Source organism: Primorskyibacter flagellatus (assembly GCF_900176485.1).
GTDB classification, from domain to species: domain Bacteria; phylum Pseudomonadota; class Alphaproteobacteria; order Rhodobacterales; family Rhodobacteraceae; genus Primorskyibacter; species Primorskyibacter flagellatus.
This window is the reverse complement of sequence record NZ_FWYD01000022.1, coordinates 1-57,671: the sequence shown is the minus strand read 5'-3', so window position 1 is coordinate 57,671 and position 57,671 is coordinate 1. Positions and strand designations below refer to the sequence as shown.

At 58.7% G+C, this 57,671-nt stretch carries 50 protein-coding genes, 1 tRNA gene and 1 pseudogene (1 of these 52 running past the window's edge); 24 read left to right on the top strand and 28 right to left on the bottom strand.

The genetic code is table 11. From position 1 onward, the window contains the following. From B8991_RS17835 to dapF, 4 genes are all read right to left on the bottom strand, one after another. Positions 1–207, bottom strand: partial view of a DMT family transporter gene (locus B8991_RS17835; protein ID WP_084354340.1) — the 5' end (the start) only. 675 nt of this gene lie to the left of the window's left edge; only the first 207 of its 882 coding nucleotides appear in the window; its start codon is at positions 205–207; its stop codon lies off the left edge, out of view. Positions 208–327: 120 nt separating this feature from the next. Beyond that, entirely contained in the window at positions 328–1,020 is a 693-nt protein-coding gene (locus tag B8991_RS17830; RefSeq protein WP_084354338.1) for a CDP-alcohol phosphatidyltransferase family protein, read from the bottom strand. 49 nt (positions 1,021–1,069) lie between these two features. Beyond that, positions 1,070–2,326: a tRNA (N(6)-L-threonylcarbamoyladenosine(37)-C(2))-methylthiotransferase MtaB gene (gene mtaB / locus B8991_RS17825; RefSeq protein ID WP_084354336.1), complete on the bottom strand. Its 1,257-nt coding sequence runs from the start codon at positions 2,324–2,326 to the stop codon at positions 1,070–1,072. Beyond that, positions 2,323–3,168: a diaminopimelate epimerase gene (gene dapF / locus B8991_RS17820; protein ID WP_084354334.1), complete on the bottom strand. Its 846-nt coding sequence runs from the start codon at positions 3,166–3,168 to the stop codon at positions 2,323–2,325. Before dapF ends, mtaB begins: the two co-directional genes overlap by 4 nt. 207 nt (positions 3,169–3,375) lie before the next feature. Here dapF and modA point away from each other — a divergent pair, with 207 nt between their 5' ends. Then, on the top strand, positions 3,376–4,146 hold the full coding sequence (gene modA, locus B8991_RS17815) for a molybdate ABC transporter substrate-binding protein (RefSeq protein WP_084354352.1): 771 nt from the start codon (positions 3,376–3,378) through the stop codon (positions 4,144–4,146). An 82-nt stretch (positions 4,147–4,228) separates the two neighbouring features. Here the strand turns inward: modA and betA are convergent, their stop codons facing one another. The 4 genes from betA to betI are packed head-to-tail and all read right to left on the bottom strand — an operon-like array spanning position 4,229 to position 9,447. Further along, positions 4,229–5,887: a choline dehydrogenase gene (betA, locus tag B8991_RS17810; RefSeq protein WP_084354332.1), complete on the bottom strand. Its 1,659-nt coding sequence runs from the start codon at positions 5,885–5,887 to the stop codon at positions 4,229–4,231. Continuing rightward, the gene (betB, locus tag B8991_RS17805) at positions 5,887–7,347 is read right to left on the bottom strand and encodes a betaine-aldehyde dehydrogenase (protein ID WP_084354330.1); all 1,461 of its coding nucleotides are present in this window, start codon (positions 7,345–7,347) and stop codon (positions 5,887–5,889) included. Before betB ends, betA begins: the two co-directional genes overlap by 1 nt. Before the next feature lie 22 nt (positions 7,348–7,369). Further along, positions 7,370–8,878 carry a choline-sulfatase gene (betC, locus tag B8991_RS17800; protein ID WP_084354328.1) on the bottom strand — a complete coding sequence of 503 codons (1,509 nt, stop codon included), beginning with the start codon at positions 8,876–8,878 and terminating at the stop codon, positions 7,370–7,372. Continuing rightward, positions 8,875–9,447: a transcriptional regulator BetI gene (betI, locus tag B8991_RS17795; protein ID WP_084354326.1), complete on the bottom strand. Its 573-nt coding sequence runs from the start codon at positions 9,445–9,447 to the stop codon at positions 8,875–8,877. Before betI ends, betC begins: the two co-directional genes overlap by 4 nt. Positions 9,448–9,552: 105 nt before the next feature. Between betI and choX the strand changes: the two genes are divergently transcribed. The 4 genes from choX to B8991_RS17775 all read left to right on the top strand — a co-directional run bounded on the left by choX (position 9,553) and on the right by B8991_RS17775 (position 14,576). Continuing rightward, entirely contained in the window at positions 9,553–10,473 is a 921-nt protein-coding gene (gene choX, locus B8991_RS17790) for a choline ABC transporter substrate-binding protein (RefSeq protein ID WP_084354324.1), read from the top strand. Positions 10,474–10,560: 87 nt separating this feature from the next. Next, positions 10,561–11,397, top strand: a complete 837-nt coding sequence (gene choW, locus B8991_RS17785; RefSeq protein ID WP_084354322.1) for a choline ABC transporter permease subunit — start codon at positions 10,561–10,563, stop codon at positions 11,395–11,397. Continuing rightward, positions 11,394–12,425: a choline ABC transporter ATP-binding protein gene (choV, locus tag B8991_RS17780; protein ID WP_084354320.1), complete on the top strand. Its 1,032-nt coding sequence runs from the start codon at positions 11,394–11,396 to the stop codon at positions 12,423–12,425. Before choW ends, choV begins: the two co-directional genes overlap by 4 nt. 552 nt (positions 12,426–12,977) lie before the next feature. Further along, the gene (locus B8991_RS17775) at positions 12,978–14,576 is read left to right on the top strand and encodes a hypothetical protein (RefSeq protein WP_084354319.1); all 1,599 of its coding nucleotides are present in this window, start codon (positions 12,978–12,980) and stop codon (positions 14,574–14,576) included. A gap of 211 nt (positions 14,577–14,787) precedes the next feature. Here B8991_RS17775 and B8991_RS17770 read toward each other — a convergent pair whose 3' ends face one another. Continuing rightward, on the bottom strand, positions 14,788–19,290 hold the full coding sequence (locus B8991_RS17770) for a calcium-binding protein (RefSeq protein WP_084354317.1): 4,503 nt from the start codon (positions 19,288–19,290) through the stop codon (positions 14,788–14,790). A gap of 158 nt (positions 19,291–19,448) precedes the next feature. After that, the gene (locus tag B8991_RS17765) at positions 19,449–21,446 is read right to left on the bottom strand and encodes a sensor histidine kinase (protein WP_084354315.1); all 1,998 of its coding nucleotides are present in this window, start codon (positions 21,444–21,446) and stop codon (positions 19,449–19,451) included. A 32-nt stretch (positions 21,447–21,478) separates the two neighbouring features. On the opposite strand from B8991_RS17765, the gene B8991_RS17760 reads away from it, so the two are divergent. Both B8991_RS17760 and B8991_RS17755 read left to right on the top strand, forming a co-directional pair. Beyond that, positions 21,479–22,096: a LuxR C-terminal-related transcriptional regulator gene (locus tag B8991_RS17760; RefSeq protein WP_084354313.1), complete on the top strand. Its 618-nt coding sequence runs from the start codon at positions 21,479–21,481 to the stop codon at positions 22,094–22,096. 121 nt (positions 22,097–22,217) lie between these two features. Next, complete coding sequence (locus tag B8991_RS17755) at positions 22,218–22,415, top strand: CsbD family protein (protein WP_084354311.1); 198 nt, start codon at positions 22,218–22,220, stop codon at positions 22,413–22,415. 165 nt (positions 22,416–22,580) lie between these two features. Here the strand turns inward: B8991_RS17755 and B8991_RS17750 are convergent, their stop codons facing one another. The 4 genes from B8991_RS17750 to B8991_RS17735 form a co-directional block, all read right to left on the bottom strand. Continuing rightward, positions 22,581–23,381, bottom strand: coding sequence for a DUF1194 domain-containing protein (locus tag B8991_RS17750; RefSeq protein WP_084354309.1), 801 nt, complete (start codon positions 23,379–23,381; stop codon positions 22,581–22,583). Between the two features lie 242 nt (positions 23,382–23,623). After that, positions 23,624–25,582, bottom strand: coding sequence for a DNA topoisomerase IV subunit B (parE, locus tag B8991_RS17745; protein ID WP_084354307.1), 1,959 nt, complete (start codon positions 25,580–25,582; stop codon positions 23,624–23,626). 158 nt (positions 25,583–25,740) lie between these two features. Beyond that, on the bottom strand, positions 25,741–26,001 hold the full coding sequence (locus B8991_RS17740) for a succinate dehydrogenase assembly factor 2 (protein ID WP_084354305.1): 261 nt from the start codon (positions 25,999–26,001) through the stop codon (positions 25,741–25,743). Beyond that, the gene (locus B8991_RS17735; RefSeq protein ID WP_084354351.1) at positions 25,998–26,396 is read right to left on the bottom strand and encodes a helix-turn-helix domain-containing protein; all 399 of its coding nucleotides are present in this window, start codon (positions 26,394–26,396) and stop codon (positions 25,998–26,000) included. The genes B8991_RS17740 and B8991_RS17735 overlap by 4 nt, the downstream gene beginning before the upstream one ends. 85 nt (positions 26,397–26,481) lie before the next feature. Between B8991_RS17735 and B8991_RS17730 the strand changes: the two genes are divergently transcribed. Further along, positions 26,482–27,684, top strand: coding sequence for a pyridoxal phosphate-dependent aminotransferase (locus tag B8991_RS17730; protein WP_084354303.1), 1,203 nt, complete (start codon positions 26,482–26,484; stop codon positions 27,682–27,684). A 239-nt stretch (positions 27,685–27,923) separates the two neighbouring features. On the opposite strand, the gene B8991_RS17725 is transcribed toward B8991_RS17730, so the two are convergent. Together B8991_RS17725 and B8991_RS17720 are read right to left on the bottom strand one after the other, a co-directional pair. Next, a complete protein-coding gene (locus B8991_RS17725) occupies positions 27,924–29,279 on the bottom strand; it encodes an MATE family efflux transporter (protein WP_084354301.1) in 1,356 nt (451 codons plus the stop codon). A 164-nt stretch (positions 29,280–29,443) separates the two neighbouring features. Then, entirely contained in the window at positions 29,444–30,334 is an 891-nt protein-coding gene (locus B8991_RS17720) for an NAD-dependent epimerase/dehydratase family protein (protein ID WP_084354299.1), read from the bottom strand. Between the two features lie 154 nt (positions 30,335–30,488). On the opposite strand from B8991_RS17720, the gene B8991_RS17715 reads away from it, so the two are divergent. Continuing rightward, positions 30,489–30,986 (top strand): MarR family winged helix-turn-helix transcriptional regulator, encoded by a 498-nt coding sequence (locus tag B8991_RS17715; protein WP_084354297.1) that lies wholly within the window; start codon positions 30,489–30,491, stop codon positions 30,984–30,986. A gap of 9 nt (positions 30,987–30,995) precedes the next feature. On the opposite strand, the gene B8991_RS17710 is transcribed toward B8991_RS17715, so the two are convergent. Genes B8991_RS17710 through B8991_RS17700 form a run of 3 tightly spaced genes read right to left on the bottom strand, consistent with a single transcriptional unit; the run spans position 30,996 to position 32,835 of the window. Beyond that, a complete protein-coding gene (locus tag B8991_RS17710) occupies positions 30,996–31,715 on the bottom strand; it encodes a DUF1194 domain-containing protein (RefSeq protein WP_143514659.1) in 720 nt (239 codons plus the stop codon). Next, on the bottom strand, positions 31,712–32,413 hold the full coding sequence (locus tag B8991_RS17705) for a DUF1194 domain-containing protein (protein ID WP_084354295.1): 702 nt from the start codon (positions 32,411–32,413) through the stop codon (positions 31,712–31,714). The genes B8991_RS17710 and B8991_RS17705 overlap by 4 nt, the downstream gene beginning before the upstream one ends. Next, positions 32,407–32,835, bottom strand: a complete 429-nt coding sequence (locus tag B8991_RS17700) for a VOC family protein (protein ID WP_084354294.1) — start codon at positions 32,833–32,835, stop codon at positions 32,407–32,409. The genes B8991_RS17705 and B8991_RS17700 overlap by 7 nt, the downstream gene beginning before the upstream one ends. Positions 32,836–33,047: 212 nt before the next feature. Between B8991_RS17700 and thyX the strand changes: the two genes are divergently transcribed. From thyX to B8991_RS17680, 4 genes are all read left to right on the top strand, one after another. Next, positions 33,048–33,965, top strand: coding sequence for an FAD-dependent thymidylate synthase (thyX, locus tag B8991_RS17695; protein ID WP_084354292.1), 918 nt, complete (start codon positions 33,048–33,050; stop codon positions 33,963–33,965). 348 nt (positions 33,966–34,313) lie between these two features. Then, complete coding sequence (locus tag B8991_RS17690; protein WP_084354347.1) at positions 34,314–34,931, top strand: outer membrane protein; 618 nt, start codon at positions 34,314–34,316, stop codon at positions 34,929–34,931. Between the two features lie 156 nt (positions 34,932–35,087). Then, on the top strand, positions 35,088–35,486 hold the full coding sequence (locus tag B8991_RS17685) for a DUF2177 family protein (protein ID WP_084354290.1): 399 nt from the start codon (positions 35,088–35,090) through the stop codon (positions 35,484–35,486). 425 nt (positions 35,487–35,911) lie between these two features. Then, positions 35,912–36,703, top strand: coding sequence for an inositol monophosphatase family protein (locus tag B8991_RS17680; RefSeq protein WP_084354288.1), 792 nt, complete (start codon positions 35,912–35,914; stop codon positions 36,701–36,703). Between the two features lie 19 nt (positions 36,704–36,722). On the opposite strand, the gene B8991_RS17675 is transcribed toward B8991_RS17680, so the two are convergent. The 3 genes from B8991_RS17675 to putA are packed head-to-tail and all read right to left on the bottom strand — an operon-like array spanning position 36,723 to position 41,286. Then, a complete protein-coding gene (locus tag B8991_RS17675; protein ID WP_084354286.1) occupies positions 36,723–37,088 on the bottom strand; it encodes a GFA family protein in 366 nt (121 codons plus the stop codon). Beyond that, on the bottom strand, positions 37,085–37,831 hold the full coding sequence (locus B8991_RS17670) for a rhomboid family intramembrane serine protease (protein WP_084354284.1): 747 nt from the start codon (positions 37,829–37,831) through the stop codon (positions 37,085–37,087). Before B8991_RS17670 ends, B8991_RS17675 begins: the two co-directional genes overlap by 4 nt. 32 nt (positions 37,832–37,863) lie before the next feature. Next, the gene (gene putA, locus B8991_RS17665; protein ID WP_084354282.1) at positions 37,864–41,286 is read right to left on the bottom strand and encodes a bifunctional proline dehydrogenase/L-glutamate gamma-semialdehyde dehydrogenase PutA; all 3,423 of its coding nucleotides are present in this window, start codon (positions 41,284–41,286) and stop codon (positions 37,864–37,866) included. Between the two features lie 102 nt (positions 41,287–41,388). Here putA and B8991_RS17660 point away from each other — a divergent pair, with 102 nt between their 5' ends. From B8991_RS17660 to B8991_RS17650, 3 genes are all read left to right on the top strand, one after another. After that, positions 41,389–41,868 carry an Lrp/AsnC family transcriptional regulator gene (locus tag B8991_RS17660; RefSeq protein WP_268876751.1) on the top strand — a complete coding sequence of 160 codons (480 nt, stop codon included), beginning with the start codon at positions 41,389–41,391 and terminating at the stop codon, positions 41,866–41,868. Positions 41,869–41,898: 30 nt separating this feature from the next. Beyond that, positions 41,899–42,444, top strand: a complete 546-nt coding sequence (locus B8991_RS17655; RefSeq protein ID WP_084354280.1) for a tetratricopeptide repeat protein — start codon at positions 41,899–41,901, stop codon at positions 42,442–42,444. Positions 42,445–42,518: 74 nt separating this feature from the next. Continuing rightward, positions 42,519–42,604: transfer RNA gene (locus tag B8991_RS17650), tRNA-Leu, on the top strand. Between the two features lie 499 nt (positions 42,605–43,103). On the opposite strand, the pseudogene B8991_RS17645 reads toward B8991_RS17650, so the two are convergent. The 4 genes and pseudogenes from B8991_RS17645 to B8991_RS17630 form a co-directional block, all read right to left on the bottom strand. Beyond that, a pseudogene (locus B8991_RS17645) lies at positions 43,104–44,135 on the bottom strand (recombinase family protein); the annotation flags it as partial. Beyond that, the gene (locus B8991_RS17640; RefSeq protein ID WP_084354278.1) at positions 44,132–44,452 is read right to left on the bottom strand and encodes a hypothetical protein; all 321 of its coding nucleotides are present in this window, start codon (positions 44,450–44,452) and stop codon (positions 44,132–44,134) included. The gene B8991_RS17640 and the pseudogene B8991_RS17645, both read right to left, overlap by 4 nt. Positions 44,453–44,554: 102 nt before the next feature. Then, the gene (locus B8991_RS17635; RefSeq protein WP_084354276.1) at positions 44,555–44,860 is read right to left on the bottom strand and encodes a hypothetical protein; all 306 of its coding nucleotides are present in this window, start codon (positions 44,858–44,860) and stop codon (positions 44,555–44,557) included. A gap of 165 nt (positions 44,861–45,025) precedes the next feature. Further along, entirely contained in the window at positions 45,026–45,538 is a 513-nt protein-coding gene (locus B8991_RS17630) for a hypothetical protein (RefSeq protein ID WP_084354274.1), read from the bottom strand. Between B8991_RS17630 and B8991_RS17625 the strand changes: the two genes are divergently transcribed. Next, positions 45,537–45,836, top strand: coding sequence for a hypothetical protein (locus B8991_RS17625; RefSeq protein ID WP_084354272.1), 300 nt, complete (start codon positions 45,537–45,539; stop codon positions 45,834–45,836). The two genes, B8991_RS17630 and B8991_RS17625, sit on opposite strands and share 2 nt — an antisense overlap. A gap of 17 nt (positions 45,837–45,853) precedes the next feature. On the opposite strand, the gene B8991_RS17620 is transcribed toward B8991_RS17625, so the two are convergent. After that, the gene (locus B8991_RS17620) at positions 45,854–46,150 is read right to left on the bottom strand and encodes a hypothetical protein (RefSeq protein ID WP_179141536.1); all 297 of its coding nucleotides are present in this window, start codon (positions 46,148–46,150) and stop codon (positions 45,854–45,856) included. 126 nt (positions 46,151–46,276) lie between these two features. Here B8991_RS17620 and B8991_RS21240 point away from each other — a divergent pair, with 126 nt between their 5' ends. From B8991_RS21240 to B8991_RS17590, 7 genes are all read left to right on the top strand, one after another. After that, on the top strand, positions 46,277–46,858 hold the full coding sequence (locus B8991_RS21240) for a hypothetical protein (protein WP_143514656.1): 582 nt from the start codon (positions 46,277–46,279) through the stop codon (positions 46,856–46,858). Next, positions 46,858–47,247 (top strand): hypothetical protein, encoded by a 390-nt coding sequence (locus B8991_RS17615; RefSeq protein WP_084354268.1) that lies wholly within the window; start codon positions 46,858–46,860, stop codon positions 47,245–47,247. The genes B8991_RS21240 and B8991_RS17615 overlap by 1 nt, the downstream gene beginning before the upstream one ends. A 637-nt stretch (positions 47,248–47,884) precedes the next feature. Further along, the gene (locus B8991_RS17610; RefSeq protein WP_235866680.1) at positions 47,885–50,302 is read left to right on the top strand and encodes a type I restriction-modification system subunit M; all 2,418 of its coding nucleotides are present in this window, start codon (positions 47,885–47,887) and stop codon (positions 50,300–50,302) included. Next, positions 50,299–51,537, top strand: a complete 1,239-nt coding sequence (locus B8991_RS17605; protein ID WP_218673251.1) for a restriction endonuclease subunit S — start codon at positions 50,299–50,301, stop codon at positions 51,535–51,537. The genes B8991_RS17610 and B8991_RS17605 overlap by 4 nt, the downstream gene beginning before the upstream one ends. 8 nt (positions 51,538–51,545) lie before the next feature. Beyond that, a complete protein-coding gene (locus B8991_RS17600) occupies positions 51,546–54,620 on the top strand; it encodes a type I restriction endonuclease subunit R (RefSeq protein WP_084354262.1) in 3,075 nt (1,024 codons plus the stop codon). Positions 54,621–54,625: 5 nt separating this feature from the next. Further along, a complete protein-coding gene (locus tag B8991_RS17595; RefSeq protein WP_179141535.1) occupies positions 54,626–55,399 on the top strand; it encodes a Hachiman antiphage defense system protein HamA in 774 nt (257 codons plus the stop codon). Beyond that, positions 55,389–57,383 (top strand): hypothetical protein, encoded by a 1,995-nt coding sequence (locus tag B8991_RS17590; RefSeq protein WP_084354259.1) that lies wholly within the window; start codon positions 55,389–55,391, stop codon positions 57,381–57,383. The genes B8991_RS17595 and B8991_RS17590 overlap by 11 nt, the downstream gene beginning before the upstream one ends. Positions 57,384–57,410: 27 nt before the next feature. On the opposite strand, the gene B8991_RS21745 is transcribed toward B8991_RS17590, so the two are convergent. After that, the coding region (locus B8991_RS21745; RefSeq protein WP_218673250.1) for a hypothetical protein at positions 57,411–57,671 on the bottom strand (261 nt) is incomplete at its 5' end.

Genomic DNA, 57,671 nt, shown 5'->3' with positions numbered 1-57,671 from the left:
TTTGCTTTGTGTTGCCAAATACGTCACCGCAATGGCGAGAAAAGCAAACGCAAACCGGCCATGGCTGATCTGCAAAGGATGCAGCGGATCGCCAAGCGCACCCGTCCCGATGGCCTTGGCCAGCAAGGTTGTGCCCGCCGCGAAGGCAGAGGCGCAGAGCGTCAGAAGGGCTGCGAGGGCGGGATTGGCGGTGGTGGGAATGAACATGCGCGCCAGCTTTGCGGGACGTCGTGGCGATGTGCAAGCCTGTTTGTCGGGGTTGGGATGGCAATGGGGCACATTAGTGCGTGTGCGGTGACACCCCGTTCTGTCACTTGCGCATGGGCGTTATTTTCGCGCGGTCACAAGCTGTTGCGTGATGCCTGCCCCCAATAGGTAGATCGACGTGGCCACCAGCCCCCAGATTGCCCAGCTTTGCGGATGAAAGTCGACCCAGGCTGCCCAGCCGGCGAAAAAGGTCCAGGCCAGAGCGATGGGCAGGGACACGGCGCGCCAGCGATCAGTGCGTACCGGATGAATGAATTTCAGCGGCAGGAACATCGCGACCGACAGCGCGGCCACCAGCGCCAGAATGATCCAGAAATCCGGACGGGTGGCAAACAGGACGATCACCAGCATGTTCCAGCAGCCCGGAAAGCCGTGAAACGAATTATCCTCGGTCTTCATTCGGTTGTCGGCGAAATAAAGCGCACTGGCGAAGGTGATCACGATGATCGCAAACCAGCCGGTCCAGCCCGGCAGCAGGTCTGATTTGAACAGCGCAAAGGCCGGGATGAACACATAGGTGATATAGTCGATGATCAGGTCCAGCAGCACCCCGTCAAAGCGCGGCGCGTTGGTCTTGACGTCGTATTTGCGTGCCAGTGGCCCGTCGACACCGTCGACCGCGAAGGCCACCACCAGCCACAGAAACATCAGATCCCAGCGTTGGTCGGCAGCCGCCAGCATCGCCAGCATGGCAAAGACCGCCCCTGTGGCCGTCAGGAAATGAACAATAAGCGCGCGCGTTTGAATGGTCATGGCACTGTCATGGCGCAAAACAGACGGGATTGTAAATCCCGCGCGGCGTTCACGCTGTCAGACGGTTGCCGTCACGCCCCACTATGGTTGCGGCGACAATCTGGCCTTCGGCGTGATCTTGCGCAAAGGACACTTCGGTAAACTGTTCGGTCCGCCCCAGTCGCGGCTTTTCCATCAGGACACGGTGATTGCGTCCGATCTGCGCCTCAAGGTGGCGCTGCACCTGAGCCTCGCCGGCGGCGCGCAACCGTGCGGCGCGCTCTTTGATGACGGCACCGTTGACCTTGTTCGGAATGCGCGCCGCTGGCGTACCGGGCCGTGCCGAATAGGGAAAGACGTGCAGCCATGTCAGACCGCAATCCTCGACCAGCTTCAACGAGTTGGCGAAATGCTCTTCGGTTTCGGTCGGAAAGCCCGCGATGATGTCGGCGCCAAAGGTCATTTCGGGCCGCAGACGGCGGGCCTCTTCGGCAAAGCGGATGGCATCGTCGCGCAGGTGACGGCGTTTCATCCGTTTCAGGATCAGGTCATCGCCATGTTGCAGCGACAGATGAAGATGCGGCATCAGGCGCGGTTCGGTCGCGATAGCGGCCAGCAGATTTTCGTCCACCTCGATTGAGTCGATCGACGAAATTCGTAGGCGCGGCAGGTCCGGCACCAGTTTCAGGATGCGCATTACCAGATCGCCCAGACGCGGCGCTGCGGGCAGATCGGCACCCCAGCTTGTCAGGTCCACGCCGGTCAGCACGACCTCGTTAAAGCCCTTGTCCACCAGCCGCTTGATCTGGTCCACCACGACGCCCGCAGGCACGGATCGTGAATTGCCGCGACCATAGGGGATGATGCAAAACGTGCAGCGGTGGTCGCACCCGTTCTGGACCTGCACATAGGCACGGTGGCGGCCAAACCCGTCGATCAGGTGGCCCGCCGTTTCAGTCACGGACATGATGTCATTGACCATCACACGCTCTGTTTGCCCGATGAAATCAGCGGCGAGCGCGGTCCATGTGTCGGGGCGCATCTTTTCGGTATTGCCGATGACGTGATCAACCTCGTCCATCGCGGCAAAGGTTTCAGGCTCGATCTGGGCGGCGCAGCCGGTGACGATCAGACGCGCGTCGGGGTTTTCACGGCGCAGGCGGCGGATTTCCTGACGCGCCTTGCGCACGGCCTCGGCGGTGACGGCGCAGGTGTTGACGATCACGGCATCGTCCAGACCGGCGGCCTCGGACAGCTCTCGCATCGCTTCGGATTCGTAGGCGTTCAGGCGACACCCGAGCGTCGTGAATTTGGGTGGATTGGTCATCGGACGCTGTCCAGAAAGGCGGGGGTCAACACGCCGTCAAAGACATGCGTGGTGGCGCCGGTCATCCAGACGCCATCGTCGCGCCAGTCGATTTCCAGCGATCCGCCATCCAGATCAACCCGCACCTTGCGCCCGGTCAGCCCGCGCCGCGCGGCGGCAACGGCCGTGGCACAGGAGGACGAACCAGAGGCCAGAGTCGGCCCGACGCCCCGTTCCCAGACCCGCATCCGCAGATGATCGGGGCCGATGATACTGGCGACCTGCACATTGGTGCGTTGGGGATAGAGAGGGTGATGTTCATAGCGGGGGCCGAATTGGTCCAGCGGCACGGCCTCTGCATCCGGCACGAAAAAGGTGCAATGCGGGTTGCCCATGCCAGTGGCCGTCGGGCCGCCCTCGATCGGCAGTTCCAGCGTGTCCATTTCCTCGGCCAGCGGGATTTCATCCCAATTGAGCTGCGGGGCACCCATATTGACCGAGGTGATCCCATCGCCCATGTCGCGCCCCGAAAGCGTGCCGCGATCCGTGGTCAGGGTCAGGCTGTCGCGTCCGGTTTCGTCCATCAGGTAGCGCGCGATGCAGCGGGTCGCGTTGCCGCACGCCCCGGCGGTAGAGCCGTCGGAATTGTAGAAGGTCAGATGCGCATCGCCGGTGCCGCGCGACTCGATCAGGGCAAGCTGGTCAAACCCCACGCCCCGGTGCCGGTCGGCTATGGCGCGTGCCAGTGCAGGCGTCACCTTTGTCTGTCGCACGCGGGCATCCAGCACGACAAAGTCGTTGCCCAGCCCGTGCATTTTCATGAAGGGCAATCCGGTATCATCACGCGTATCCATGGCGGGCATATACGCCTGTCCGGCCACGCTTTCCAGAGGCGCGCACCGTCACCGGGCGGAAAGACGACCGCTGATGGCGTTATTGACGCAGTGGCGTGCGTGCGACGGAGGGCGACGCGCCCGAAAAGGGCGTTTCACTGGCAATTCCGGCGCAGGGGCGCGCCTTCTACTTTCGGGCCGCTTGCGCTTGGGCCGGGGCGCATTCATGCTGCGATGATGATCCGATCCTTGCATATTATTCGATTGCTTTGCGCGCTGGTGTTCTGTGTGGTTGCGCAATTGGTTGTGGCCGCAGAGGTGACGGTATTTGCTGCCGCCAGTACGAAGACCGCGCTGGATGATGTGGCCGAAGCCTGGCAGGCGGAGACCGGCAACCGGGCAGTCATCGCCTATGCCGGAAGCTCTGCACTGGCGCGGCAGATAGAGCAGGGCGCGCCAGCGGATGTGTTCATCTCCGCCAATGTGGCCTGGATGGATGCTTTGGACGCGTCCGACCTGATCGCGACAGGCACGCGCCGCGACCTTCTGGGCAACCATCTGGTCCTGGTTGCGCATGGGCACGCGGATCCGGTCGAGATAGTGCCGGGTATGGATCTGGCAGCAATGCTGGGTGACGGGTGGCTGGCGATGGCGCTGGTCGAGGCCGTCCCGGCGGGCATCTACGGCAAGGCGGCGCTGGACTCGCTGGGCCTGTGGCCACTGGTCGAAGGCAGGGTGGCGCAGACCGATAATGTGCGCACGGCACTGGCCCTGGTTGCTACGGGAGAAGCGCCGCTTGGCGTCGTTTACGCGACCGACGCCGTGGCAGAGCCACATGTCAGCGTGATCGGCACCTTTCCGGAGGGCAGTCACCCGCCCATCGTCTATCCGGTGGCGGCGGTGACCGAACGCGATACCCCTTTGACAGTCGCGTTTCTGGATTTCCTGCGCTCGGATGCGGCACGCACGATCTTTGAGCGTGAGGGATTCGCTGTGCTACCGGACTGAACACGCTCAGTGTCAGTGATTCGGTCAGGGCGGCGCGAGGCCCCGGCTCGGGGGCCGGGGCGGGTTTCGCTGTGGCGCGGGGTCATCGCTGCGCCTTCTCCCAATCCGGGTGTATCCAGGGCTGTGCGTTGGAAGGGGCCAGCATCGCGCCACCCAGGATATGGTCTGCGGCCTTTTCGCCGACCATGATCGACGGCGCGTTGAGATTGCCGTTGGTGATCTGCGGGAAAACAGAGCTGTCGGCAACGCGCAATCCATCCACGCCGATGACGCGGGTTTCGGGGTCCACAACGGCCAAAGGATCGTCGCCGCTCCCCATCCGGCAGGTGCCGCAGGGATGGTAGGCGCTTTCGACATGTTCACGGATGAAGCCGTCCAGGTCAGCATCGCTTTGCACATCTGCGCCGGGCTGGATCTCCTTGCCGCGATAGGGAGCAAAGACGTCCTGTGCAAAGATCTCGCGCGTCAGACGGATGCAGGTGCGGAACTCCTCCCAGTCATCGGGGTGGGACATGTAGTTGAACAGGATATTCGGGGCGTCCGCGGGGTCAGCGGATCGCAGCGTGACCGCGCCGCGCGATTTGGATCGCATCGGCCCGACATGGGCCTGAAAGCCATGGCCTTCGGCGGCGACCTTGCCATCATAGCGCACGGCGATGGGCAGGAAATGGAACTGGATGTCGGGATAGTCGATGCCTGCGCGGCTGCGGATGAAGCCGGCGCTTTCGAACTGGTTGGACGCGCCAAGCCCGGTGCGGGTGAACAGCCATTGCGCGCCGATCATCGCCTTGCCCATCAGGTTCCAGTGCTTGAACAGGCTGACGGGCTGGGTTGCGGCCTGCTGGATGTAAAGCTCCAGATGGTCTTGCAGGTTCTGACCGACGCCCGCACGGTCGGCGATGACCTTGATCCCGTGTTCTGCCAGATGCGCGGCTGGCCCGATCCCTGACAGCATCAGCAGTTTCGGCGAATTGAGGGATGACGCGGCGAGGATCACTTCGGCCCGCGCCTCGATCACTTCGGTTGCACCGCCACGCATGACCTCGACACCTGTGGCGCGGCGTTCTGTGATCACCACGCGGCGGGCGAGCGCACGGATCAAGGTGCAATTCTCGCGCTTCAACGCCGGGCGCAGATAGGCATTGGCGGCAGACCAGCGCTGGCCCTTCCAGATCGTTGCATCATAGGGGCCGAACCCTTCTTGCTGCCAGCCGTTGTAGTCATCCGTGATCGGGTATCCGGCCTGATGCCCGGCCTCGACAAAGGCGCGGGTCAACGGGTTGGTGCGCGGCCCCCGGCTGACATGCAAGGGGCCGTCCGTACCGCGCCAGTCAGGATCGCCGCCATGGCCGCCATCGTGCCAATGTTCCAGCCGTTTGTAATAGGGCAACACATCGGCATAGGACCAACCGCGCGCCCCCATTTCGGCCCAGGTGTCAAAATCTCGGGCATGGCCGCGCACATAGATCATGCCGTTGATCGAGGACGATCCGCCGATCACCTTGCCGCGCGGAACAACCAATTGCCGACCGCCCAGATGCGGTTCCGGCGCGGTGCGATAGCCCCAATCATAGCGCGCCATGTTCATCGGATAGCTGAGCGCAGCGGGCATCTGAATGAATGGGCCCGCATCGGAGCCACCATGTTCGATGACGATCACGGAATACCCGGCCTCTGACAGCCGGTAGGCCAGCGCACAGCCTGCGCTGCCGGCCCCGACAATGACGTAATCGGCTTGCATCAGAAGGCCGCCTCACAGGGCGTCATGGCGACGTAGACGGATTTGATCTCAGACCAATGAGCGATGGCGGCACTGCCGTTTTCACGCCCGACGCCGGACATTTTGGAGCCGCCGAAGGGTGCCTCCACGGGCGTCAGGTTGTAGGTGTTGATATAGCAACTGCCTGCCTCGAACCCGGCAACCATGCGGTGGGCGCGGGTGATGTCGCGGGTGAAGACGCCCGCAGCAAGGCCAAATTCGGTGGCATTGGCGCGGGTCAGCGCCTCTTCTTCGGTCTCGAAATCCAGCACCGACATGACTGGCCCGAATATTTCCTCGCGGGCGATGGTCATGTCGTCGGTGACATCGGCAAAAACCGCGGGTTCAATGTAGAATCCGTCACGATTGAGGCGTTTGCCGCCTGCGACCAGCCGCGCGCCCTCGGCCTTGCCCTTTTCGATATAGCCCAACACGATTTCCAGCTGCCTCTCGCTGACCATCGAACCGATGGTGGTTTCCATTTGCATGGGATCGCCGATCACGGCACCTTGCAGCCGTTCGGCGAGGCGTTTCACGAAGACGTCCTTGATGCCTTTCTGTACGAAGACCCGCGTTCCGTTGGAGCAGACCTGTCCGGTGGAGTAGAAATTGGCGTTGATCGCGCCAGACACGGCGCTTTCCAGATCGGCATCGTCGAAGATCACCAAGGGCGACTTGCCGCCAAGCTCCATCGTGGCGTGTTTCAACCCGGCGGCGGCTGCGGCGTAGACGCGTGCCCCCGTCGGCACCGATCCGGTGAGCGAGACCTTGGCGACGCGGGCATCGCCCACAAGCTGCGCACCGACCGCACCCTTGCCCTGCACAACGTTGAACACACCCGCAGGAGCACCTGCTTCGGTCAGGATCTCTGCCAGTTTCAGCGCGCAGAGCGGTGTGGTTTCAGAGGGTTTGAACACCATCGTATTGCCGCAGGCCAGCGCGGGCGCGGCTTTCCAGGCGGCGATCTGGGTGGGATAGTTCCACGCCCCGATACCGACGCAGACGCCAAGCGCCTCGCGGCGTGTATAGACAAAGTCGCCCTCTGGCAGTTGGATATGCTCGCCCGCGATGCTGGCCGCGATGCCGCCGAAATATTCCAGAGCATCGGCGGCAGAGGTGGCATCGGCCACCAGCGTTTCGGACAGCGGTTTGCCGGTGTCGCAAGTCTCCAGCACCGACAGGTCGTGGTTGCGCTCGCGGATGATGTCGGCGGCGCGGCGCAGGATGCGGCCCCGCTCTGTCCCCGACATGGCGGCCCATGCGGGCTGCGCGCGGTGGGCGGCGGCAAGCGCGCTATCCACCAGATCGGGCGTCGCTTCGTGAAGCTGCGCGATCTCGGCCCCGGTGGCGGGGTAGATCACCGAAAGCGGCGTGCCCGAGGCATCTTCGACATAAGCGCCATTGATGTAATGGCTGGCGGTGGGCTGGGTCGGGTAGGTCATTGGGGTGCCTTTCAGATAGGCGTCATTCGCCGCGCGGGAAGCGCTGGTTTTCTTCGACGTCGTTGAGATCCATGTGGTTGCGCATGAACCGTTCGGAGGCTTTCTGAAGCGGTTGGTAATCCCACGGGTAGTAGCTGCCGTTGCGCAATGCCTCGTAGACGATCCAGCGGCGGGCCTGACTTTGGCGTACATCGGCATCGAAACGGTCCAGATCCCAGCGGGCCTCTGCCTTTGCGCGAAGCGTCGCCAGCGTGCCCGCCTGGGCAGGCACATCCGCGAGGTTGGTCATCTCGTGCGGGTCGTTTTCCAGATCAAAGAGCTGATCGGGGTCCAGCGCGCAGCGGTTGTATTTCCACTTGCCGTAGCGCAGCGATACCATCGGCGCGCAAGACGCCTCTGCCGCGTATTCCATCGCAACGGGCGTGTCGCGGGCCGCACCTTTTCCAAGGGGAACAAGGCTTTCGCCCTGTGTCCAGGAGGCCACCTCTTCCATCGACACGCCTGCCAGATCGCAAAGCGTCGGACAGATGTCGATATTGGACACGGGATCGGTGACCAGCCCCGGTTCCATGCCGGGGGCAGAGATCATCATCGGCACGCGGGATGAGCCCTCGAAGAAGCTCATCTTGAACCACAGGCCACGCTCGCCCAGCATGTCGCCGTGATCCGACACGAAAACGATGATCGCCTCTTGCCGGGTGCGTTCCAGCACGTCGAGGATCTCTCCGATCTTTTGATCCAAATAAGAGCAGTTGGCGAAATAGGCACGGCGTGAACGACGGATGTCTTCGCGGGTAATGTCGAAGCTGCGCCAGTCATTGGCGTCGAAGATGCGTTGCGAATGGGGGTCGTGATCCTCGTAGGGGATGGCACCGACCTGCGGTTCCAGATGCTCGCAATCCTCGTAAAGGTCCCAGAATTCACGCCGCGCCACATAAGGGTCATGCGGGTGGGTGAAGCTGACGGTCAGGCACCACGGGCGGTCATCCTTGCCGCGCGCAAGATCATAAAGCTTGCGGGTCGCGTTATAGGCGACCTCGTCGTCATATTCCATCTGGTTGGAAATCTCGGCCACGCCCGCGCCGGTCACGGACCCCATGTTGTGATACCACCAGTCGATGCGTTCGCCCGGCTTGCGGTAATCGGGCGTCCAGCCGAAATCAGCCGGATAAATGTCGGTTGTCAGCCGCTCCTCGAAGCCGTGCATCTGGTCGGGGCCGACGAAATGCATCTTGCCCGAAAGGCAGGTGTGATAGCCCGCGCGGCGCAGGTGATGCGCATAGGTGGGCAGGTCCGAGGGGAACTCAGCCGCATTGTCGTAGACGCCCGTGACCGAGGGCAACTGCCCGGACATGAAGCTTGCCCGTCCGGGTGCGCAAAGCGGGCTGGCGGTGTAGGCGTATTTGAACCGGGTGGACCGTGCAGCCAGCTTGGTCAGATTGGGCAGATGCAGGAAATCGGCGGGACCATCGGGAAACAGCGTGCCGTTCAACTGGTCCACCATGAGGATCAGGATATTCGGTTGGCTCATGTCACGGCCTCGATCTCGTGGTCCAGCGCGTCCAGCACCAATGCTGTGGCGCTTTCGCCGTTCAGACCCGCCGGGTTGAGCGCAAAGCGCAGGTAAAGCCCGTCGATCAACCCGCCGATCCGCTCTGCGATCGCTTGGGCGTTGGTGCCGGTGAGGGGTTTGAGGTCATGCACCAGATTCGAATGCAGGCGGCGTTGATAGACCCAGAGCAGCCGCTTTGCTTCGTCGGACCGCTGCGCCAGAACGTAGAAGTTCAGCCAGGCCGCAATCGCGGTGTTGCAGAAATTCGACGGGGTGAAACTGGCATGGATCAGCGCCCGAAGCCTTGCATGATGCCCGTCCGCGGTGGCAAGTGACTTGCGCACCTCTGTCGCATAAACTGTCAGCACGAAACGCATCGCAGAGAGGAACAGCCGATCCTTGTCACCGAAATAATGGAACGCCAGAGCCGAGGAAACCCCGGCGCGCTTTGCGATTTTGCTGACCGTCACATCCAGCGACCCTTGCACGCCGATTTCTTCGATCGCGGCAATCACAAGCTCCTTTCTGCGTCTGACCTCAATGCTCATCTGGGTCTCCGGCTGCCAGAAAAATGTTGTATTCATGACCCTAATCAGTGATTGATTAACTGGTCAATCAGGAAACGGGCCAAAGCGCCCGATAGGGAGATCCCAATGAAGCTATTTACCGCCACCTCCATTCTTGCGCTTGGCGCGGGTGCCGCCTTTGCCAATTGCGACGAGGTTGTCATGTCCGATGTGGGCTGGACCGACATCACCGCCACCACGGCCGCGACCAGCGTTGTGCTGGAGGCGCTTGGCTATGAGACGGACATCAAGGTGCTGTCCGTGCCGGTGACCTACACCGCGCTTGAGGGCGGCGATGTGGATGTGTTCCTTGGCAACTGGATGCCCACGATGGAGGCGGACATCGCGCCCTACCGCGAGGCGGGCACTGTCGATACCGTGCGCGCCAATCTCGAAGGCGCGAAATACACGCTGGCCACGAACGCGGCTGGCGCGGCACTGGGCATCACCGATTTCGCCAGCATTGCCGCGCATCGTGACGCGCTGGACGGCGAAATCTACGGTATCGAGCCGGGCAATGACGGCAACCGTCTGATCCTGGACATGATCGAAGCCGATGCCTTTGGGCTGGACGGGTTCGAGGTTGTCGAAAGCTCTGAACAGGGGATGCTGTCGCAGGTCGCGCGGGCGGATGGGCGCGACAAGCCGGTCGTGTTCCTGGGGTGGGAGCCGCATCCGATGAACGCCAATTTCGACATGACCTATCTGGAAGGCGGCGATGACTGGTTCGGCCCCGATCTGGGCGGCGCGACGGTTCACACCAACACGCGCGCCGGCTATGTCGAGGCCTGCCCGAACGTGGGCAAGCTGTTGCAGAACCTCGAATTCACACTGGCCATGGAAAATGAGATCATGGCGGCGATCCTTGATGACGGCGAAGACCCCGAGGATGCCGCCCGCACTTGGCTGGCCGCCCATCCGGACGCCTATGCAGGCTGGTTGGACGGTGTGACCACCAAGGACGGTGGTGATGCCGCAGCGGCGATCGACGCGGCGCTCAGCGAGTAAGTTCAATGGCGGGCGGTTCCCTCAAAGGGCCGCCCGCCGCGCCGTTCCGGGTGTAACACCCGCGCGGTCACGTAGAAGGACGCCTGCATGGATTGGCTGACCGAAAACAAGATTCCCGTGGGCAAGGTCGCCGGGAATGCCTTTGACTGGCTTGAAAGCCGGGGCGCGATATTTTTCGATTCCCTGTCCGACATTCTGGAAGGCATGATCGACGGTATTCTGTGGGTGTTGCAAACGCCGAACCCGTTGATCGTCATCGCTGCATTCGTTGTGCTGACATGGGTCTTGCAGCGCAATTGGAAGGTCTGCCTGTTCGTGGGGCTGGGCTTTCTGTTCGTGCTCAATCAGGATTATTGGGAAGAAACCACCGAAAGCCTGACGCTGGTGCTGTCTGCCTGCGTGGTGTGCATGGGGGTGGGCGTGCCCGTCGGCATCGCCGCGGCGCATCGCCCAAGGCTTTATGCCGCGATGCGGCCCGTGCTGGACCTGATGCAGACCCTGCCGACCTTCGTCTACCTGATCCCGGCCATCGTCTTTTTCGGCATCGGCATGGTGCCGGGCCTGATCGCCACGGTAATCTTCGTGCTGCCCGCGCCGATCCGTCTGACATGGCTTGGCGTGTCCTCGACCCCGCAAGCCTTGCAGGAGGCCGCGCGCGCCTTTGGGGCAACCCCGCGCCAGACGCTTGTGAAGGTGGAATTGCCCTATGCGTTCCCGCAAATCATGGCCGGGTTGAATCAGACCATCATGTTGTCGCTGTCGATGGTGGTGATTGCCGCACTTGTGGGCGCAGACGGACTGGGTGTGCCGGTGGTCCGCGCGCTCAATCAGGTGAACACGTCACTGGGGTTCGAGAGCGGCTTTGTCATTGTTGTCGTCGCCATCATCCTTGACCGTATGCTCAATGTAGGGGCGCGCAAATGACCACGGCTGTTGAGATCGACAATGTGTCCATCGTGTTTGGCAAGTCGCCTGCCAAGGCCCTGCCGCTGATGGATGAAGGCCTTGACCGGTCCGAGATCCAGAACAGGACGGATCAGGTGTTGGGTGTGCATGACTGTTCCCTGACCGTGGAAGAAGGCGAGATCCTCGTGCTGATGGGGCTGTCAGGGTCCGGAAAATCGACATTGCTACGCGCGGTAAACGGGTTGAACCCCGTCGCGCGCGGCGAGGTGCGGGTCAGTGACGGCGGACAGATGGTCAGCGTCACGGATGCCACGCCGCAAGGGCTTCGCAAGATCCGGCTAAGTCGCGTTGCGATGGTGTTTCAGCAATTCGGTCTGTTGCCATGGCGCACGGTGCGCGAAAATGTCGGGCTGGGTCTGGAACTGGGCGGCATGGCCAAGCCCGAGCGCGCCAAGAAGGTTGACGAGCAGCTTGATCTGGTTGGTCTTGCCGATTGGGGCGACCGCAAGGTGGGCGAATTGTCGGGCGGTATGCAGCAACGCGTGGGGCTGGCACGGGCGTTCGTCACCGACGCGCCGATCCTGCTGATGGACGAGCCGTTCTCGGCCCTCGACCCGCTGATCCGCACCCGGTTGCAAGATGAGCTTTTGGACCTTCAGCAAAAACTGCAACGCACGATCATTTTCGTCAGTCACGATCTGGACGAGGCGTTCAAGCTGGGCAATCACATCGCCATCATGGAAGGCGGCCGTATCGTTCAGAAGGGAACGCCCAAGGACATCTTCACCAACCCGGCCAATGACTACGTCGCGGATTTTGTCGCCAATATGAACCCGCTGGGCGTGTTAACCGCCGCCGATGTGATGGAGCCCTTGGACTGCCAGCCCGCGCAACATATCGACGCTGGCGCAAGCGTGGAGGAAGCCATGCGCAGTATTGTCGACCTGGAAATGCCGCTGGCAGTGATTTCGGGAGGGCAGCCAATCGGGCAGATTTCCAAGGCGGGCCTGATCAAGAAACTGCTCGACGCCAGACCTGATCAATAAACAGACCAATCCTGTGAAACGCCCTAGCCGTTCGGAAACGGAGCGTGCCAATTTGCGGGAACCACTGCGCAGGCATTGCCCGGAAAACAGTGCGCCACTTCGTCAAAAGCCGCCTACGCGGCATGAAGATGGGATCGGCGTGTTCCCTGACGCATGACGACTTGCCTTTGGGCGTGACCGGTGTCGATGGGCATCGTGAAATCGTGCCGATTCGGCATGGTTCCACGACGACGACTTGAATCCCACTTGCTGTCTTGAAGCAATTTGGCCGGAAGCCCCCTAAATCGCCCATGGGGCAAGCTATTGTAGAAGCTTTGCGCGTAATCCAACGGCTGAGTCCGCTGAAAGAGCAGATACGACTGCGGAATCTTGCGCGGTTCACAGTCGTTTCACGGTATACTCACTTTGCAGTCACGGAAGGGAGGCAGACTGGCATCAACATATTCGAAACCACGCTGCCTGGACGGCCTGCTATTCACGACGTCTCGTATCAATCGTGACCAACAAGGCTGACGGGCAAGGCGGCGTGCCGCTACACCGGGGGATGCCGAGATGACCGATCAAGCAAAGCTTAATCAAACGCGGTTTCGCGTCATTGAGGGGGCGCGTGACGAAAACGATTTCCGACTTGCGCGCCGTGCCAAAGCGATGCGGCCCCTGAACGCAACAGTCGGTGTGTCAGAGCTGGCGGCGGAAATGGCGGTGATCTACGCGCTGTCGCTGCTGCGCGATGTGGCGCTGACCGATCTGGAAAACCCGCATCACGGTGTTCGGATTGATGCGCAGACCTCATTCACGCTGCATGAATTGCTGTGCGAGTTGCGCAGCCTGCCATGGCTGGACCGCCATGCCATTCCGTGCTTTGCAGAACAGCCCGATGAGCCCGCCCGGCACGCAGCGCAAGACGACGAACACATGCGCCGTGCAAGTCGCTGGAACAAGGACGGCCAACTGACCCTGCGCATGTTGGTGCGGGGGGCAACGCGGACGGACATCTGCGGGCCGCTGTTGTCACAGTTGATGCCAAGCCTTGAGCCATCGCAGGCCGGCCCGGACGGGGCTGACCTGGACCGTGTATTCGAAACTCTGCCAGCGCCTGATGCGCCTGCGGTGATCTGGAAGATGTGGCTGAACGCAAAATGTTGCGAGGCAGAAACGCCTGCCGAACGGATGCCGAGGACGCTGCGCGAACTGGCGGTCGTCGGTCATCCGGCGTCGCCGGGACGCGCCGTCCTGGCGCTGGGGCTGGCGATGTCATCGATCGTGTTGCCACCTGTTACGGCCCTGGCAGGGCGCGGGTGGGGTGGCGCAGAACTATTGTCGGTGATGGCAGAGGCAGTCTTGCTTGCCAAACAGGCGTCGCGTGCGCAAGCCGCACTGGCGGGTCCAATGCCGCGACCGGCGCTGCTGGCAGCGCGCCTCTCGCTAATGGTCGATCACGCTTCGGTTGTGCCTGCCAATCCGGCGGATGTCTCTTCTCGTCAGATTCTGGAGGAGTTGCGCCGCTTTGCGCCACGTCTGTTGACATGGGTTGCGCGGCGCAACGCTGTCGACGGGTCCGCATCAATAGACAGCGCGGTGACCGTTGATGCCGGTCCGCGTCTGCCCCCTGCAACGCGCAGGGGCGACAATCTGATGTTGCCGCATCTGTCGCAGGGTGACGCGACGCTGCGTCCTTTGGATGCGCAGTCGCAGGGCACCGTCGCAGGCGCATGCCTGACCATTCTGAAAGCTGTTTACGCCGGTCCGCTGTCGACCTCTTCCCACAGGCAGCGGACCGGAAAAGGCGCGGCGCATATGGGTTCCTCCCCCCACATGCTGCCGCGCCGTCCGGGGCTTTCCGGCGATCTCGACAAACTGGCCTCGAACATGGTTCTGGGGCGGCTGGTCACGGGTGGTTATTTCCACTTAGAAAACCTGGCCGCGCTGCGCAAGGGAGAGCGTATCGCTATGGCCTTGTTGTCGGAACTTGCTGAATCCGGTCGCGCCTCGGGCGATCTGGGTTTTATCTCCTTCGATGGCAAACCTGTGCGGATCTCGGCCCGGCGTCGGGCCTGCGGCTCTGTCCGGGCGGAGATTTCGATAAACGGGTGCCCTGTGTCCGACATTGGCAACACTGGCTCGCCGCGACCGGCACTGCGCGCCGTCTGAACGACAAGGCACCTATCCGCCTTTGAGGTATCCCTACGCTTGTCATCGGATTTGGTCGCAATGGCGGGACATTCGCGCGGACAATGGTGCAAGGGAAGGACCATCGCGTTCGCCCCTTGCAATACAAAGACGCCACTATGGGGCAGCCACCATCTGAGGAATGCCCGGCGATCCGTGCGGGCAGCAACCGGAGCTTTGCGTCGTTTCGGCCTTACGCAATGTCATAGATCTGACCCTGGAGTTGCAGGTTGATCTCGTTTTGCGCGCCGCCATCGACCAGTGCCCAAATGATCTGGCCTGCGGGCTTATAGACCACGAACGCTTCACGCGCCCCGCCGCCTGCGCCCGGTGTCTGAGCATAGCTGACGCGAAAATCGTCAACGCTGGCGCGGGCACCGAAAATCAGCACATCACCTTGCTGCGCGTCATAGTCGCGGACCCAGTCCGTCGCGTGCAGACGAATGCCACCATGATAGAACTGGTCGGCACCGTTGCCGCCGGCAAGCCTGTCAAAGCCGAAGCCGCCATTGAGGAAATCGTTCCCGTCGCCGCCGACAAGCATATCTCCGAAGTCAGACCCGGACAGCACGTCATTGCCATTGTTGCCGACCACCGTATCAGCGCCATACCCGCCAAAGATCGTGTCATTGCCGTTTTGGCCGACGAGCCTGTCATTGCCGTACCCGCCATAGATCAGGTCATCGCCATCGCCGCCGAAGATCATGTCGCTCAGGTCGGCCCTGCTGGTGCCGCCGATCAATTCGTCGTCCCCGTCGCCGCCGCTGATCGTGTCCTTGCCATCCTCGCCGCGCAGAATATCCCGGCCCGCGTTACCGGTCATGCGGTCCGCCGCGCTGCCGCCATCGATCACGTCATTGGCCGCGCTGCCATGCACGACAGTCGCGCTGGTTCCGCCGATCACACGCTCGATGTCGTGGAATTCTCCCGTGTAGCTGCGATCGACCTGCACATAGCGGATGGAAAAAGCCTCGGCCTCGGGATTGTCAGCGCCGGGAAGAACGCGGTTCGCATCGTCGGCAGAGTTGGCAAAGGTCGGGTTGGCCTCTTCGACCAGTTCCGGCGTCATGATCTGGCCGTTGAACACCCGCGCCTCGCGGGTTCCGGTATCGTCCCAGACCGGCTGATCCACACGCAGCGTGGCCGAATAGGTGCCTGCCACCAAGTCGATGGAGATGTCGCCCTCCAGATTGCCCAGGTCGATCGTGTCGATGCCCGCGCCGCCGAAAAGCGTGGCGTTGCCCTGATCCAACACAAAGGTGTCGCGCCCGGTGCCGCCATAGGCCAGATCGTCGCCCAGACCCAGCACAAGCACATCATTGCCTGCGCCGCCATCCAGCGTGTCATTGCCCGCGCCCCCTGACAGGGCATTTGCACCGGCGTTTCCGGTGATGCGGTCATTGCCTGCGCCGCCGATCACGTTCTCGATGCTGATAAACCGGTCCGACCCATGCGCACCGGATGCGGTCATCTGGTCAAGATTCACGACGACATTGCCAAAATCGGCGGCCAGCACATCGCCCGCGGTATTGCGCACGACCGCGTTGGCATAGGACACCGTATCGCGTCCGGTGCCGCCGTCCAGCGTGTCATTTCCCGCGCCGCCATGCAGCACGTCACGACCGTCGCCGCCAATTAGATGGTCATTGCCGGTGCCGCCGATCAATTCATCGTTGCCGCCATAGCCTTCGAGAATGTCATTGCCGCCCAGCCCGATGAACCTTTCGCCGACATCGCGTCCGATTATGCGGTCGGAGACGTCGACAACGCCGATGACTTCTTCGATCCCGTAAACCTTGGCGTCGATCCCGTTCAGCGTTCCGGGGGTGGTCAGGTCGCCGGTGCGCAGGTTCAGCTGCAACTGGCTGACGAAGCGGGAACTGGCGTCCAGCGCCAGCGTGTCGTATCCGCCGCCGCCATAGATCGTGCCGTCCATCCGTCCGACATAGATGTAATCGTCGCCCTTGTTGCCGTTCACCACATGATCGTCGCCGGAGGCATGCACATGCAGATGGTCATCGCCATTTCCGCCATAGATCTCGCCTTCGAGGTTCAGTTGCAGATAATCGTCGCCATCCTGACCGTACAGGATCGCTTCGGAACTGCCGTCGTTCGAATTTGCGCGGATCAGACGGTCTTCTCCGTCACCGCCAAACACCGTCACCCGGTCATTGCCGTCCAGATAGACCTCGTCGGCGAAATCGCCGAGATAGATGTATTCCATACTGTGCAGGTTGCCGCGCGAGAAGGCGGATGTGGTGGTGGTGCCCGAACTGGACGAAGATCCCAGATCGCCGGACTCGTCGGCAATGGCGGCGCTGATACGGCTGCCGATGGCCCCTGACAGACGGATCGACCAGCGGGCATTGTCGATCAGCCGCGTATCCAGCGTGTCGTCGCCGCCGCCGCCGCCGCCGTCAAACGATCCGCGGTCTCCGGTCACCAGGATCAGGTCATCGCCAGTGCCGCCGGCCGCCTCTGTCACGCCTTCGGAACGGATCGTGTCATTGCCGCCGCCGCCGTCAACGAAGAACCGGTCGCCGTAGCTGGCGAGCCGCCCCACGATGACATCCCCCATGTCCGAGCCGACAAAGGATTCGATGTTGTCGAACCTGTCGGTTGCCAGAATCTTCGTGCCCGCATCATTCAGCCGGCGCACGATGCCGTTTTCGGCAAAGACCCTGAGCGGGCCCGAGGATTCCTGCGTGTCGATTCGACTTTGGCTATGGTCACGCCCGACGCGGTAGTTGTTCCACTGGCGCGAATAAATCAGCATGTCAAAGCCCTCGTTGCCGTCATAAACCTCGCCGCGTCGCCCGACGACCGTGCCACCGGCGACAAGTATGTCGCTGTCCTCGCCACCCGAGACGGTGTCATTTCCCGCCCCCCCGATCAGCAGGTCACGTCCGCCACCGCCCGAGATCACATCGTTGCCTTCGCGCCCGTCGATGAAGTCGCGGCCGGAGTTGCCGACAAGGCGGTTCCCGGCACCGTTGCCGCGAAAATCAATGTCGCGATTGTCGTACATCTCGGCGTTTTCAATGCTGACCAGCACATCGCGGTCCGATCCGTCCCAGGCCTGACCGGTCACAAGATCGACGGTGGTGCGCGAATTTCCGGAAGCGTCGTTCTCGGCATAGATCCAGGTATCGCTGCCATTGCCGCCATTGACTGTATCAGCGCCCAGCAGGGTCACGAACGCATCGTCGCCTTCGCCGCCAGTCAGCGAATCCGCGCTGTTCGAACCGGTGAACCGATCATCGCCGCCCAGACCGAAAGCCACCAGCCCGTTGACGGCGGCATAGATGAAGTCTGCATTCCCGGTTCCGGTGAAGGGCGAAGAGGTCACACGGAACACACTGTTGAACAGTTGGGTCTGGGTCAGCTTCACATCATTGAAGACGAATTGTTCGATATCATAGGCGACTTCGATCCCCTGCCGCCCGCCGCCTTCATGCAGAAACACGATCGGCCCGTTTTCCTGCGGTCGGGAATAGCTGTAGCTGATAAAGTTTTCCTCAAAGATCAGCCGATCCGTGCCCGCGCCGCCATAGACCGTATCATCTCCGATACTGGCATAGATCACGTCATGGCCGCCATTGGCCCGCACGAGGTCATTGCCCGCGCCGGGCTCCAGCACGTCTGCGGTTTCCTGCCCGATCAGCGTGTCGTCGTCCTGGCTTCCGCCGCGTATGGCCCCGGTCGCATCGCCGTCCAGCAGGTTGAAGATGTCATCGGTCAGATCGTCGATAAAGCTGCTGATATCGGTGTTCCAGCCGAGCGACCCCAGGAATTCATCGACCTGCACAAACGCGCCGTCGATCTGCGCATCGATCCGGTCCAGCACATTTGCACCGGGAATAAGATCGGCAATCTTGTCGGCAATCCGGTCCAGAACATCGGTGATGCCCAGACTGTCGAGGATCCAGTCCACCACTGGTCCCACTGTGATATTGTAGATGAATCCAACGGCGTCCAGCACCGGTTCCAGCGGGCGCAGCGCCGAATAGGCCGCGTTAAGCGGTCCGGACAGGAACCCGAGCGAGTCGTTGATGCGCGAAAAGGCCGAGGCGACAGAGTTCATCGGAGAGAACAGCCCTGTGTTGAACTGCGCGCGGAAACCGTCGATCTCGGCCTCGATGCCGTCATAGATGCCGTTCAAACGCTCCATCGCGGAATTGATTGGGCTTACCGTGGTGTCGACCGCGCGGGAAAGCGGGTTGATCGAACTGCCCACGAAATCGAAAACAAGGATCATGTTATTGGCGCGATTGACCTCAATCTGAAGCCTTGCATTGCTGATCGCCAGCTTTGCGTCGAAATCCTCCAGCTTGTCCTCGGCGTCCTCCAGCCGGTCGGGCCAGCCCGAACGCTCGATCCGTTCGTCCAGATCGCGAGCCTTGTCGCGGATCCGGATCGTGGCGGTCTCCAGCCGGTCAAGAACGCCATCCATCACCTTGGCCACAGCCTTCATCGGTCCGACCTTTTCCAGCACCTTCAGTGAAAACTGCATCGAACGGATGGTGCGCAGGAAATCATTGGACTGATTCTCCACATAGCCGGCCGCTTCCAATGCCTCCTGCGCGATCTCCACCGCGTCGAGCATGTTTTCAACCTCGTCGCGCAGGTCGGTGACATTCGACCGCGTGTGGTTGAGGTTGGTTCTGTAGTCGAGAAGGTCTTGTCCGGCCGCCATTTGCAATTCCTCGATTAAATCAACTTTTGCGCGGCGCAGATTGCGCCGTGGTGGGAAAAAACCACCGATGCGGACAAGTTTACCATGGGGAAGGCATTGGCCCCAATCAGGTGATCACCCCAAATTGGAACGGCGCGGGCTGGATCCTGCGCAGGATGTCAGGTGGCGGGTGGCAGATTCACATATACGCTTGTGCCACCGCGACGGGGCAGCAGGCCAAATGTCAGGCCGTACTCGCGGGCGATACCTGCGACGATCGAAAGACCCAGACCGCTGCCCTGGGCCGTCTCTGCCCCGGCCAGCCGGATGTTGCGGCCAAGCGCTGTTTGCAGATCAACCTCCGTCAGGCCCGGACCGGTGTCATGCACTTCCAGCCTGTGGCCGTCGCCGCTCCGTCGCAGCCCCACAAGAACCGTGCCGGTGGCTGTATATTTTATGGCGTTCGAGACCAGATTCGTGGCCAGACGCATCAGCGCGAGCGGCGGCAGCGCGGTCTGCGCCGTGCTGTCCACGACCCGCAGATCCAGCCCCTTGTCGCGCGCTTCGGCTGCGAACATGTCCCGTAGCGCATCCAGCACCTGATCGAGGCGGACATTCTCTGCCGGATGGCCGTTTGTGTCGGCCGCCGCGTCATTGTCCAGATAGACGTCGACGCCGCCGGGTCCGCTGGCACTTGCCAATTCGCGGTTCACCAAGGCTTCGAGATAATCGAACGTCTCTTCAATATCGACGGGGCGCGGCTTGGTCCGGGCCGCATCCTCTCCCGGCAGCAAGGCCTGCACGTTCAACCGCAATGCATGTATCGGTTGGCGCAGATCATGGACCGCATCGGCCAGCTTGCGCTCTTTGGACCGGGTCAATTCCACCGCGAGGGCGTAGCGTTGTTCCAACTCTTGCAGGCGACCCGACAGGGACAGGCTGCGCCGCGCTTCGGACAGCGACATTTCCAGCGCTTCTTCGCGGTTGCGTTTCATCTGGTTGAACCGGTCGAGAATGGCGAACCCCATCAGCGCGGCGTCCAGCACCAGCACCACGCGAATGCTGTCGAATTGCACTTCCTCGGAAATCTCGATGCCCAGCCAGTGGCGCGCGGTCATGATCCCTGCTGAAACCACGGCACCGCCCCAGGCCAGCACATAGAACCGCACTTCGGCAAAGCGTGTCCGGGCGACGGCCAGCCCGCTGGCAAAATACAAAAGCATCGAGATCAGCGACAGCAGCACCAGCAGCTTCTTGACCGTCTGCGTGTCTACGAACAATGTCGCGCCGACCACCAGCAGCGTGACCCCCATCATCGTCAATATGATCCGTTCCAGCATCGGGTGATACAGGAAGGTTTGCAGGAAATGCCGCGCGAAATTCCCGCCGAACAGGATGATCCCCGACCCCAGCAACACGGAGGCGTAGCCGTTGAATAGCGGTGCATTCGGCCAAAGATAACGAAACGTGTTGCCGTCGGCATGCATGATGAACAGCATTCCGCAGGTCGCATATCCGGCATAGGCCGCGAAGATGAACTGGCGCGTTACCACGAAGGCAGCGGTGGCGGCCAGCACCAGAAACAGCATCATCCCGTAATAGATGAAATTCTTCGCCGTCTTGTGTTCGGCCAGAACGGCAAAGCTTTCGGGGGTGCGAATGGCAAAGGCGGCTTCGGAAGAACCACCGGACCAATAGCGGATATAGACCGCGACAGGTTCACCGAAGGGCAGGGGAAGCGGCACGACCAGTTCCGGATAGGCGATCTTCCTGTCGGAAAAGGGCGAGGAAGAGTGCAGTTCCTCCAGAAGCTGTGTGCCCTGCGCGCCCGCCAGGTAGACGCGGAACCCCTGAAAGAAGTTTTCGCGGACATGCAGACGCCATTCGGTCACCGCGGCGTTTTCGTTCCTCAGCAGGACCCGCAGCCAGATCGCATCCTTCGTATAGCCGAAATCGGCGCTTGGGCCGCTGACGGCCTGCCAGTCATCGGCGCGTTCCGCGGCGCTGACATCATCAAGGGAAAGGTTGCGGGACGGATCGCGCAGCGCCATGATATGTCCCTGCAACTGGGTCGCGGCAAGCGGGCCGTGCAATTCGACAACCGGCTGGGCCAGCGCCGCTGCTGCCCAGCAGAGCGCCACAAATATCAGCCCCGTTAGCGGGACGCGCCTTCGCATTCGATGCCCTCGTGCAGGAAAGGCCAGGACCGATGCCCGTAACCCTTCTGGTTGCCGATGATCATGCCTTCACGCTGGACGGTATGCAACGCGCGCTGTCACGGATCGACGGGGTGCAGGTGGTGGCCACCGCCCATAACGGGATTGAGGCAATCGTCCTGGCGCGTGCGCATCGCCCCGATATTGCCGTGCTGGACATCGCCATGCCCGGCGCCAACGGGCTGGAGGTGGTGGTGGAACTGCGCCGGTGGTCGCCCGGCACGCGTTGCGTCATCGTGACCGGCACCCCCGCGCCGGGCGTTTTGCGTCAGTTGCAGGAACTTGGCGTCTGCGGGCTGTTCGTGAAATCCGCCGATCCGCAAGAGATTTGCGCGGGCATTGCCCGGATCGTCGCCGGCGAGACGGTGATCGCGCCCGAGATCGCGATGCGCATCGCCGAGGAAACCGCCGCCGACGGGCTGTCGGAGCGTGAATTGGAAGTGTTGCAGATGATTGCGCGCGGCCTGACCAATTCCGGCATCGCCGAGGCGCTCTCCATCAGCCCCAAGACCGTCGAAAGCCACCGCGCGTCCCTGATGCGCAAGCTGCGGGTGCATTCCGTCGCACAACTGCTGATCCGGGCGGTGCGCGACGGGTTGGTCTCGGTCTGATGGCGGCGACGGTCGTCCGTCCCACACTGTTACTGTTTGTACATTTCACGGTAACCAAACGGAACATACTGCGCGTCTGCGAGTTATATTTTCGAATGACACAGCGACAGGAGAGATCGTTATGAACTGGGATCAAATCGAAGGTAAATGGGAACAATTCAAAGGCAACGCCCGCGAGCAGTGGGGCAAGCTGACGGATGACGAACTGGCCCAAGCCCGCGGCAACCGCGAGCAACTCGCAGGCCTCGTGCAAGAGCGCTACGGCAAGACCAAGGAAGAAGCCGAGCGTGAAGTCGACGAGTGGCAAGCGCGGATGTGAACCGCATCTGGCTGAGAATTGGACAACCACGCCCTCACAAGAATGTTCGGGACGTTGACCTCTTATCCGGCAGGCAAGCTTTTCACACTAATTGCCTATGAAACTCCAGCCAAGAACAACGCGCCGACTATTCGGCGCGTTGTATTCTCGTTTTTAATTTAAGCTTTAGCAATTTTTGCGGCGACGTCGCATAAGTCCAAGGCCGCCGAATCCTGCAAGAAGCAGAAAGGCTGGCATCGGGAGCGGAACGGCCGGAACGGTGCCATCGATTTCGGACAGCAGCTTTGTACGAATTGAGGTTCCAAAAGTATCAAAGTCGCTTGCGAATAGACTAAAGCTGTTCGAGCCGGCCACGATATTCGTGTCGAAATAACTTTGCAAACCTGCGGATTGGATTGCAATAGCATTGATGGTATCAACGCCTGCTCCAATTGCAGTGTCTCTAGCCGACTGCAACGTCGCATCGCAATTTCCACCGCATGAGGTGTTTTGTGCGCCGTCGCCCGAAACATCAACGACAACACGGCCCGTACTATTTCCAGCGGTTCCAAGCCAAGAGGTAATCGAAGACGTTGCTAAGTTCACACCAGCGGCAACGTTGGTCGAACCAGACTCTGCTCGGCCCATCGAGTTCAGTGCCGCGACGAAGGCGTCCGCGCTTGCGGCGTCTTCAATCAGTGAGAAACCTATCGATTGATGCGCATTCGAACCAAATTGGATTACGTTCACTGCTATAGCACCCTGCTCGCCATTCGATGTGTCGAATATGGCGTTGCGGATTGCGACGTCGTTGAAGGCGTCAATGTAACCTTGGCTCTGTAGATTGTACTCTGTGCTGTCGATACTGCCAGATACATCAATAACGAGAGAAAGAAGCGTATCTACTGTTGCTGCATTCGCCGACGCAACTGATGACAAACCTATCACGACAGCCGAAACGGCTGTTCTTAAATTTTTGGCGATCATATCCGTACCCCATATAAAAATAATTTAAGCCAACAGATAAATTTCTCCTGAAGCTCAATTAAAGTTAATGGTCAATTAATGGCATATTCCGAAGCGCGAATCCAGAAAAATTGATGCAAGTTGAAGTGCTCCGAACGCAAAATTAGCATAAACGAATATAAAATAATAATAAATTTTTTGTTAGTCAGATGGGTCTCTTGTTGAATTTACGGCTAGTGTGTCCAACCGGTGGGCGCGCCGTTTCACACATCCAACTCTTCCACGAACCGCGCGTTTTCCTGAATGTATTGATAGCGTAGCTCGGGTTTTTTTCCCATCAGCCGTTCCACCAGATCGCCGGTTTCGCCGGGTTCGTCCTCGTCTATGGTGACGCGGATCAGCTTGCGTGTTTCGGGGTTCATCGTGGTGTCCTTGAGGTCCTTTGCGTCCATCTCGCCCAGACCCTTGAAGCGGCTGACGTCGATCTTGCCCTTGCCGCCAAGGCCTTTTTCGAACCACGCGTCGCGCTCTGCCTCGTCCAGACAGTAGACGCGCTTGGCGCCCTGCGTCAGCCGGTAAAGCGGTGGGCAGGCGAGGTAGAGGTGTCCGGCGTCGATCATCGGACGCATCTGGGTGAAGAAAAAGGTCATCAAGAGGGCGGCGATATGTGCGCCGTCCACATCCGCATCGGTCATGATGATGATCTTGTCATAGCGCAGATCATCGACGTTGAACCGCGTGCCCAGACCCACGCCAAGCGCCTGGGTCAGGTCACTGATCTCGGCATTCGTGCCCAGTTTCGCGGAGGCCGCCCCCAGCACGTTCAGGATCTTGCCGCGCAGGGGCAGCAGGGCTTGCGTCTTGCGGTCACGCGCCATCTTGGCCGATCCGCCGGCCGAGTCGCCCTCGACGATGAACAGCTCCGTGCCGGCGCGGTTCGTGGCCGCACAATCGACCAGCTTGCCGGGCAGGCGCAGCTTTTTCGTCGCCGTCTTGCGCGCGGTTTCCTTTTCCTGACGCCGTTTCAGCCGCTCTTCTGCGCGCAACACCAGAAAATCAAGGATTGCGCCCGCGGATTTGGTATCCGCCGCCAGCCAGTTGTCGAAATGGTCGCGGACGGAGTTTTCCACCAGCCGCTGTGCTTCTGTCGTGGCAAGACGGTCCTTGGTTTGCCCGACGAATTCCGGTTCCCGGATGAAACAACTGACCAGTGCGCAGCCGCCCGTGGACAGGTCGTCGCGGGTGATCTGCGCGGCTTTCTTGTTGTTCACAAGCTCGCCATAGGCGCGGATACCCTTGAGGATCGCGGCCCAGAACCCGGCCTCATGTGTGCCGCCTTCGGGCGTGGGCACGGTGTTACAGTAGGACTGGATGAAGCCGTCGCGGGCAGGGGTCCAGTTGATTGCCCATTCGACCTTGCCCGGCGCATCGAACTTCTCGCGGAAATCGACCAGCCCGGCAAAGGGTCGGTCGGCATAGGTTGTGGCACCGCCCAGCGTTTCGTTCAGGTAGTCGGCCAGCCCGCCGGGGAAGTGGAATGTGGCCTCGGTTGGCGTTTCGCCGTCGTCGATGGCGGATTTCCAGCGGATTTCGACGCCGGAGAAGAGATAGGCTTTGGAACGGATGGACTTGAACAGCCGCGCCGGTTTGAACCTGTGATGGCCAAAGATCTCTTCGTCCGCATGAAAGGTGACGGTGGTGCCACGCCGGTTGGGGGCCGCGCCGACCTTTTCAACGCCGCCCAGCGGAATGCCGCGCGAGAAGCGCTGTTCATACAGTTCCTTGTTGCGCGCGACCTGAACGACCATCGAATCCGACAGCGCATTGACAACCGAGGCCCCCACGCCGTGCAGACCGCCGGATGTTTCATAGGCCTTGCCCGAAAACTTGCCGCCCGCATGCAGCGTACACAGGATCACCTCCAGCGCGGATTTGCCGGGGAATTTGGGGTGGGGGTCGATGGGAATGCCGCGCCCGTTGTCGCGGATCGTGAGGGCGTAATCCTCGTGCAGTTCGACCTCGATGCGGTTGGCGTGACCTGCCACGGCCTCGTCCATGGAGTTGTCCAGCACTTCGGCCACGAGGTGATGCAATGCGCGTTCATCTGTGCCGCCGATATACATGCCCGGCCGTTTGCGCACCGGTTCCAGCCCTTCGAGAACTTCGATGGACGAGGCGTCATAATCGGAAGGGGCGGTGCCCGAGAGGAGGTCTTCGGCCATTGTGCTGCTCTTTTTCTGTGTTTTTGCTTGCGGCCATTATGGCAGAGCACGGAGCAGGGGAAAAGCACGCGTTGCGCCCGATCCTACAGCATATTGTCTTGCAAGCGATTTGGTGGCGACAGGTGCCGGAGGCCCCGGCTCGATGGCCGGGGCGCGTGTCACCCGGCCGATGCCGTTTGCGAGATGTCTTCGATCAGCGCAGCAAGAGCCTCGGGTGCCGGTTTCTGGCCCGAAACCCATTGATAGAGATCCTGATCGCTCTCGTCCAGAAGCGTCTCGTACCTGTCAAGCTGGAGGCTGTCCAACTGCGCCAGTCGGGCATCCGCGTAGCGTGACAACAGGATGTCCATCTCCTTGATCCCGCGCCGCATCGATCGCATCTTCAGTCGTTTAAGCCGGATCTCACGGGGTTCGGTCATTGATTTGCGTCCTGCATCAGCGTGCGCAGGCGCTTTTCCAAACGTCCCATATGGGCGGCGGACTTGCGAAAGGTTTCGCGGGCCTCGCGGATATCGGCAAGGATCTCGTCCAGCCCTTCGGGCATCTCTGTCTCATCTTCGGGCGCGTCCACGCCCTCTCCGTCGCCATTCAGCAGCCACATCATCGAGACGTTGAGCAGTCCGGCCATCATCGACAGACGGTTGGCGCGTGGTTCTGACGTGTCGGCCTCCCAGCTTTCCAGGGTCGACAGTTTGATACCCAACCGTTTGGCCAAGTCCTTCTGGGTCATGTTGGCCGCTTCTCGGGCGGCGGCGACGCGGTCTCCGAATGTGGCCCTGTCGGGGCCGTACCAGGCGTCGTTCGTGTCGGTCATGCAGTGTCCTTCCAGCGATTGGGCTTGATCGGCCATTGGGGGCACCCTAAAACATGTCCGAATTGGCTTCAAACCGGGTGCGACCATGAGCTTCCTTTCCGCGACACTTTCGCGTGTAAAGCCGTCTCCGACGGTCGCTGTGACCACGCTTGCGCAGGAATTGAAGGCGCAGGGACGCGATATCATCGGTCTGGGCGCAGGCGAGCCGGATTTCGACACGCCCGACAATATCAAGGACGCGGCCATTGCGGCGATTCGCGCAGGCCGCACGAAATACACTGCCCCCGACGGGATGCCGGAACTGAAGGCCGCCATTTGCGCCAAGTTCGTCCGCGAGAACGGGCTGAGCTACATGCCTGCACAGGTCAGTGTCGCGACAGGCGGCAAGCAGATCCTGTTCAATGCGCTGATGGCGACGCTCAATCCCGGCGACGAGGTCATCATTCCCGCACCCTACTGGGTCAGCTATCCCGATATGGTCCTGCTGGGCGGCGGCACGCCGGTGCCGGTCGAATGCGGGATCGGGGCCGGCTTCAAGATGACGCCCGAGCAGCTTGAGGCCGCGATCACGCCAAAGACCAAATGGCTGATCTTCAATTCCCCGTCAAATCCTACCGGGGCAGGGTACAGCCGCGATGAGCTGAAGGGCTTGACCGATGTTCTGCTGCGCCATCCCCATGTCTGGGTGATGACCGACGACATGTATGAACATCTTGTCTTCGACGATTTCAAATTCTGCACACCCGCTCAGGTCGAGCCGGCGCTGTATGACCGCACGTTGACCTGCAATGGGGTGTCCAAGGCCTATGCGATGACAGGCTGGCGGATCGGCTATGCGGCGGGGCCAGAGCGTCTGATCGCTGCGATGCGCAAGATCCAGTCGCAATCCACCACCAACCCCAGTTCGATCAGCCAATGGGCGGCCGTCGAGGCGCTGAACGGAACGCAGGATTTCCTGCCGCGGTTTCGTGCGATGTTCCAGCGCCGCCGCGATCTGGTGGTGAAGATGCTGAACGAAGCGCCGGGCATTACCTGCCCCACGCCGGATGGCGCCTTCTACGTCTACCCATCGATTGCCGGGTGCATCGGCAAGACCAGTCCGGAAGGCACGCTGCTGGATACGGATCAGGCATTTGCGACGGCATTGTTGGAGGAAACCGGCGTGGCGGTGGTGTTTGGTGCCGCCTTCGGACTTAGCCCCAACTTCCGTGTCAGCTATGCAACCTCCGAGGACGTGCTGACAGAGGCCTGCAACCGCATCCGCCGCTTCTGCGAAAACCTGACCTGACGTTCCGCTGACCTGCCGTCCAGCGTCCTGTGCGGCACCGGGCCAGTCAGGCGGCGTAGGTTGGCCTGACCGGAAGAGGGACGCTCATCCACGTCCGACACGTGGCCTTCCCACTGACGTCCGCAAGACCGAGAAATGCCACCAATGGCCGCCGCCCGTTCGATGCGCAGCGCGTCCCGGCCCCGAGCCGGGACCTCTTGTTCCACAGGCAATGACCTCAAAGCTCAACAAAAATCGCCTTAGCCCAGATCCGCCGCCCGCATTTTCAGCACGAAACGGCTCACCATCAGCAAGCCGGCAACCGCAAGGCCCATCACCAGACCAAGCCAGATCCCCGGCCCGCCAAGGCCCATCGGGAAGCCCAGCACATAGCTGGCTGGCACCCCGATCACCCAATAGGCAACGCCCGCCATTATCATTGGCACCTGCGTGTCCTGCAGTCCGCGCAACAGTCCAAGCGCGACCACCTGCGCACCGTCTACCAGTTGGAACAGCGCCGCCATTGCCAACAGGCTGATGCCGACCGACAGGATCGCACCATAGCGCTCGTCCTCGGGATCAATGAAAGCTGATACGAGCAGGTCCGGCACAGTCAGAAATACCGTGACCGTGACCAGCGACGTGGCGATGCTCAGCCCGGCCACGGCAGCAGCGCCGCGGAACAGATGCGCCATGTCCCCGCGCCCCACGGCATTGCCCGCGCGCACGGTCGCCACATTGGACAGGCCCAGATGCACCATGAAGGCCGCAGTCGCCAGCTGAAGCGCGATGCCATGTGCGGCCAAGGTGACCTCGCCCAGCCAACCCATCATCACGGCGGAGGCGGCGAACAGGGCAACCTCGGCCAGATTGGTCAAGCTGATCGGCCAGCCCAGCCGAAACACCCGCGCCAGCATTTCCGTATCGGCCCGCCAGAACCGTGCGAACAGCGCATGTTGCGGCAAGACGATGTTGATATAGATCATCACGCCGACCAGCGACAAAGAGTTGGTGACGAGCGACGCCACCGCCGCGCCGCGCAGCCCCAATTCCGGCGCGCCCCAATTGCCGAAGATCAGCGCGTAATTGACCAGCGCGTTCAGGACCGCAGCACAGGCGGTAATCCAGAAGACGATCCGGGTATGTTCCATTGCGGCCAGATAGCTTTTCAGCGCCATGACCGACAGTGCCGGGATCAAGCCCAGCCCGGTGATGCGCAGATAGGATTGCGCCGCGATGGACAAATCCTCGGTCTGGCCCAGCAATTGCAGTAACGGCCCGGAAAACCACAACAGCGGCAGGACCAGCACAGCAAAGCCCAAGGACAGCCACACGCCCATACGGGTCGCGCGACGGATCATCACCTCGTCCCCCTTGGCGTGATATTGCGCGACCATGGGCATCACCGCCCAGCCGAACCCCGCCCCCATGATGAACAGCACGAAAAACAGCGTAGTGGCGAGGGTGACGGCTGCCAGCGCCTCGACGCTGTACCAGCCCAGCATGACGGTGTCGGTCAAGCCGATGGCGAATTGCGCCAGATGCCCGCCGATCAGCGGGACGCCAAGAAAAAGGATCGCCCGCAGATGCTGGGGCAGTGTCATCGCACCGGTCATTGCGTAGCAGTATGCCGCTTCTTGCATGTCGGCAAGATGGCAACTGGCGCGCGCAGGGCGTGGCTTGATCCAAAGAAATGACGCGTCCCATCCAGCCACGCACGCTTTTGGTCGGTCGGGTTAGGATTGTGCGGGCCGCGCCTGTCTGGGCGCTGTTGTTCAGCTTAGCCCTTCAACACATCCCGCCAACTGTGCTTCGGTTGAAACCCAAGCATCGATTTGGCCTTTGCGTTGGAATAGAACGTTTCTGTTTCACCCATCTCGCGTGTGACCGGCACACCTTCATAGTAGCGGGCGCATATCTCGGCGCTGCTCAGTGCGACGGAATGATCGTCGTTGGAGACGTTGAAAACCTCATAGCCCAGCCCGTCGGTCGCAAGGCAACGATCGACCATCTGCCCCAGATCGCGCGCGTCGATATAGGCAAAGATATTGCGGCGGCGCAGGTCTGGATCCGCAATATAGGCCGGAAAGTCCGACGCATATTCATGAGGCTCGATCACGTTGTTGATTCTCAACCCGTAGATGTCGATGCCCGAGCGCGCATGAAAGGACCGCCCGCAAGCCTCGTTGCAGATCTTCGACATGGCGTAGCTGTCATGCGGCACGGTGGGGTGGTCTTCGTCCACCGGAACATAGTCCGGTTTGACCTCGCCATCTGCAAAACATATCCCGTAAGTGGTCTCGGATGAGGCGAAAATGACCTTGGGAATGCCCAGTTTGACGGCCGCTTCCATCACATTGTAGGTCGACAGGGTGTTGGTACGAAAGGTCTCGTTGTCGGGCTTTATCAGGATGCGGGCGAGGGCCGCAAAATGCACCACGGCATCGAATTTGGGTACCCCGGTTCCGGGGTCCAGCTCACCGAAATTGGCAAGCGATGTCATGGCGTTGAACACTTGACCAGACTCGGTCAGATCAACGGTCAGATTGTCGACGCCGGGGTGATCCAGCGGCACCAGATCGGCGTTAAGCACCCGGTGGCCGCGTTCCAGAAGATACGGGATGACGTGACGCCCGGCCTTGCCGGACCCGCCGGTGAACAGAATTCGCATGAGTATCCTCCCGATTTTACTGCGTTCAGGCCTGCTTGATCGGCGTCCGACAATCAAGCCTGCGCGAAAAATTGCAGCAAATTTGTTGCTTAACAATTTTTTCGGTTTTTTAGCGGACTCTCTCCGTCAAGAAAGTCATGGCGGAGTAGACATAATGAGCATCCATTCAAATATGGGGCAGGGTCCGGAACAGGGCTTTATGGCGGGTTATCTGGAGGCGCTGGCGCTGGTCGAACGATTGCACCGGTTGTTGTTGGACGTGATCAAGGACGAATTCGAACGCGTCGGCGTGCTGGACATCAACGCGGTTCAGGCGCTTTTGCTGTTCAATATCGGCGAGAACGAGGTCACTGCGGGTGAGCTGAAATCGCGCGGTTATTATCAGGGGTCGAACGTCAGCTACAATCTCAAGAAACTGGTCGAGATGGGGTACATGCACCATCAGCGTTGCGAGATTGATCGCCGGTCGGTGCGTGTTCGTCTGACGCCCAAGGGGCGCAACGTGCGCGATGTCGTGACGAAGCTCTTTGCCCGCCATGCCGATGGGCTGATCGAAAAGGGCGTGCTCAGCAACGAAGGCATCGCTGACATCACCGGCTCCCTGCGCCGGGTGGAACGGTATTGGACCGATCAGATCCGCTATATTTACTGAGCAGTCGCGTCAGGGGGTATTGGCGGACATGACCAAACCCTGAAGCTCGCGTTTGAGCTTGCGCACCATCGCGGCCTCAAAATCCGCAAAGCCGCGTGCGGTTTCGACAAAAGCATCCGGCCCGCGCAGAACATAGGCTTGATAATAGGATGAAAGTTCGGCCAGTTCGCCAAGGTCCAGATCGGCGGGCGGCCCTATCACCAAGCCGTTGACAGTGATCCGGCCGAGTGCGGTGCCGTCGATCTCGCGGGGATGCGGACCGGTATTGGATTTGCCATCACCCGACAGATCAAGGGTGCGTTTGCGGCAATCGGACTGGCCCGCCAGCAACGCAGCGCCATGGGACATTGCCGCCCCGATTGCCGTCGAAGGGTCTCCCGCTGGCCGAGTCGCCCGCCGCAGGGCCGTCGCGGCGGCGGCGATGGAGGCTGCGTTTTCGATCTCTGTCCAGGGCAAGGTCAGGCGATGGCTGGTCGGGCCGCTCCATTCAAAGACCGACAAGCGGACCGGTTCCGACGGCATCGCCAGCAATGCGGCCTGCACTTCGGCGTGCATCAACGCATTCGCCAAACCCTGCATCTGAAGGGCATATTCCGTTGCGTCAACAGAGCCGGACACATCCAGCCCCAGCACCAGTGCCTGCCGGCAGGCGGCCTGGGCCGCTGTGACGGTCAAGACCAGTGTCAGCCCAACGGCCAGTCCCCGAATGATCCTGCGCAAATCGCTCATCCGCGCGGATCCTTTTGAATCTGCAAAGTTTGACCGACAACCAGATCATTGATCTCGCGGAACAGCTTGCGGGTCATCGCCTCACGATAGCCTTCATAGCCTTGCGAAACCTCGACGAAGGCGCGGGGGCCACGGATCACTTCGCGCTCGAAATATCCGGCCAGTGCCGGATTGTCGTTCAGCACAGCCAACCCGTTGACGGTGACCCCGGCGAAGGGGAAATGCTGATAGGCCAGATCCGGTGCGAAGCCCTCATTGTTGCGCCCGTCGCCGGATACGTCGAGAACGCGCCGCGTACAGTCCGGCCCGCGCGCCAGCAGGGTTGCGCCATAGCCCAATGCATAGCCAAGCGCCGTGGGAAAGTTGTCATGGCTGCGCGGCGGCGACAGAATTGCGGCAACCGCGCCGTCAATCGATGTGTCACCGTCCAGCACCGTCCAGTTCAAAAGCATCTGATGCTGGTCGCGCCCGCTCCATTCATAAGCTGCGAGCGCCACATGCCGCGGGGCACCGGACAGGATTGCCCTGCGCACATCCGCGTCATTCAGCGCTGCGGCCAGTCCCCGGCGTTGCAGCAGATGCTCTGACGCATCCACCGAAGAGGACACATCAAGCGCCAAAGCCAGCGCCAGCCGACATTGCGCTGCGGCCGGACCGGACGCGCACAATGCCAGCAAGAGCGCCAGTGCCTTTACCAATGGCCGGTATTTTCCATGCTGGCCCAGGGTTCTTGTTTCGGCAGGCTATCACCTTCCTGCAACAGCTCGATCGACACATTGTCGGGCGAACGGACGAAGGCCATATGCCCGTCGCGCGGGGGTCGATTGATCGTCACCCCATTGTCCTGAAGATGCTGGCAAAGATCGTAGATATTCTCGACCCGGTAGGCGAGATGGCCGAAATGGCGGCTGTCGGACGGCAGACCATCATCGCCGTCCCAGTTCCATGTCAGTTCAACCGGGCATTCCTCCTGTCCGGGGGGGGCCATGAAAACAAGCGTGAAGCGACCGCTTTCGCTTTCGGTGCGGCGGGTCTCTTGCAGGCCCAGAAGAGCGTAGAAGGCCATGGATTTTTCAAGGTCTTTCACCCGGACCATGGTGTGCAGGTAGCGTAGGGACATTTCATTCTCCGAATTGTTGGATCGCCCTTCACGATAGAGCCGCCGACCGGGATGTCGAGAGGATCAGCCGCGCCCCTGCGGCATCGACGCGTTGGGGACACGCATGACATGGGATTTCTCCGCAAAACGCATTCACCCGATCTAGTGGTTTATCGCGCCGCTTCGTCAAGATATGGTCTGGCTCGACTCATCTAGCGCCAAAGGATTCGCCCATGCCCCTCTCGCCCGACCAGCAGGCCGAAATCGACGATCTGCGCAGCACCCCGCGCGAAACGCTGCGTGCCACCGCGCCCGGCATGGAGCAGCATCTTTACAAGGCGATCCCGGTTCTCGATCATGGTTTCGTGCGGGTCATCGACTATATGGGCGACGATTCCGCGATCTGTCAGGCCGCACGGGTCAGCTATGGCCGTGGCACAAAATCGGTGCAGAATGACGAGGGGCTGATCCGCTATCTGATGCGTCACTGGCACTCGACGCCGTTCGAGATGTGCGAAGTCAAGCTGCACGTCAAGCTGCCGGTTTTCGTGGCGCGGCAGTGGATTCGGCACCGCACCGCCAACGTCAACGAATACTCTGCCCGCTACTCGATCCTGGACCGGGAGTTCTATATCCCCGAGCCCGAAGCGCTGGCAGCCCAATCGGTGGTCAACAATCAGGGCCGGGGCGAGGCCCTGCAAGGCGAAGAGGCCGATCGTGTCCTGCGCTACCTGCGCGATGATGCGATGCGCGCCTATGATCACTATGAAGAGATGATTGGCCAGGACGGTCAACAGGGTCTGGCGCGGGAATTGGCGCGGATGAACCTGCCAGCAAATATCTATACGCAATGGTATTGGAAGGTGGATCTGCACAACCTGCTGCATTTCCTGCGGCTGCGCGCCGATGCCCATGCGCAATATGAAATCCGCGTCTATGCCGATGCGATCTGCAACGTGGTCGCCGATTGGGTGCCATTTGCCTACAAGGCCTTCGCGGATTACCGCATGGGTGGCGCAACCCTGTCCTCAAGCGCGTTGGACTGCGTGCGTCGGATGCTGAAGGGCGAGACCGTCACTCAGGAAACCTCGGGCATGTCCAAAGGCGAATGGCGCGAATTCATGGGCGTTCTCGAAAGCGATCCCAGCTAGGCACGCGGCGAAGCTGGTTCAAGAGCGACAGGGAAGACCAAATTGTCTGTCCCTGTCGTTTGCGCGCACAAGCGTAGCTTCGGAACACACCCGTTCGGCCAGGCATAACCCGCCCCGGGCTCTGACCCGGGGCCTTTTGTGCCGCCCCGAAAGGTCTTGCAACTCTGCTCGCCGTGTCATTTCCCAACGCCGGTATCATGCGCTGAAAACTGCCACTGTTGCGTTCGAAACACAGAACAAATTCGTGATTGCGCCGTGAAGGAACTGTGTGCGGCCGATACCTATTTCTTCTTCAGTCGCCCGGCACAAACGGGCGCTGAAATGAAACAAAGAACGAGGAGCATGACCATGTCTGCATCCAGATTGACCCTTGCGGCAGCGCTTGCCGCGTCGACAGCCATCGCAGCACCGGCCTTTGCCGGCAGCCTGGACAACACCCTCAGCGAGCCAGAGCCCGCCGCGCCTGTCGCCGTTGTTGCGCCCGCGCCGCTTTATGACTGGACCGGTCCTTCCATCGGTGCCCAGCTTGGCTTTGGCGATATAGAGACTGAGAATGCCGGTGGCGTCGAAGGTGACGGCGGCCTGTACGGTCTGCGCGCCTATTACGATTATGACTTCGGCAACTATGTCGTCGGCGGCGGCATCCAGTATGACGAATCCGATATCGACATTGACGGTGCCGCAACGCTCGACAAGGTGTTCCGCGCAGGTCTGCGCGCCGGTGTCGATCTGAACCGTACGTTCCTGTATGGGACAGGCGGCTACGCCAAGGCCTTCACCGAAGATGACGCTGTATCGCTTGGCGACTCCAACGGCTATTTCGTCGGTTTGGGTGCCGAGCACTTCCTGACCGAGAAAGTCACCGTGGGCGGTGAGATCCTGTATCACCAGTTTGACGATTTCGACATTTCCGACGTGGAAGCCAATGCAACAACCGCGAACGTTTCGGTAAACTACCGCTTCTAAAGCGGCGCGGCGGTTCCGGGCATCCGTGCCTCGCATCTACAAAGGGCAGCCCATCGGGCTGCCCTTTTCCGCGCCGCGTGGCGGATTTTCGAAACCAAACAGATCCGACACGCGCTGAGCAGCGTATGTTGGATACACGCGCTGAAAGGAGCATCCATGCAGATCGTCATCCTCTATGTCTCGACCGCAGTGGTGTTTCTGGTGCTTGATGCCGTGATACTGAAAAGCGTGATGCGGCCTCTGTTTGAACGGCATATCGGCAATATGCTGAGCGATACGCTGAACCTTGGTGCTGCTGCCGTCTTCTATCTTTTCTACGTCGGCGGCGTGATTTATCTGATTTCTCTGCCTGCGCTGCGCGACAACGCACCGACGCAGGCGCTGTGGGGCGGGGCATTGCTGGGCGCGATGGCTTACGGCACTTACGAATTCACGAATTTCGCCACGTTGAAGAACTGGCATTGGCAGATGGTGGCGACAGACCTTGTATGGGGAACGGTTCTGACCGGAGTATCCGCGTTGGCCGGCGTTTTGATCACGCGTGCCTTCGCTTGACTGATCTCATGAAGACTGACATTTAAGAGTTTGTAAAATCATGGCTTTCTATGATGGAGCGACACATGGCATGGACACTTCACCAGTTTCTGCACCTCGATGAACCAACAGAACAAAGCGACGAACGGCAATTTCCATCCGAAGAGTTGCTCCGCATGCTTGTTCAAGGATGTGGTGCCAGACACTAGGCAAGGCGCGCAGGCCAGCAGCCTGGATTGCTCGACCCCATGTCGGGCATTGACGAATGTTTTGATCAAAGGTTGGCTGTCCGACGTTCATTCCGCGCGCTTTCGTCCTCTGGCTGGCAGCCCCAAACCAACCCGCCGCATCAGGCAACGTCACTTTCCGACCTTACGTCTGCGCCCCTTGGCATTGCCGTTCAGTGCGCGTATACGCGCGGCCTGATTACATGAGGAACCGGCGCGATGCAGGGCAGTGCAAATCTCAACATCATGATCAAGGCGGCGCGCAAGGCGGGCCGGTCGCTGGTCAAGGACTTCCGCGAGGTCGAAAACCTTCAGGTGTCGCGCAAGGGAGCCGGGGATTTTGTCAGCAAAGCTGATCTGGCCTCTGAAGAGATCCTGAAAGAAGCGCTGCTCGAAGCCCGCCCCACCTATGGATGGTTGGCAGAAGAAGGCGGCGAGATTCCGGGCAAGGATCCGACCCGTCGCTGGATTGTCGATCCGCTGGATGGCACGACCAATTTCCTGCATGGCTTGCCGCATTGGGCGATTTCCATCGCGCTAGAACACAAGGGTCAGATCGTTGCGGCCGTGGTGTTCGACGCCGCCAAGGACGAGATGTTCTATGCCGAGAAGGGCTCTGGCACTTGGCTGAACGACAACCGCCGGCTGCGCGTGTCGGGCCGCTCGCGGATGACGGATGCTATTTTCGCAACCGGCGTGCCGTTTGGGACAAGGCGGACATTGCCCGCGACATTGCAGGATCTGGCACGGTTGATGCCCGAATGTGCGGGTGTGCGGCAGTGGGGCGCGGCCTCGCTTGATCTGGCCTATGTCGCGGCCGGTCGTTTCGAAGGCTACTGGGAGCGTGAGCTGAAAATCTGGGATCTTGCCGCAGGTCTGCTGCTGGTGTCAGAAGCCGGCGGTCTGGTTGGCCCGGTGCGCGAAGGACATAACCCGCTTGAACATGGCGATCCGCTGGTGGCCAATGGCGCGCTTTACGACGATTTCCTGAAAATCATCCGCAAGGATTAGGCCGTAGGCACAAGGTGGCCTACCTGTCGGACGGGTGGTTGACCCCATCGACCCAGTCGATCTGACCCAGATCGCGCGGATTGACGCCCTCCAACGCGCCAAGGTTGACGCCGTATTCATTCGGGTTCGACCGGCGGCGGTGATGCGTGTAGATGCCGCAGGTTTTGCAGAAATAGTGCCGCGCCGTCCCTGTGCCCCATTGATAGAGTGTCAGATTCTCTGCGCCGCGAACGATCTGCAATCCGTCCAAAGGTGCCGACACCGCCGCTGCCCCGCGTCTGCGGCAGAACGAACAGTCACAGCGACGCGCGGTGGACAGCCCTTCGGGCATGGTCAGCTTCAATTCGACAGCGCCGCAATGGCAGGTCAGGCGATAGTCGGTCATCGGCGTCTCCGGACTTTGGGGATGGATGTGCGCGCAACGGCATAGCGCGCCTCGGGATGTGGCGGGTGGCCGTCTGTCCGGTTCCAGAAGCCGGGGCCGCCACGTTTCAGCCAGATCGGGATGGTCAGCAGAATACCGATGATGAAACCACCCGCATGCGCCCAATAGGCCACGCCGCCTTCATCGGCCGGGCTGCCAAACCCGCCAAAGATCTGGATTGCGAACCAAAGCCCCAGCGTGATCCACGCCGGAATGGGAAAGATCCGGAAAAACACGATGAAGATTACCAGCACATCGACACGCGCCTTTGGGAATAGCAGAAGATAGCCGCCCATCACCCCCGCGATCGCGCCCGAGGCCCCAACGGTAGGAACCTGACTAAGCGGTGCCGCCAGATAATGCGTCAGCCCCGCGCCAATCCCAGACGCAAGATAGAAGCCAAGATAGGGCAGGTGGCCCATCTCATCCTCCAGATTGTCGCCGAAAATATACAGAAACAGCATGTTGCCTGCGATATGCATGAAGCCACCATGCAGGAACATCGAGGTGACGATGCCGGTAAAGCCTGCGCCCTCGCTGACGCGCGCAGGGATTAGGGCCCAGTCCCAGTAAAACTGTCCCATCACGCGCATGTCGCCCAGCGATCCCCAATAGCTGAGGAACACCGCGACATTGATCGCAATCAGCGCGTAGGTGACATAGGGCGTGCGGCCAGAAGGGTTGTGATCTTTGATCGGGAACATGGCCGCCAAGCTGCGGCCATGTTCGGATCAGGTCAAGAGGTCCCGGCAAGAAGGGCCGTATTCCCGCCCGCAGCAGTGGTATCGACACACAGGTGACGTTCGTGCCGCAAATGGGCGCCGTCCGGCGCATCGGTGATCAGCGGCAGGATCGGGCCATCGCTTGCAGCAAGCGCATGGCGATAGGCGCGGGCCTGCGTGTCGTCTCCCCACCAGATCGCGCCGGAATGGCCGGTCAGCGCCGTCAGTGCGTCCGGGTTCAGCAGGCCCGGAGGTGTCACGGCAACCCCGCCGCCCGCGCGGACCAGCGCGGCTTGGGCATCTGCGGCACTTTTGCCGGGACCAAGGCACAGCACCGGGGGCCGGGCGTGGCTGGACAGGCGGTTCAGCTCTCCTGTCGGGCCGGGCAGGCTGCTGTCGCGGCGCTCTTTCGGGATCGGTGTGGCGTCGATCTGGCGCTGCACCTTGTCTGCGTCGGCGGGCTTGTCCCATTCGCCGGTCACGGCATCGACCGTCCGGCTCTGGAAGCGCGGCAGGTAATGCGGCCCGCCTGCCTTCGGGCCGGTGCCGGACATGCCTTCACCGCCAAAGGGCTGGCTGCCGACAATGGCACCGATCTGGTTGCGATTGACATAGACGTTGCCCGCATGAATGCGGTCGGTCACATGCTGCACGCGGTCGTCGATCCGGGTTTGCAGCCCGAAGGTCAGCCCGTAGCCGGTGGCGTTGATCGTATCGATCACCTTGTCCAGATCACGCGATTTGAAGGTGGCGATATGCAGGACCGGGCCGAAAATTTCGCGATCCATGTCGGCAATGCTGTTCACGCGGATCAGGACGGGCGGGACGAAATGACCGCGACCGGGGATCGGGAGTTCCTTGACGACGCGGCCGTCGGCGCGGGCGGCCTCGATATAGTCGGCGATGCCTTGCCGGGCCTCCTCGTCGATGACCGGACCAACATCCGTGGACAGGTTCCACGGCGCGCCAAGCTTCAGCGCATCCATCGCGCCGGTCAGCATTTCGGTAAAGCCGTCGGCGATGTCTTCCTGCACATAAAGGCAGCGCAGCGCGGAACAGCGCTGGCCTGCGGATTGGAACGCGCTTTCGACGATGGCATCCACGGCCTGTTCGGGCAGGGCGGTGCTGTCGACGATCATCGCGTTCAGACCGCCGGTTTCCGCAATCAGCGGCGCGCCGGGGGCCAGGTTTTCGGCCATCGCGCGGTGGATCAGCTGGGCTGTCTGGGTCGACCCGGTGAAGGCCACTCCGTCAATGCCGGGATCGGAGGTCAGCGCCGCGCCCACATCGCCCTCGCCCGGCAGCAGTTGCAACGCGCTTTGCGGGACACCGGCCTCATGCAGCAGGGCAACGGCGCGGGCAGCGATCAGCGAGGTTTGCTCGGCCGGTTTCGCCAGCACCGCGTTTCCAGCCGCCAGCGCGGCGGAGATCTGCCCGGTGAAGATGGCCAGCGGGAAGTTCCAGGGAGAGATGCAGGCGAAAACCCCTCGCGGGGGCTCTGCATCGGCGCGCGCCGCATAGTATCGCAGGAAATCCACCGCCTCGCGCAACTCGGCCACGGCATCTGGCAGCGATTTCCCGGCCTCGCGGGCGAGCAATGCGAAGATCTCGCCATAATGCGTCTCGTAGAGGTCGGCGGCAGCTTCCAGCACGCGACGACGCTGTGTCGGGTCAGTGTCCCAAGGCTGGGCCGCCGTCACGGCGGTAGAAACGGTTTCCGGCGTCGCAAAAGTGACCTCGCCCACGGTTTCTTCGGGGTTGGCGGGGTTGGTGACTTTGCGGGGCGTGGCAACAGGGGCGTCTGTGGCCAGCACCGGTGCCGCCGTCCATTCGGCTTGCACAAAGGCGGTGCGCGCCTGTTCCACCGCCGCCAGGGTCGGTCGATGCGCCAGATCCCAGCCACATGAATTGCGCCGCTCCGGCAGAAACAGGTCAGTGCCTTTCGGCAGGGTGGAGCGCGTGCCAAAAGCCTCGAACGGATCGCGGGCGACCTCTTGGGGGGGCACTTCGTCATCCACGATCTGATTTACGAAAGAACTGTTCGCGCCGTTTTCCAGCAAGCGGCGCACCAGATAGGCCAGCAGATCGCGATGCGCGCCAACGGGGGCGTAGATCCGGCAGCGCGTGCCTTCGCGTTCATGCACAATCTCGTGCAGTGCCTCGCCCATGCCGTGCAGGCGCTGAAACTCGAACGCCTTTTTGTCGGTCGCCATGTCCAGCACGGCAGCGACGGTATGGGCGTTATGCGTGGCGAATTGCGGGTAGATCCGGTCGGTCATGCCAAGCAATTTCTGCGCATTCAGGATATAGTTCACATCCGTCGCCGCCTTGGTCGTATGGACCGGATAGGCACCCAGACCGGCGACCTGCGCGATCTTGATCTCGGTGTCCCAATAGGCGCCCTTGACCAACCGCACCATGATGCGCCGGTCCAGCCGGTCGGCCAGCGCATAGAGCCAATCCAGCACCGGCCCCGCGCGATGCCCGTAGGCCTGCACCACGACGCCAAACCCGTCCCAGCCTTCAAGCGAGGGATCTTCCAGAACGCGCTCGATCACATCGAGGGACAGGGACAGCCGGTCGGCCTCTTCGGCGTCGATGTTCAGCCCGATATTGGCGGTGCGCGCCAAACCTGCCAGCGTGCGCAGTCGCGGCACCAGATAGGTCATCACAGCGTCGCGCTGTGCCTCTTCATAGCGTGGAAACAGCGCGGACAGCTTGACGGAAATGCCGGGGTTGTCACGGATGTCTTTGGCGTTCGCGGCTTCGGAAATCGCAGCAATGGCGCGGCTGTAGGACAGGTGATACCGGCGCGCGTCGCCTTCGGTGCGCGCGGCCTCACCCAGCATGTCGTAGCTGTAGGTGTAGCCCTTGGCTTCCATCTTCGCGGCGCGGATCATGGCGCTGGAGATGCTTTCACCCAGCACGAATTGCGCGCCCATTTCCTTCATCGCGCGGCCCACGGCGGTGCGGATCACCGGTTCGCCCAGACGTTTGATCGCGCCGCGCAGATGCGCGGCGGGGCCGGGCTGACGGTCGCGCAGCACCCGGCCGGTCAGCATCAAGGCCCATGTCGAGGCATTGACCAGCGGAGAGGTGGAATGTCCCGCATGTTTGGACCAATCCGATGGCGCGATCTTGTCTTCGATCAGCGCGTCGATCGTGGCCGCGTCCGGCACGCGCAACAGCGCTTCGGCCAGACACATCAGCGCAATGCCTTCATCGGTGGACAACCCGTATTCGGCAAGGAACGCCTCCATCAATCCGGGGCGGGCATGGCCCCGGATCTTGGTGACCAGCGTGGCGGCGCTGGTGCTGATGCGCGCGCGCTGTTCCGGCGAAAACGCCCTGTCGGCACCGCCATCCCGCAATGCGGCAAGGCTATCGGTATAGGTGGCGGCATCAATGGCCTGACGCAGGTCAAACAGGTTTTGCATGGCGGTCTCCGTTCTTTTGTCTTACACTATCGCGGTGGCGCTAGGCGATCTGACTGTAAATCTGTCTGCGACCGTCCGGTTGTGCTGAATTTGGAGAGGAAATTGGCTCAGAATGACTTCTCGGGCCTGGACGGGTTTGACCGGGCGATTCTGGCGGCAATGGCGGCCGATGGGCGCATCACGGTAACGGATCTTGCACGCAAGGTTGGCCTGTCGAAAAGCCCGACGCAAGCCCGCCTGCGCAGGCTGGAGGCCGAGGGTTTTATCCTTGGCTACCGCGCCATACTTGATCCGATCCGCCTGGGCCTTGACCACGTCGCTTTCGTCGAGGTGCGCCTGACAGATACCCGAGAGGCCGCGCTCGCCGCGTTCAACGCCGCCGTGGCCCGCATTCCCGAGATTGAGCAAGCGCATCTGATCGCGGGAAATTTCGACTACCTGCTGAAGGTGCGGGTTCAGGATATGCCTGCCTATCGTCGCGTTCTGGCCGAAAAAATCTCGCCGTTGCCATATATCTCCTCGACCTCGACCTATGTTGCGATGCAGTCGGTCAAAGAGGGCGATCTCGCCGATGTGACTTGACGCAAGGCTGTGCGCGCGCACGATAGGCGGATGATACGCGCCTGCCTGACCGCCCTTGCTCTTACCTCCACGTCTGCGCTGGCGCAGTCCTGCCCGCCCGCACCAGATCATTCAGAACGTCTGGCTCAGCTTATCGCCGAGGCGCAATCCGCGCCGACGGAGATGGATGGACGCCTGGCATCAAACAAGATGTGGGATCTTTGGGCTGATGCGCCTGACGAGACTGCACAGGAAATCCTGGATAGCGGGTTGCGCAAACGCCGAGCCTTTGACCTGCTTGGCGCGCGCGCGGATTTTGACAGGTTGATCGATTACTGCCCTGACTATGCCGAGGGCTACAATCAACGCGCGTTCGTCAACTTCATCAGGCAGGATTACGAGATCGCCTTGCAGGATCTGGACCGTGCGCTGAACAGGTCGCCAAACCACGTCGCCGCTCTGGCGGGCAAGGCGCTGACGTTGATCGGGCTGAAACGTCAAGACGAGGCGCAGACCGTGTTGCGACAGGCCCTGTCGTTGAACCCGTGGCTGGCTGAACGCCAGTTTTTGACGGAACCGGATGGCCAGGAGCTTTGACCGTAGAAGAACTGCGTCAAACCGCATTGTTTTCGCCGCGCGCCCCCGCTAGGAAAGCGTAACATCAGCTTTGTGCGGGCGTGATGGAATGGTAGACATATGGCACTTAAAATGCTTGGGGCGAAAGCCCGTGCCGGTTCGAGTCCGGCCGCCCGCACCATTTCACATTTGTCGATGTGAAATCCACCTAACGCCTTGAACGGCAATGACGTTTTTGGTGTTCGATAACCCTGATTCCGATCATAGGTGAGTGGGTCTGCAAAGGCCAATCTCAGGACCGTTCTCTTGAGAGTCAGGCTTCCAATATCCCATATTTTGCAAGGGTTTGAGAGAAATCTCCAAGCGTGTTCGAACATATCATCGAACCGTCCCGCAGGCGGGGCAACATTTTCGAGTTTTTCAGCCAGAAGCAGTTTTTTCTGCTCCAACTGCTCAATCTTCTTTTCATAGGCAATGACGACCTTGTCGTTGCTGGCATCCACGATCCGCTCTAGCAATGTGTCCGTCTGCTTCTCTAACGCCTTGAGATCACGCTTGAGCGTCTGTTCATCGCCATGAGAGCGAGCCTGAAGCATCTCCCAAGCATCCTTCAGCATGGCATGTGCGAGATCACGTAACGGCTGGGCTGGTTGCATTGATTTGAGAATATCCACGAAGCCGTCTTCGATATCAGCGCGCCGCAATGACTTGCGGTAGCTAGCGCAGCCCTTCGTATCGCAAAGATAGTACGGATAGGTTTTGCGTGAGCCTTTCGACCAGCAGGAAGTCATCGGCTTGTCGCAATCAGCGCAGTTCACAAAGCCGCGCAGCGGGAAGTCTTCTGCAATGTCTTTTCTGAACGGGGCCTTGGATTTTTCATGCAGGCGGTCTTGCACCTTCTTCCATGTTTCAAGGCTGATCAGCGGCTCATGATGACCTTTGCGCAGGGTAATTCCCCACTTCTTCACCTCGATATATCCGGCATAGGTTGGACGGCTCAGATATTCTACGACGCGCTGCGCGCGGATCTCACCGTTTGGCAAACATTTGGGAAAGGCGGGCTGAGCTTCAAGGAACCTCTTCACTTCAGCTTGCGATGCAAAGCGCCCCGAGGCAAAGCCTTCGAAGGCTTCCTTCACGATAGAGGCGAGCGGTTCATTTCTGACCAGCAGCTTGCCATGACCTGCAACCTTCTCATAGCGATAGCCAACAGGTGGATAAAAGCACCAATAGCCGCCCATCGTTCTGGCCCGCATGCGATTGCGGGTTTGCTCGCCGTTCTTTTCACGTTGATGCTGGGCAACCGAAGCCAGCAGGTTCTCCACAAGGATAGAGTCCGAGTCCTCACCAAATTCGATTGACGGGCTTTCAAGAATGCCGCCAGCAATGCCAATGTCAGTTCTAAGTTTGAGATGCGCCTCTAGTCCCCGTGCAAGCCGGGAAATGTCATCGATAATAACGACATGCGGATTTTTACGCTGCTTGCGCAAAAATGACAGCATATCGCTCATACCCGGACGGGAGGCATGTGATCCAGACATATCGTCTGAGAACACAGCCATAACCTCATAGCCCTTGTACTTCGCGTATTCGCGGCACCGCGTTTCCTGCGAGCTGAGACCATTGCCTTCAGTGGTTTGCTTGATGCTGGACACACGGGCGTAGACAACGGCCTGCTTGTGTCTGTTTGGTTTGATGGCACTTTCGCTCATGGTTGCTCCTTGCTTGGCTCGGGGTCAGGGGGTGCAACTGTTTCATGCGCTGTATCTTCAAGGATGAGATATTCTAGCACATCATCCATGCCGTGGTCACTTGACGCTGTGAACTTTTCCCCAGCTTTCAGAGAGAAACCAAACTCCGCAAAGGCGTACATGATCTGCCAAAGGGCAAGCAGGCATTCTTTGCGCTGCGCTGCGCTCAGGTCCTCCCCTTCAAGATAGTGGCCGTATTTTTTAAGCAGGCGTTCTTCCAGCGATGGCGGCTCACCACCAGATGATGGCGCTGTGATGTCTTTTGGATGTTCGGTCATAGTAAGTCCTTTCTTAGGTTATTCTTTTTCCCCTCGTTGCTTTTTTGCGTTCAGAAACGGACGCCGCCCACACAAGGCTGGGCGACCGTTTCGGTTCTTGCGTCATCTTTGAAAACGTTCAGGAACGTGTTTTGTGGACTGATTCTCAACGCGCCGTTCAATGGCATGCTCACGGTTTCGCTCACGGATTTCTCCGTGCGCCTCACGGGCAAGTTCTGCAACGCGCAGCAACTCTCCGGCAGAGAAGGAATTTGTCTCCTTCAACTTGCCGTCACGGTCTTCATAGACCTTAGCTAGGCTGACCGTGTAGTAGCTGCCTTTGTCATTTTCATTCAGCCACAAACTGGCTTTCAGCCGTCCATCGCGCAGGGTTTCAATAGGTGAATTGGGCACAGTTTCTCTGTCCATGGAATCACTCCTTCCTTGGTTTGGGGTTCAGTAACTAAAGATGTGCGTTCTGTTCGGCTCGCTGGCAGTCATGCCATTATCAAGCAAGAACGAATAGTGAACATATCAGATTCAGATAGTGAGTTTCAAGAAAAACTTATTTCCTTTCAGTAGATTAGATCATGCTCATATTGATCGATCCGTTGCCCTCCTGAAGGTGGGCGAAAGGCTGGGACTGTCTTTTGGCGTATCCCGCATCTTGAAAAACGCCTCCCGACTGACCGGCTTGTCGGTCTCGATTTTTAGTTGCTGATTAACGCTCTTAATGCGTCGGTCCCAGGTTCGCTCTTCCGCAGCGGCTATGCGTTCCTGTAGTGATTTCGCGACGTGCGACTCTCGAAAACTTTTGCCGAGTTCTTGGGCCCGATCCTCGTAAGAGTCCTGATTACCATAAGGCGTCGGCTGATACCTGGGCCGAAGATCGAGATGACGATTGATATAACCAGTTTCGGCACGGACCAAGCGTCCGTCCAACTCACTGACCCTTTGCTCGGCGGCCAGGAAAGCCAGTTCATGAGTTTGCCGCGCAGCCTTGTCCTGTATTTGAGAAATTCGAAATTTCAGAAGCTCGCTTTGCGAAATTTGCGTCCCGCTTTGAAACTCGGGTACGATTCCATTTTTAGGAGAATTTAGAGACATGACACAAAACCCCGATGAGATTGATTTACACAGCTTTTGCAAAAGTGAAATTGAGGCCCTTTGCGAAAGGGCGAAGGAGGCAGGCGTATCCAACCGCGTATTTTATAATTTCTTGCTGGATGTGAGCGTTCTTGAGGCAGTCAAGGGCGGGCCATCGAAATACTTCGATCATATGCTCTGGATGCAGGAACATGGCCGGGAGCTTTTGAAGGATTTCGAGGATAGCTATCGTGACCAACTGGATTTTTCCGCCCTTTGCGAAGGCCGCGAAGTTTGGAAGCCGGTCGACGATGCCTGATCTTTGGAAGCCTTTCGTCAACATGGGCGATATCCCTCAATGTAGGACCAGAGGCCGCTCTTATATTGCGGCAGGTGGGCAAGGGGCTCGGCAACAGGTTCCACAATGACTTTGCGGCGGCGCATCCCCCAGAAGGTCTGCACAAAAACGCTGTCTAGCGGCGGATGATAAGGGTTTGGATGGAAAGAACCTGCCATCGAAGATTGCTCCCAATAGGGAATGCGCGTCGCGCAAAGAGGTCCAGGCAGGTCGTCGGAAAACAGGTACATTAGGTCTCTAGGCGTGCGCATGACCTCATCAGGATTACGGAGCATCCGGCGTTGCTTTATCAGATGCGCTGATGCTTCCGATGCCTCTTGCATCGCGGCGATTGAGTAAAACGGGTCTACGCCCAAACTTTCTCGCAAATATATCAGAGACGACGCATCAAAGAAGGGTTGTTGGAAAAGGTTACTTCGGAGTCTGGTCGATTTCTTGTCTCGCGGAGCTTTCAAAGTTCGGCTTTTCGAAGAGCAATATTTCGTTTCGACTTTGAAACTTCCGGCCTATTCAAAATAACCTGCGCCTACTGCAACTATGATATCAACGCCGCAAATCTTTCTGACATTCCGTCTACGCTTTTTTACGAAGGTTTTCTTATTCCAATTCCGAAAAAGTCTGTGGATGGGGGAGAGGAAGCGAGTGCCTTTGGGATGAGTTCAGATAGTATTTTCTGCTGGACAAAGCTGTTTCGCCCACAATTCAGAGGAAGCATATTGAACGGCTTAGCTGATGGATTAGTCGAATACTCTCTAATTACAATGTCAGGAACTAAGGATCAACGAACAAGAATAGAAATTAAACCTCCAAATACCTTAGTATCCCCATCAGACTCCTATGAGTTTCAAGACAATAGATTTCAATCTTCTTCGTTAAACAGTTCAAGCCAACATGCAAACTTTGTAACATTTCAGCGTCCTTTGGGAAAAACTGATTTTCTTGAATTAATTTTCGAAAAAGGTTACAAAGGATACATATATTAATGAATACTGATGCCATTGTGAAAACCAAAGAGGATAACAATCCGCCAAATATATTCAATGCAGCGCAAAATAATGATGTGGCGGAGCTTCTGGCTGCGCTTGCTGATGGCCAAAGGCTTGATGAGCAGAGTGCAATGTTTCTCATGATGACACCCGTCCACGTGGCAGCAGGTAGGCACAGCAATGAATTTCTTGGTGCAGCCTCGCAACATGAATCCTTCAATCCGTGGCTCCGAGACGATAATATGCGTGTTGCTATTGACCATGCCACCGCAACAAACAATGTCCGAGGACACGGAATACTCCATGAGACGATGTACGCAGTGCTTGATGATCAGGATCACAGCATCGATTATTCTGACAACGAACCAAGTCCATTTTTCCCATAGCTGTTAGGTTCATCCAATGGTTCGTGACCCAGTCTTGGTCCAGTGAATCGCTGATTGATCATTCTTCGTTTCCGACTTAGTGCAGACCGCAAGATGTGTGTTGTACTACAACACCCTCTTGGCAAGGGGCCCGCTGCGCGCCCCCGTTGCATCCCCCCGGCATTGGCTCTTTCTGGGCGTTGAACCCATTCAGAGCCAGCAGACCGTATCACCGGTCAAACACTCGCAGGGCTTGGAGACGTCCCTCTCCACCTCCACCGAACCATGGATCAAAGGGCGTATCGCCGCCCCTTGAAACCCACTCGCAAGGAGACTTCGTTTCTCCCCTGCACCCCATCGACTTGGAGGGCGTTCCTGCCCCCAAGACCCCAGACCATTTCATGGTGCCAACTTCATCGAGACCAAGCAAAGGAGCTTTCGCGCTGCCCTTCCTCGGTACCTTCCCATCGACCTTGGGTGTTAAGACCCAATCCGCATTCACAATCGGCACTTCAGAATCGGGAATAGGTCAACTGTTGTGGATAACTTCCGGATAGCGACTGGCTTCAGTCACCTACTATGCTAAGCTCTGGTTTTGAGGGTGAAATCTCCTGCAGCGGCAACATGGCACATGCTGTTACTCGCCTAAAATTTCGCCATGAACAAGATCGATACTGAGAGTAAAATGAATCTAGCAGCCCACAACAAACTCGTCTCCTTTATCTGGTCAATTGCCGACGACTGCCTTCGCGACGTTTACGTACGCGGCAAATATCGCGACGTAATCTTGCCTATGGTGGTGCTTCGTCGTCTTGATACGCTGTTGGAACCCACCAAAGAAGCCGTCTTGGAAGAGGTCGAATTCCAGCGCGGCGAGATGCACTCGGTTGAGTTGGACAACGAGCCACTTAAATCCGCCTCCGGATATGTATTCTACAACACGAGTAAGTGGACACTTCAAAAGCTTCAAAGTACCGCAACAAACAACCAGCAAATTCTTCTTGCGAATGTCGAAGAATATCTCGGCGGCTTCAGCGACAACGTCAAAGAAATTGTTGAACGATTTAAACTTCGTGATCAGATGCGCCACATGGCCAGCAAGGACGTGCTGCTGGACGTGCTTGAGAAATTTGTTTCTCCAAAAATCAACCTGACGCCCTATGACCGCGAAGACCCCGACGGCAATCAATTGCCTGGTCTCTCTAACCTTGGGATGGGTTACGTTTTCGAGGAACTGATCCGCAAGTTCAATGAAGAAAACAACGAGGAAGCTGGAGAGCACTTCACGCCGCGTGAGGTGATCCACCTCATGACTCACCTCATTTTCGATTCAATCAAAGACCGCTTGCCGCCGGTCATGACGATCTACGATCCAGCATGCGGCAGTGGCGGCATGCTGACAGAATCTCAAAACTACATCACAGATGTTGAAGGTGCGATCCGCGCCACCGGCGATGTTTATCTCTACGGCAAGGAAATCAACGACGAGACCTACGCGATCTGTAAATCGGACATGATGATCAAGGGGAACAACCCCGAGAACATCAAAGTCGGCTCGACGCTTTCAACAGATGAATTTGCAGGTAGCCGGTTCGATTTCATGTTGTCCAACCCGCCTTACGGCAAAAGTTGGAACAGCGAACTGAAATATATAAAGGACGGCAATGACGTCATCGACCCGCGCTTCAAGGTCGACCTAACCGATTACTGGGGTACTAAGGAAACCAAAGACGCCACGCCACGCTCCAGCGACGGCCAGTTGCTGTTCCTCATGGAAATGGTGGGCAAGATGAAATCCACCAAGGACAGCGCCGTCGGCGCGCGCATTGCATCGGTGCACAACGGTTCCAGCCTGTTCACCGGTGACGCGGGCAGCGGCGAGTCCAATATCCGCCGCCACATCATCGAAAACGACATGCTCGACACCATCATACAACTGCCGAACAACCTGTTCTACAACACCGGCATCACCACCTACATCTGGCTGCTGACCAACGCCAAACCAGCCGACAGGCAGGGCCGCGTGCAGTTGATCGATGCCAACCTGCTGTACCGCAAGCTGCGCAAGAACCTGGGTGACAAGAACTGCGAATTCGCGCCTGAACATATCGAGGCGATCACCACCGCCTACCTCGCCTTCCAGCCGGTCGAGCGGGCGCTGGATGCCAATGACGATCCCACCGGCATTGCCGTGCGGATATTCGACAACACCGATTTCGGCTATCACAAAGTAACCATCGAACGCCCCGACCGCCGCCGCGCCCAGTTCAGCGCTGAACGGCTGGCCCCCCTGCGGTTCGACAAAACCCTGCTCGAACCGATGGAGCATCTGTGGGAAACCCATGGCGAGGCGGTCTATGAAGCGGGCTTTCTGAAAGCGCAGGCCAAGCCGATCATGGTCTGGTGCGAAGAACAAGGCATCACACTGAACGCCAAGGCCCGCGCCAAGCTGATCGATACCGCCAACTGGAAACGCCTGCGCGCATTGCTGAATCACGGCAACGCGCTGATGCAGGCCATAGGCACCGAGGAAACCGCCGATTACAGTGCCTTCTGTGACCGCGTGAACAAGGTGCTGAAGGCACGCAAGATCAAACTGTCGGCGACCGAGAAGAACGCGATCCTGAATGCCGTCAGCTGGTATGCCGAGGACGCCGAAAAGGTCATCGCCAAACGGGCCAAAATGACAGAACAGGACCTGGACGAGCTGACCGCGCATCTGAGCTGCGAGGTGGGCGATCTGGCGGATTTCGGCTATTATCGGCAGGCGGATGGCAGCTGGCTGACCTACGCCCCCAACACCGACCTGCGTGATGCTGAGTCTGTGCCGCTGAAAGACAGCATCCACCGCTATTTCCGGGCCGAGGTGAAGCCCCATGTCGAAGAGGCCTGGATCAATCTCGACACGGTCAAGATCGGGTATGAGATCAGCTTCAACAAGTACTTCTACCGCCACAAACCCCTGCGCGGCTTGGATAAAGTGACGGCAGATATTCTGGCGCTGGAACAGCAGGCGGACGGGCTGATCTCAGATATTCTGGGTGTGCCGGTAGCGGCGCTGTCGGAGGTCGAATGATGGAAGCCACTTATCCTGCGCATGAAAGCTACAAGCCATCAGGCTACGACTGGGTGGGCAACGTTCCATCACATTGGGGTGTTGAAAAGCTCGGAACCAGTCTGAGGTCCGTTTCGGAAAAGAACCGGCCAGATCTTCCCCTTCTTTCCATCACCCGTGAACTAGGGGTTATTGAACGCGACCTCGACGACGAGGAAAGCAACCACAACTTCATTCCTGACGACCTGAGCGGCTATAAGGTGTTGCGCGCTGGGCAGTTCGGCATGAACAAAATGAAGGCTTGGCAGGGATCATATGGCGTTTCGCAACACACCGGCATCGTCAGCCCCGCCTACTTCATTTTCGATTTCACCAAGGAAATTGATCCAGATTTCTTTAACCGTGCGATCCGGAGCAAACTGTATGTCTCATATTTCGGATCGGCATCAGATGGCGTGCGCATTGGACAGTGGGATTTGAACAAGGCACGGATGAGGGAAATCCCGCTCTTGGTCCCACCACTTCCAGAACAGCGCGCCATCGCGGCGTTCCTTGATGACAAATGCGCCAAGATCGACGACGCGGCGAAGATCAAGGAAGGCCAGATCGCGCTGCTGCATGAGCGGCGGCAGATCATCATTCAGGACGCCGTCACCCGCGGCCTGAACCCCGCCGCCCCGATGAAGGACAGCGGCATCGACTGGATCAGCCAAATCCCCGCGCATTGGGAGATCAAGAAGGTCAAACACTTTGGTAGGAACCGCAGCGGCGATGGCGTGACCAATAGCCAACTTACCGACGAAGGCGTTTACGAAGTTTGGGGCGGAAACGGCCTCATGGGCTTCTCAGACAAGTTCAACGTGGACGGTGATTACATCGTGATCGGCCGCGTCGGTGCCTATTGTGGCAATATTCGTCTCGCGAAAGGCAAACGCTGGGTAAGTGATAATGCATTGATCCTGAGAATATCCCGAGCCATCTCATCGCCGTTTCTGGCGCAAGCTTTACAAGCCGCAAATTTGAACAGATTGAACGAGAGCAATGCGCAGCCACTGATCACAGGTGGAAAGGTGTCAAACCTGTCCATCCCATTTCCACCGCTCGAAGAGCAGGATCAGATAGTTGATCATATCAAATGGAGTTCTCAGAAAATCGAAGATGGCATAGCGATCAAAGAAGCACAGATCACCGCGCTCAAGGAATACAAAACCAGCCTGATCAACGCGGCCGTCACCGGCAAGATCAAAGTCATTTAGGGGGTAGCATGGTCAGCAATACCAAGGAAATCGCACTCGAACAGGCCATTCAGAAGCATCTGACCGGCTGGACGAGTGAGGAGCTTGCTGGACAGCCACAGCCTGAGAGTGCGGGCAAGTATCGGATTGGCAACCCGCTGGATTTCAATGCTGAGTACGCACTTGATACCAAGCTATTCTGGCAGTTCCTACAAGAGACGCAAGGAAAGGAACTTGAGAAATTAAAGACCCGTAATCCGTCCGATTGGGACCGGAAAATCCTCGAACGCTTCGACCGCATGATAAAAAAGAACGGCGCGCTGCACCTTCTGAAGAAGGGTTTGCAGGTCGATGATGCCTTCTTCGTACTGATGTATCCCGCGCCGCTGGCCAGTTCTTCCGCCAAGGTGCATGAAAACTTTGGAGCAAACATATTCAGTGTGACGCGGCAACTGCGCTACTCTCAGGCCAACCCTTTGCAAGAGATCGATATGGTCCTCTTCCTGAATGGTTTGCCGCTGATCACTTTAGAGCTGAAGAACGCCTGGACAGGACAAACCGCGCGACATCACGGTCAGAAGCAATACCGTCAAGACCGCGATGCGACGCAGCCTTTGCTGCAGTTCGGACGCGCTCTTGTTCACATGGCCGTGGACACTGATGAAGTCTTTATGGCGACCAAGCTTTCGGGACAATCCACTTACTTTCTACCTTTCAACAAGGGGGACAACCACGGCGAGGGAAACCCGCCGAACCCAAACGGACACAAGACTGCATACCTTTGGGAAGAAGTGTTTGCTAAAGAAAGCCTTGCAGGGATCATCCAGCACTTCGCCCTGCTGGAGGGCAAAGCCGGTGATTCGCTCGCAAAGAAATCCCTGATTTTCCCTCGGTACCAACAGCTTGATGTGGTTCGGAAGTTACTAGATCACGCGGCCACGCATGGTGTTGGTCACAGCTACCTGATCCAACACTCAGCCGGTTCGGGCAAATCAAACTCGATTACGTGGAGCGCTTATCAACTTATAGAGGCGTACCCGAAGTCCAAGAAGGCGGCGGGCGGGCACGGCCTAGATGAGCCGCTCTTTGATTCCGTCATTGTCGTTACGGATCGGCGTCTGCTGGACAAGCAGCTTCGCGATAACATTCGCGACTTCTCGGAAGTGAAGAACATCGTCGCGCCAGCCTTTAAGTCATCTGATCTGAAGACCGCTTTGGAGAACGGCAAGAAGATCATCATCACGACAATCCAGAAGTTCCCCTTCATTATTGATGGAATTTCTGACCTCAGCGAGAAGCGCTTTGCAGTGATCATTGATGAAGCGCATAGTGGTCAGAGCGGTAGTGCCCATGACAACATGAACCGTGCAATGGGTGCGGACGGCGAAGATGCCGATACCGAGGACGCACAGGACAAAATTTTGAAGGCCATGCAAACGCGCAAGATGCGCGGCAATGCCTCGTACCTAGCCTTCACTGCCACCCCCAAGAACACGACGCTGGAGAAGTTCGGAGAGAAACAGGCTGATGGCAGTTTCGAGCCATTCCATCTCTACAGCATGAAGCAGGCCATCGAGGAAGGATTTATCCTCAACGTATTGGCCAACTACACGACTTACAAAAGCTATTACGAAATCCAAAAATCCATTCAAGACAACCCTGACTTCGACACCAAGAAAGCGCAGAAGAAACTGCGCGCGTACGTGGAGCGGAGCCAGCATACTATCGATACTAAGGCCGAGATCATGCTCGACCATTTCATCCCAAATGTGGTGAATGCCAAAAAGTTGCGGGGTCGTGCGAAGGGCATGATCATCACACAAAACATCGAAGCCGCGATACGGTACTATAAGGCGGCTACCAAGCTTCTTGAAGCACGCGGATGGCCGTTCAAGGCCCTTATCGCGTTCTCCGGTGACAAGACGGTAGACGGGATTTCATACTCGGAATCGGGGATCAACGGCTTCTCCGAGTCTGACACGCGGTTTTATTTTGATGGCTATGACCAAGACGGCAAGCCGATGAAGCTGAATGGCCAGAACGTCGAGGATACGTTCCGCCTTCTGATAGTTGCAAACAAATACTTGACCGGCTTCGACCAACCAAAATTGACAGCAATGTATGTGGACAAGAAGCTTCAGGGCGTATTGGCCGTGCAAGCGCTTTCTCGTCTCAACCGATCAGCGCCGAAGTTGGGCAAACGGACAGAGGACTTGTTCGTTCTCGATTTCTTCAATCCGGTGGAAGATATAAAGACCGCATTCGATCCGTTCTACACCGCAACCAGCCTGTCTGGGGCTACAGACGTAAATGTCCTGCATGAACTCAAGGCGAATCTGGATGACGTTGGCGTTTACGAATGGCACGAAGTTGAAGATTTCGTCGCTCGTTATTTCAATGGTGAAGACGCGCAGCAATTGAGCCCAATCATCGACACCGTCGCTGCGCGCTTTAACACTGGACTTGAACTTGAAAATCCGGCGAAAATTGATTTCAAGATCAAGGTGAAGCAGTTCGTAAAAATCTACGGGCAAATGGCTTCTATTATGCCGTTCGAGGTCATCGAATGGGAGAAGCTATTCTGGCTTTTGAAATTCTTGGTTCCAAAGCTCATTATCAAAGACCCTAATCAGGATACACTTGACGAGCTACTTGAGGCCGTCGATCTCTCAACCTACGGCCTAGAACGAGTCAAGCTGAGCCACAACATTGGCCTTGATGCTTCGGAGGCCGAGGTCGAACCACAAAACCCTAACCCACGGGGCTATCGCGAAGGAGAGATCGAAAAAGACCCTCTTGATGAAATTATCAGCAGCTTTAATGAACGCTGGTTTCAGGGCTGGAGTGCAACACCAGAAGAACAGCGCGTCAAATTCGTAAACATTGCAGACAGCGTCCGCGAGCATCCAGATTTCGAGTCAAAGTATGAGAACAATCCCGACCCTCAAAACCGAGGTCTAGCTTTCGAAAAAATGCTCCGCGAAGTTATGTTGAAGCGTCGAAAAGACGAATTAGAGCTCTATAAGCTCTTCGCTGGCGATCCTGCTTTTAAGGCGGCATGGCAACAAAGCATGGAGCGAGTCATCAACGAAAAGAATGGGTAAGCTGCATGGCATCATTTGAAGACTGGAGCGACGATGAAGAGCACGATGTCAATGGAAACTCCTTGCACCTTCTGAGCTTGCGTGACGGACAGGATCAAGTAGCACACGACAAAACGATCGCCGTCGTACCCAATCACTACGCGCGCTCAGCGGACGTGGCGGACATTCTTGAAAAGCTTGGGAAAGAGGCTGCCGCAAAATACTTGAGAACCAAATTTCCAGCCAAGCAAAACTTACGTTCCGGCGACCTCGGTGAGATATTTGCTTCGGAATATATATCTGAGAAGACTGAATTCGAGGCTCCAATCAAGAAGCTTTGGTGGCGTGACCACCGCAACTGGCCGATGAAAGGCGATGACGTCATTGGCATACGTACAGCCGATCAAGGCCAAAATATCAAATTTCTAAAGGTTGAAGCAAAGAGTCAGAAAGACTTGTCGGAAAAAACTGTCTCAAAGGCCAGAGTCGCACTGGATGGTGACAACAGTTTTCCGGCACCTCATGCTCTCGCGTTTATCGCCGATAGACTTCAAGAAATTGGCGACGTCGAACTGTCAGACCAAGTGCGCCGTGCTCAGTTGCTGGACGGCATATCAGCTAATCAAGTGCAACATATGCTCTTCACGTTCAGCGGCAACGATCCGGACGCATTATTACGTGCCGACTTGGGAAATTACGCTGGACCGGTTACGCAATCTAGCATTGGCCTCAGAATTTCCTATCACCAGGATTTCATAAGAAGTATCTTTAAAGCAATTGGAGGCGACGATGAATCTTGAGGAGATTCAGAATCTTGTCTCCAGTGCAGTTGAACCCGGCTACAGGGGCAAGTTGTTGGCGCGCGGACAAGCCCGTGCCATGATTTGGCGTGACGGGCTTCTACCTGAGGGCGCGCCTGATTTCATTTCAACGCTCTCTTACGACCTGCTCAGCTATGGTCACTCTCTGCTGCTGCTCGGAATTCGGCTTCGTGAAGAAGGTGGCGATCAATCATTGATGCGCTCAGCTTTCGAACACGCTGGTGAAGCTATTGAAGCTGTCGTTTCAAAAGGTGATCCTGATGACCCTCGTAGAGGTTTTTTCAGATTGCTTGCGGCGTCTTCGTTCCACTTGGCGAGTTTATCGGCACGTGCTTTCTCTTTGCTTCATATGACCGCTGAGGATTTGAACCTGTCCCGCATGGAGCGTGGACTTGCGATGCTCATCCTCCGTGCTTTGGACGATCTTGAAGGCGAGATATTAACGTGGCGTCTTGGAGGAATGGGGTCGGAAGAAGCCATTATTGCCGACCTCGCCCAAGCCGAACAAGGTAGCAAAGCTCAAGCGGACTCTGACCCACTTTCTGATGCCTTAGATCGCGCCCTTTGTGATGCCTTCTACGGTGGTCTCGGAGCGTACATTCTCGCGCTGGAGACAGGGGCACCCGAACTCGTTGAACATGCGCGCGGTGAGCTTACGAAGGGTTTGGAGAGCGCGGCAACCTTAAACATGGTACCGCAGTGGTGGTGCTTTCGGATAGCTATTCATTTGCTTGATGATCTTTGGAATTCCAGCTTTCACGCAGTGCTTCCGCCAGATGTGATTGGCGAAGACAGTGCTTCTTGGGTCGAGCTTCGTTCACTCTTTATCACCTCACTCATCCGCCGGAAACGTTCAGAAATTGAACTTTGGCCTTCACAAATTGAGGGTGCACAGCGTTCTGTAGATGAAGTGTTACAATCATCTCTGTGGCAACGTTGCCTTCTTCGCCACAATGAGGATATCCAACACCTCTTAACTGGAACCTTGAAGGCGCGTGCAAACATCATCTGGGGGCAAACTACTGCACCACAGAGACGTGGCTACTTTCTCGCTGGCGTTGGACTGCATACGGGACAGCGGCTTGACGCGGTGGCTAAAAATGCCAATGACCTTCTTATTGCAGCCAATGCCGCCATACTGAACGGTGACCAAGAGAACTCTGTTTCTGCAATTGTAGGTTTGGCTGAAACAATTTTCGACATTTCACCTTTTATACCTGATCCTTTTCCAGACAACTGGCGAGAGGTCTTGAGTGCTTGGCTGCTGGGTCAACCCCTCTCACAACTGGCTAACGAAAATACCTCCAATATCCTGCGGTTCGTAGAGAATGGGCTCATCTACAAGTTACCTTGGGGAATTGACGCGATCCGGGTTCGGGCACAGGCCAACGGCGATACCTTTGGCGAGGAAGGAATGTTTACAATAGATGATTTCGAAGTAGGTCTTGCTGTACCTGCGATTGAAACTGGTACATTGAATGTAAGTGCCGCGACGCTGATGCAAGCTGGATTTAATTCAAGACAAGCTGCAATCAAAGTAGTCCATGATACCGACGCCACTTTCTTAAATTCGCATGATCTAAAAGAATGGTTAGATTCTGAATTAGTTCAAGAGCTTAACAATGATGACGGGTGGCCTACCCCGGAAAGTCGTGGCCTTTGGCTAGAGTTCATCACAGAATTTGTCCCCCCCGAGCGGTCCGTTTGGAAACGACAAGACGCTGTTATTTCGGTCAGTTGGATTGATACTGAACAAGCGCTACCGGAGGGATCGATTGTTCGGGTTATAAAAAGTGGAGCGCGCACGTTGATATTTTCGCCATCAATGAAGGCTATTGGTGAGGCTTATGACACTTTGGCTCGAACGCCTCGCGGTGTACTGATAGCCAAGACCACATCGAATTCCGGAAGTATTGCTCTGCGATATTTTGGACCAGAGCCATTGGCAGATCTGTTTGCCTAACTTTGCTTCACAGATAATGCTCAGAAACTACCTCTGAACTTGTGACTTGATGTATTCGCGCACTCTTCGAGTCGGGCTGTTGTGAACCGAGCCCGCCTGCGGCGATCTCGGCCATGCGGCTTCCATCCCTTGCGCATCATCGGCCAGCCATAATTGGCTGATACTTTTCTTCCATAAGATCGGGGCTTGCAGCGTATGCGCCGTCCCCGTCCCATTGATTTCTGCGGTTCCGTTGCACTGAGCCAACGGCGAGTTTCGTTCTGAGTATTCAGAAGGAGACGACGATGG

What these genes read in the sequence shown, in the direction of transcription:
- B8991_RS17830 (WP_084354338.1), bottom strand. Translation starts at nt 1,020, where the DNA reads ATGACCATTCAAACGCGCGCGCTTATTGTTCATTTCCTGACGGCCACA.
- mtaB (WP_084354336.1), bottom strand. Translation starts at nt 2,326, where the DNA reads ATGACCAATCCACCCAAATTCACGACGCTCGGGTGTCGCCTGAACGCC.
- dapF (WP_084354334.1), bottom strand. Translation starts at nt 3,168, where the DNA reads ATGCCCGCCATGGATACGCGTGATGATACCGGATTGCCCTTCATGAAA.
- modA (WP_084354352.1), top strand. Translation starts at nt 3,376, where the DNA reads ATGATCCGATCCTTGCATATTATTCGATTGCTTTGCGCGCTGGTGTTC.
- betA (WP_084354332.1), bottom strand. Translation starts at nt 5,887, where the DNA reads ATGCAAGCCGATTACGTCATTGTCGGGGCCGGCAGCGCAGGCTGTGCG.
- betB (WP_084354330.1), bottom strand. Translation starts at nt 7,347, where the DNA reads ATGACCTACCCGACCCAGCCCACCGCCAGCCATTACATCAATGGCGCT.
- betC (WP_084354328.1), bottom strand. Translation starts at nt 8,878, where the DNA reads ATGAGCCAACCGAATATCCTGATCCTCATGGTGGACCAGTTGAACGGC.
- betI (WP_084354326.1), bottom strand. Translation starts at nt 9,447, where the DNA reads ATGAGCATTGAGGTCAGACGCAGAAAGGAGCTTGTGATTGCCGCGATC.
- choX (WP_084354324.1), top strand. Translation starts at nt 9,553, where the DNA reads ATGAAGCTATTTACCGCCACCTCCATTCTTGCGCTTGGCGCGGGTGCC.
- choW (WP_084354322.1), top strand. Translation starts at nt 10,561, where the DNA reads ATGGATTGGCTGACCGAAAACAAGATTCCCGTGGGCAAGGTCGCCGGG.
- choV (WP_084354320.1), top strand. Translation starts at nt 11,394, where the DNA reads ATGACCACGGCTGTTGAGATCGACAATGTGTCCATCGTGTTTGGCAAG.
- B8991_RS17775 (WP_084354319.1), top strand. Translation starts at nt 12,978, where the DNA reads ATGACCGATCAAGCAAAGCTTAATCAAACGCGGTTTCGCGTCATTGAG.
- B8991_RS17770 (WP_084354317.1), bottom strand. Translation starts at nt 19,290, where the DNA reads ATGGCGGCCGGACAAGACCTTCTCGACTACAGAACCAACCTCAACCAC.
- B8991_RS17765 (WP_084354315.1), bottom strand. Translation starts at nt 21,446, where the DNA reads ATGCGAAGGCGCGTCCCGCTAACGGGGCTGATATTTGTGGCGCTCTGC.
- B8991_RS17760 (WP_084354313.1), top strand. Translation starts at nt 21,479, where the DNA reads ATGCCCGTAACCCTTCTGGTTGCCGATGATCATGCCTTCACGCTGGAC.
- B8991_RS17755 (WP_084354311.1), top strand. Translation starts at nt 22,218, where the DNA reads ATGAACTGGGATCAAATCGAAGGTAAATGGGAACAATTCAAAGGCAAC.
- B8991_RS17750 (WP_084354309.1), bottom strand. Translation starts at nt 23,381, where the DNA reads ATGATCGCCAAAAATTTAAGAACAGCCGTTTCGGCTGTCGTGATAGGT.
- parE (WP_084354307.1), bottom strand. Translation starts at nt 25,582, where the DNA reads ATGGCCGAAGACCTCCTCTCGGGCACCGCCCCTTCCGATTATGACGCC.
- B8991_RS17740 (WP_084354305.1), bottom strand. Translation starts at nt 26,001, where the DNA reads ATGACCGAACCCCGTGAGATCCGGCTTAAACGACTGAAGATGCGATCG.
- B8991_RS17735 (WP_084354351.1), bottom strand. Translation starts at nt 26,396, where the DNA reads ATGACCGACACGAACGACGCCTGGTACGGCCCCGACAGGGCCACATTC.
- B8991_RS17730 (WP_084354303.1), top strand. Translation starts at nt 26,482, where the DNA reads ATGAGCTTCCTTTCCGCGACACTTTCGCGTGTAAAGCCGTCTCCGACG.
- B8991_RS17725 (WP_084354301.1), bottom strand. Translation starts at nt 29,279, where the DNA reads ATGACCGGTGCGATGACACTGCCCCAGCATCTGCGGGCGATCCTTTTT.
- B8991_RS17720 (WP_084354299.1), bottom strand. Translation starts at nt 30,334, where the DNA reads ATGCGAATTCTGTTCACCGGCGGGTCCGGCAAGGCCGGGCGTCACGTC.
- B8991_RS17715 (WP_084354297.1), top strand. Translation starts at nt 30,489, where the DNA reads ATGAGCATCCATTCAAATATGGGGCAGGGTCCGGAACAGGGCTTTATG.
- B8991_RS17710 (WP_143514659.1), bottom strand. Translation starts at nt 31,715, where the DNA reads ATGAGCGATTTGCGCAGGATCATTCGGGGACTGGCCGTTGGGCTGACA.
- B8991_RS17700 (WP_084354294.1), bottom strand. Translation starts at nt 32,835, where the DNA reads ATGTCCCTACGCTACCTGCACACCATGGTCCGGGTGAAAGACCTTGAA.
- thyX (WP_084354292.1), top strand. Translation starts at nt 33,048, where the DNA reads ATGCCCCTCTCGCCCGACCAGCAGGCCGAAATCGACGATCTGCGCAGC.
- B8991_RS17690 (WP_084354347.1), top strand. Translation starts at nt 34,314, where the DNA reads ATGTCTGCATCCAGATTGACCCTTGCGGCAGCGCTTGCCGCGTCGACA.
- B8991_RS17685 (WP_084354290.1), top strand. Translation starts at nt 35,088, where the DNA reads ATGCAGATCGTCATCCTCTATGTCTCGACCGCAGTGGTGTTTCTGGTG.
- B8991_RS17680 (WP_084354288.1), top strand. Translation starts at nt 35,912, where the DNA reads ATGCAGGGCAGTGCAAATCTCAACATCATGATCAAGGCGGCGCGCAAG.
- B8991_RS17675 (WP_084354286.1), bottom strand. Translation starts at nt 37,088, where the DNA reads ATGACCGACTATCGCCTGACCTGCCATTGCGGCGCTGTCGAATTGAAG.
- B8991_RS17670 (WP_084354284.1), bottom strand. Translation starts at nt 37,831, where the DNA reads ATGTTCCCGATCAAAGATCACAACCCTTCTGGCCGCACGCCCTATGTC.
- putA (WP_084354282.1), bottom strand. Translation starts at nt 41,286, where the DNA reads ATGCAAAACCTGTTTGACCTGCGTCAGGCCATTGATGCCGCCACCTAT.
- B8991_RS17655 (WP_084354280.1), top strand. Translation starts at nt 41,899, where the DNA reads ATGATACGCGCCTGCCTGACCGCCCTTGCTCTTACCTCCACGTCTGCG.
- B8991_RS17640 (WP_084354278.1), bottom strand. Translation starts at nt 44,452, where the DNA reads ATGACCGAACATCCAAAAGACATCACAGCGCCATCATCTGGTGGTGAG.
- B8991_RS17635 (WP_084354276.1), bottom strand. Translation starts at nt 44,860, where the DNA reads ATGGACAGAGAAACTGTGCCCAATTCACCTATTGAAACCCTGCGCGAT.
- B8991_RS17625 (WP_084354272.1), top strand. Translation starts at nt 45,537, where the DNA reads ATGACACAAAACCCCGATGAGATTGATTTACACAGCTTTTGCAAAAGT.
- B8991_RS17630 (WP_084354274.1), bottom strand. Translation starts at nt 45,538, where the DNA reads ATGTCTCTAAATTCTCCTAAAAATGGAATCGTACCCGAGTTTCAAAGC.
- B8991_RS17620 (WP_179141536.1), bottom strand. Translation starts at nt 46,150, where the DNA reads ATGCTCCGTAATCCTGATGAGGTCATGCGCACGCCTAGAGACCTAATG.
- B8991_RS17615 (WP_084354268.1), top strand. Translation starts at nt 46,858, where the DNA reads ATGAATACTGATGCCATTGTGAAAACCAAAGAGGATAACAATCCGCCA.
- B8991_RS17610 (WP_235866680.1), top strand. Translation starts at nt 47,885, where the DNA reads ATGAACAAGATCGATACTGAGAGTAAAATGAATCTAGCAGCCCACAAC.
- B8991_RS17605 (WP_218673251.1), top strand. Translation starts at nt 50,299, where the DNA reads ATGATGGAAGCCACTTATCCTGCGCATGAAAGCTACAAGCCATCAGGC.
- B8991_RS17600 (WP_084354262.1), top strand. Translation starts at nt 51,546, where the DNA reads ATGGTCAGCAATACCAAGGAAATCGCACTCGAACAGGCCATTCAGAAG.
- B8991_RS17595 (WP_179141535.1), top strand. Translation starts at nt 54,626, where the DNA reads ATGGCATCATTTGAAGACTGGAGCGACGATGAAGAGCACGATGTCAAT.
- B8991_RS17590 (WP_084354259.1), top strand. Translation starts at nt 55,389, where the DNA reads ATGAATCTTGAGGAGATTCAGAATCTTGTCTCCAGTGCAGTTGAACCC.